The 57,671-nt window shown below is 32.9% G+C and carries 64 protein-coding genes (1 of these 64 cut by a window edge); 50 read left to right on the top strand and 14 right to left on the bottom strand.

The genetic code is table 11. The annotated features are described in order from the left end of the window. A protein-coding gene (locus tag CN601_RS11660) for an SRPBCC family protein (protein WP_098119964.1) crosses the window boundary here: on the top strand, window positions 1–166 show its 3' end. 296 nt of this gene lie to the left of the window's left edge; only the last 166 of its 462 coding nucleotides appear in the window; the start codon falls outside the window, past its left edge; the stop codon is at window positions 164–166. Window positions 167–210: 44 nt separating this feature from the next. On the opposite strand, the gene CN601_RS11655 is transcribed toward CN601_RS11660, so the two are convergent. Beyond that, window positions 211–1,251: an LLM class flavin-dependent oxidoreductase gene (locus CN601_RS11655; protein WP_373604974.1), complete on the bottom strand. Its 1,041-nt coding sequence runs from the start codon at window positions 1,249–1,251 to the stop codon at window positions 211–213. Window positions 1,252–1,550: 299 nt separating this feature from the next. Here CN601_RS11655 and CN601_RS11650 point away from each other — a divergent pair, with 299 nt between their 5' ends. The 12 genes from CN601_RS11650 to CN601_RS11595 all read left to right on the top strand — a co-directional run bounded on the left by CN601_RS11650 (window position 1,551) and on the right by CN601_RS11595 (window position 11,327). Beyond that, complete coding sequence (locus tag CN601_RS11650; RefSeq protein ID WP_056474875.1) at window positions 1,551–1,754, top strand: alpha/beta-type small acid-soluble spore protein; 204 nt, start codon at window positions 1,551–1,553, stop codon at window positions 1,752–1,754. A gap of 227 nt (window positions 1,755–1,981) precedes the next feature. Further along, window positions 1,982–2,431 carry an RrF2 family transcriptional regulator gene (locus CN601_RS11645; protein WP_025568186.1) on the top strand — a complete coding sequence of 150 codons (450 nt, stop codon included), beginning with the start codon at window positions 1,982–1,984 and terminating at the stop codon, window positions 2,429–2,431. Between the two features lie 1,097 nt (window positions 2,432–3,528). After that, window positions 3,529–3,888: a DoxX family protein gene (locus tag CN601_RS11640; protein ID WP_098119966.1), complete on the top strand. Its 360-nt coding sequence runs from the start codon at window positions 3,529–3,531 to the stop codon at window positions 3,886–3,888. Then, window positions 3,885–4,739, top strand: coding sequence for a VOC family protein (locus CN601_RS11635; RefSeq protein ID WP_098171118.1), 855 nt, complete (start codon window positions 3,885–3,887; stop codon window positions 4,737–4,739). The genes CN601_RS11640 and CN601_RS11635 overlap by 4 nt, the downstream gene beginning before the upstream one ends. 153 nt (window positions 4,740–4,892) lie before the next feature. Then, complete coding sequence (locus CN601_RS11630; protein ID WP_098171117.1) at window positions 4,893–5,720, top strand: electron transfer flavoprotein subunit beta/FixA family protein; 828 nt, start codon at window positions 4,893–4,895, stop codon at window positions 5,718–5,720. Next, complete coding sequence (locus CN601_RS11625; RefSeq protein WP_098171116.1) at window positions 5,721–6,761, top strand: electron transfer flavoprotein subunit alpha/FixB family protein; 1,041 nt, start codon at window positions 5,721–5,723, stop codon at window positions 6,759–6,761. Then, complete coding sequence (locus CN601_RS11620; RefSeq protein WP_098119970.1) at window positions 6,745–8,040, top strand: FAD-dependent oxidoreductase; 1,296 nt, start codon at window positions 6,745–6,747, stop codon at window positions 8,038–8,040. The genes CN601_RS11625 and CN601_RS11620 overlap by 17 nt, the downstream gene beginning before the upstream one ends. Next, a complete protein-coding gene (locus tag CN601_RS11615; RefSeq protein ID WP_025568180.1) occupies window positions 8,041–8,337 on the top strand; it encodes a ferredoxin family protein in 297 nt (98 codons plus the stop codon). Window positions 8,338–8,341: 4 nt separating this feature from the next. Next, a complete protein-coding gene (locus tag CN601_RS11610) occupies window positions 8,342–8,521 on the top strand; it encodes a tudor domain-containing protein (protein ID WP_098119971.1) in 180 nt (59 codons plus the stop codon). A gap of 269 nt (window positions 8,522–8,790) precedes the next feature. Continuing rightward, complete coding sequence (locus tag CN601_RS11605; protein WP_098119972.1) at window positions 8,791–9,633, top strand: SAM hydrolase/SAM-dependent halogenase family protein; 843 nt, start codon at window positions 8,791–8,793, stop codon at window positions 9,631–9,633. Window positions 9,634–9,993: 360 nt separating this feature from the next. After that, on the top strand, window positions 9,994–10,704 hold the full coding sequence (locus CN601_RS11600; protein ID WP_098171115.1) for a WxL domain-containing protein: 711 nt from the start codon (window positions 9,994–9,996) through the stop codon (window positions 10,702–10,704). 164 nt (window positions 10,705–10,868) lie between these two features. After that, window positions 10,869–11,327 (top strand): RDD family protein, encoded by a 459-nt coding sequence (locus tag CN601_RS11595; protein ID WP_179865528.1) that lies wholly within the window; start codon window positions 10,869–10,871, stop codon window positions 11,325–11,327. A gap of 59 nt (window positions 11,328–11,386) precedes the next feature. Here the strand turns inward: CN601_RS11595 and CN601_RS11590 are convergent, their stop codons facing one another. Beyond that, the gene (locus CN601_RS11590; protein WP_098119975.1) at window positions 11,387–11,698 is read right to left on the bottom strand and encodes a hypothetical protein; all 312 of its coding nucleotides are present in this window, start codon (window positions 11,696–11,698) and stop codon (window positions 11,387–11,389) included. Between the two features lie 157 nt (window positions 11,699–11,855). Between CN601_RS11590 and CN601_RS11585 the strand changes: the two genes are divergently transcribed. From CN601_RS11585 to CN601_RS11480, 22 genes are all read left to right on the top strand, one after another. After that, window positions 11,856–12,467: a sterol desaturase family protein gene (locus tag CN601_RS11585; RefSeq protein WP_098171113.1), complete on the top strand. Its 612-nt coding sequence runs from the start codon at window positions 11,856–11,858 to the stop codon at window positions 12,465–12,467. Between the two features lie 200 nt (window positions 12,468–12,667). After that, the gene (locus CN601_RS11580; RefSeq protein ID WP_098171112.1) at window positions 12,668–13,885 is read left to right on the top strand and encodes an SLC45 family MFS transporter; all 1,218 of its coding nucleotides are present in this window, start codon (window positions 12,668–12,670) and stop codon (window positions 13,883–13,885) included. 137 nt (window positions 13,886–14,022) lie between these two features. After that, window positions 14,023–14,694, top strand: coding sequence for a deoxyribose-phosphate aldolase (gene deoC / locus CN601_RS11575; protein WP_098119978.1), 672 nt, complete (start codon window positions 14,023–14,025; stop codon window positions 14,692–14,694). A 161-nt stretch (window positions 14,695–14,855) separates the two neighbouring features. Continuing rightward, window positions 14,856–15,029, top strand: coding sequence for a 30S ribosomal protein S21 (rpsU, locus tag CN601_RS11570; protein ID WP_003152957.1), 174 nt, complete (start codon window positions 14,856–14,858; stop codon window positions 15,027–15,029). Between the two features lie 14 nt (window positions 15,030–15,043). Continuing rightward, window positions 15,044–15,493: a GatB/YqeY domain-containing protein gene (locus CN601_RS11565; RefSeq protein ID WP_098171111.1), complete on the top strand. Its 450-nt coding sequence runs from the start codon at window positions 15,044–15,046 to the stop codon at window positions 15,491–15,493. A 1,097-nt stretch (window positions 15,494–16,590) separates the two neighbouring features. After that, window positions 16,591–16,839 (top strand): sporulation protein YqfC, encoded by a 249-nt coding sequence (yqfC, locus tag CN601_RS11560; RefSeq protein WP_098120095.1) that lies wholly within the window; start codon window positions 16,591–16,593, stop codon window positions 16,837–16,839. 48 nt (window positions 16,840–16,887) lie between these two features. Beyond that, window positions 16,888–18,075: a sporulation protein YqfD gene (gene yqfD / locus CN601_RS11555; protein WP_098171110.1), complete on the top strand. Its 1,188-nt coding sequence runs from the start codon at window positions 16,888–16,890 to the stop codon at window positions 18,073–18,075. Window positions 18,076–18,078: 3 nt separating this feature from the next. Beyond that, entirely contained in the window at window positions 18,079–19,041 is a 963-nt protein-coding gene (locus CN601_RS11550; protein ID WP_098119981.1) for a PhoH family protein, read from the top strand. A gap of 75 nt (window positions 19,042–19,116) precedes the next feature. After that, window positions 19,117–21,219 carry an HD family phosphohydrolase gene (locus CN601_RS11545; RefSeq protein WP_098171109.1) on the top strand — a complete coding sequence of 701 codons (2,103 nt, stop codon included), beginning with the start codon at window positions 19,117–19,119 and terminating at the stop codon, window positions 21,217–21,219. A 12-nt stretch (window positions 21,220–21,231) separates the two neighbouring features. Continuing rightward, window positions 21,232–21,705 carry an rRNA maturation RNase YbeY gene (gene ybeY / locus CN601_RS11540; protein WP_098120096.1) on the top strand — a complete coding sequence of 158 codons (474 nt, stop codon included), beginning with the start codon at window positions 21,232–21,234 and terminating at the stop codon, window positions 21,703–21,705. Further along, complete coding sequence (locus tag CN601_RS11535; RefSeq protein WP_098119983.1) at window positions 21,686–22,066, top strand: diacylglycerol kinase family protein; 381 nt, start codon at window positions 21,686–21,688, stop codon at window positions 22,064–22,066. The genes ybeY and CN601_RS11535 overlap by 20 nt, the downstream gene beginning before the upstream one ends. Before the next feature lie 43 nt (window positions 22,067–22,109). After that, complete coding sequence (locus CN601_RS11530; protein WP_098171108.1) at window positions 22,110–22,508, top strand: cytidine deaminase; 399 nt, start codon at window positions 22,110–22,112, stop codon at window positions 22,506–22,508. Continuing rightward, window positions 22,501–23,409: a GTPase Era gene (gene era / locus CN601_RS11525; RefSeq protein ID WP_098119985.1), complete on the top strand. Its 909-nt coding sequence runs from the start codon at window positions 22,501–22,503 to the stop codon at window positions 23,407–23,409. Before CN601_RS11530 ends, era begins: the two co-directional genes overlap by 8 nt. A 318-nt stretch (window positions 23,410–23,727) precedes the next feature. Further along, window positions 23,728–23,871, top strand: coding sequence for a YqzL family protein (locus CN601_RS11520; protein ID WP_098119986.1), 144 nt, complete (start codon window positions 23,728–23,730; stop codon window positions 23,869–23,871). A 27-nt stretch (window positions 23,872–23,898) separates the two neighbouring features. Next, window positions 23,899–24,684, top strand: a complete 786-nt coding sequence (gene recO, locus CN601_RS11515; RefSeq protein ID WP_098119987.1) for a DNA repair protein RecO — start codon at window positions 23,899–23,901, stop codon at window positions 24,682–24,684. A 97-nt stretch (window positions 24,685–24,781) separates the two neighbouring features. Further along, entirely contained in the window at window positions 24,782–25,420 is a 639-nt protein-coding gene (gene ccpN, locus CN601_RS11510) for a transcriptional regulator CcpN (RefSeq protein WP_098171107.1), read from the top strand. A gap of 20 nt (window positions 25,421–25,440) precedes the next feature. Continuing rightward, complete coding sequence (locus tag CN601_RS11505; protein WP_098171106.1) at window positions 25,441–26,253, top strand: pyruvate, water dikinase regulatory protein; 813 nt, start codon at window positions 25,441–25,443, stop codon at window positions 26,251–26,253. Between the two features lie 518 nt (window positions 26,254–26,771). Continuing rightward, complete coding sequence (gene dnaG / locus CN601_RS11500; protein WP_098171105.1) at window positions 26,772–28,580, top strand: DNA primase; 1,809 nt, start codon at window positions 26,772–26,774, stop codon at window positions 28,578–28,580. A gap of 29 nt (window positions 28,581–28,609) precedes the next feature. Next, window positions 28,610–29,728, top strand: coding sequence for an RNA polymerase sigma factor RpoD (rpoD, locus tag CN601_RS11495; protein WP_069034168.1), 1,119 nt, complete (start codon window positions 28,610–28,612; stop codon window positions 29,726–29,728). Window positions 29,729–30,517: 789 nt separating this feature from the next. Continuing rightward, the gene (cccA, locus tag CN601_RS11490; protein WP_098119991.1) at window positions 30,518–30,874 is read left to right on the top strand and encodes a cytochrome c550; all 357 of its coding nucleotides are present in this window, start codon (window positions 30,518–30,520) and stop codon (window positions 30,872–30,874) included. Window positions 30,875–30,980: 106 nt separating this feature from the next. Continuing rightward, window positions 30,981–31,688: a tRNA (adenine(22)-N(1))-methyltransferase gene (locus tag CN601_RS11485; protein ID WP_098119992.1), complete on the top strand. Its 708-nt coding sequence runs from the start codon at window positions 30,981–30,983 to the stop codon at window positions 31,686–31,688. Further along, on the top strand, window positions 31,685–32,803 hold the full coding sequence (locus CN601_RS11480) for a Nif3-like dinuclear metal center hexameric protein (protein WP_098171104.1): 1,119 nt from the start codon (window positions 31,685–31,687) through the stop codon (window positions 32,801–32,803). Before CN601_RS11485 ends, CN601_RS11480 begins: the two co-directional genes overlap by 4 nt. A gap of 48 nt (window positions 32,804–32,851) precedes the next feature. Here CN601_RS11480 and CN601_RS11475 read toward each other — a convergent pair whose 3' ends face one another. Both CN601_RS11475 and vrrA read right to left on the bottom strand, forming a co-directional pair. Further along, window positions 32,852–33,796 (bottom strand): 4-hydroxy-3-methylbut-2-enyl diphosphate reductase, encoded by a 945-nt coding sequence (locus CN601_RS11475; RefSeq protein ID WP_098171103.1) that lies wholly within the window; start codon window positions 33,794–33,796, stop codon window positions 32,852–32,854. An 81-nt stretch (window positions 33,797–33,877) separates the two neighbouring features. Then, window positions 33,878–34,681 (bottom strand): VrrA/YqfQ family protein, encoded by an 804-nt coding sequence (gene vrrA, locus CN601_RS11470; protein WP_098171102.1) that lies wholly within the window; start codon window positions 34,679–34,681, stop codon window positions 33,878–33,880. Window positions 34,682–34,905: 224 nt separating this feature from the next. Between vrrA and CN601_RS11465 the strand changes: the two genes are divergently transcribed. After that, window positions 34,906–36,213, top strand: coding sequence for a DEAD/DEAH box helicase (locus tag CN601_RS11465; RefSeq protein WP_098171101.1), 1,308 nt, complete (start codon window positions 34,906–34,908; stop codon window positions 36,211–36,213). 204 nt (window positions 36,214–36,417) lie between these two features. After that, window positions 36,418–37,311 (top strand): deoxyribonuclease IV, encoded by an 894-nt coding sequence (locus CN601_RS11460; protein WP_098171100.1) that lies wholly within the window; start codon window positions 36,418–36,420, stop codon window positions 37,309–37,311. Between the two features lie 46 nt (window positions 37,312–37,357). On the opposite strand, the gene CN601_RS11455 is transcribed toward CN601_RS11460, so the two are convergent. From CN601_RS11455 to CN601_RS11445, 3 genes are all read right to left on the bottom strand, one after another. Next, window positions 37,358–38,083: a hypothetical protein gene (locus tag CN601_RS11455; RefSeq protein WP_142317335.1), complete on the bottom strand. Its 726-nt coding sequence runs from the start codon at window positions 38,081–38,083 to the stop codon at window positions 37,358–37,360. Window positions 38,084–38,220: 137 nt separating this feature from the next. After that, window positions 38,221–38,520, bottom strand: coding sequence for a hypothetical protein (locus CN601_RS11450; protein ID WP_098119999.1), 300 nt, complete (start codon window positions 38,518–38,520; stop codon window positions 38,221–38,223). Between the two features lie 117 nt (window positions 38,521–38,637). After that, the gene (locus tag CN601_RS11445) at window positions 38,638–38,889 is read right to left on the bottom strand and encodes a DUF2624 family protein (protein ID WP_098120000.1); all 252 of its coding nucleotides are present in this window, start codon (window positions 38,887–38,889) and stop codon (window positions 38,638–38,640) included. 375 nt (window positions 38,890–39,264) lie between these two features. On the opposite strand from CN601_RS11445, the gene CN601_RS11440 reads away from it, so the two are divergent. Next, window positions 39,265–40,191, top strand: coding sequence for an ABC transporter substrate-binding protein (locus tag CN601_RS11440; protein WP_098171098.1), 927 nt, complete (start codon window positions 39,265–39,267; stop codon window positions 40,189–40,191). A 77-nt stretch (window positions 40,192–40,268) separates the two neighbouring features. Here the strand turns inward: CN601_RS11440 and CN601_RS11435 are convergent, their stop codons facing one another. Beyond that, window positions 40,269–41,138 carry a YitT family protein gene (locus CN601_RS11435; RefSeq protein ID WP_098120002.1) on the bottom strand — a complete coding sequence of 290 codons (870 nt, stop codon included), beginning with the start codon at window positions 41,136–41,138 and terminating at the stop codon, window positions 40,269–40,271. Between the two features lie 266 nt (window positions 41,139–41,404). Here CN601_RS11435 and CN601_RS11430 point away from each other — a divergent pair, with 266 nt between their 5' ends. The 5 genes from CN601_RS11430 to CN601_RS11415 all read left to right on the top strand — a co-directional run bounded on the left by CN601_RS11430 (window position 41,405) and on the right by CN601_RS11415 (window position 44,693). Beyond that, on the top strand, window positions 41,405–42,181 hold the full coding sequence (locus CN601_RS11430) for a metal ABC transporter ATP-binding protein (RefSeq protein WP_098120003.1): 777 nt from the start codon (window positions 41,405–41,407) through the stop codon (window positions 42,179–42,181). Then, window positions 42,178–43,014 carry a metal ABC transporter permease gene (locus tag CN601_RS11425; protein ID WP_098120004.1) on the top strand — a complete coding sequence of 279 codons (837 nt, stop codon included), beginning with the start codon at window positions 42,178–42,180 and terminating at the stop codon, window positions 43,012–43,014. Before CN601_RS11430 ends, CN601_RS11425 begins: the two co-directional genes overlap by 4 nt. A 7-nt stretch (window positions 43,015–43,021) precedes the next feature. Next, a complete protein-coding gene (locus tag CN601_RS11420) occupies window positions 43,022–43,432 on the top strand; it encodes a Fur family transcriptional regulator (RefSeq protein WP_098120005.1) in 411 nt (136 codons plus the stop codon). Window positions 43,433–43,624: 192 nt separating this feature from the next. Then, window positions 43,625–43,792 carry a DUF4083 family protein gene (locus tag CN601_RS26525; RefSeq protein ID WP_142317334.1) on the top strand — a complete coding sequence of 56 codons (168 nt, stop codon included), beginning with the start codon at window positions 43,625–43,627 and terminating at the stop codon, window positions 43,790–43,792. 118 nt (window positions 43,793–43,910) lie between these two features. Next, entirely contained in the window at window positions 43,911–44,693 is a 783-nt protein-coding gene (locus CN601_RS11415; protein WP_179865527.1) for an SDR family NAD(P)-dependent oxidoreductase, read from the top strand. A 154-nt stretch (window positions 44,694–44,847) separates the two neighbouring features. Here CN601_RS11415 and CN601_RS11410 read toward each other — a convergent pair whose 3' ends face one another. After that, window positions 44,848–45,276, bottom strand: a complete 429-nt coding sequence (locus CN601_RS11410) for a VOC family protein (RefSeq protein WP_098120007.1) — start codon at window positions 45,274–45,276, stop codon at window positions 44,848–44,850. A gap of 279 nt (window positions 45,277–45,555) precedes the next feature. Here CN601_RS11410 and CN601_RS11405 point away from each other — a divergent pair, with 279 nt between their 5' ends. Continuing rightward, window positions 45,556–46,011, top strand: coding sequence for a hypothetical protein (locus tag CN601_RS11405; RefSeq protein ID WP_098171096.1), 456 nt, complete (start codon window positions 45,556–45,558; stop codon window positions 46,009–46,011). Window positions 46,012–46,828: 817 nt separating this feature from the next. Next, on the top strand, window positions 46,829–48,436 hold the full coding sequence (locus tag CN601_RS11400; protein ID WP_098171095.1) for a M20/M25/M40 family metallo-hydrolase: 1,608 nt from the start codon (window positions 46,829–46,831) through the stop codon (window positions 48,434–48,436). 322 nt (window positions 48,437–48,758) lie between these two features. On the opposite strand, the gene CN601_RS27505 is transcribed toward CN601_RS11400, so the two are convergent. After that, window positions 48,759–48,890 carry a hypothetical protein gene (locus CN601_RS27505; protein ID WP_257131679.1) on the bottom strand — a complete coding sequence of 44 codons (132 nt, stop codon included), beginning with the start codon at window positions 48,888–48,890 and terminating at the stop codon, window positions 48,759–48,761. Between the two features lie 115 nt (window positions 48,891–49,005). Continuing rightward, a complete protein-coding gene (locus CN601_RS11395; RefSeq protein WP_179865526.1) occupies window positions 49,006–49,770 on the bottom strand; it encodes an arylamine N-acetyltransferase family protein in 765 nt (254 codons plus the stop codon). 312 nt (window positions 49,771–50,082) lie between these two features. Here CN601_RS11395 and CN601_RS11390 point away from each other — a divergent pair, with 312 nt between their 5' ends. The 5 genes from CN601_RS11390 to CN601_RS11370 all read left to right on the top strand — a co-directional run bounded on the left by CN601_RS11390 (window position 50,083) and on the right by CN601_RS11370 (window position 54,404). Beyond that, on the top strand, window positions 50,083–51,135 hold the full coding sequence (locus CN601_RS11390; protein ID WP_098171153.1) for a sulfate ABC transporter substrate-binding protein: 1,053 nt from the start codon (window positions 50,083–50,085) through the stop codon (window positions 51,133–51,135). Window positions 51,136–51,255: 120 nt separating this feature from the next. After that, the gene (gene cysT / locus CN601_RS11385) at window positions 51,256–52,086 is read left to right on the top strand and encodes a sulfate ABC transporter permease subunit CysT (RefSeq protein ID WP_373604973.1); all 831 of its coding nucleotides are present in this window, start codon (window positions 51,256–51,258) and stop codon (window positions 52,084–52,086) included. A gap of 1 nt (window position 52,087) precedes the next feature. After that, window positions 52,088–52,969, top strand: coding sequence for a sulfate ABC transporter permease subunit CysW (cysW, locus tag CN601_RS11380; RefSeq protein WP_098171092.1), 882 nt, complete (start codon window positions 52,088–52,090; stop codon window positions 52,967–52,969). Window positions 52,970–52,980: 11 nt separating this feature from the next. Next, window positions 52,981–54,054, top strand: coding sequence for a sulfate/molybdate ABC transporter ATP-binding protein (locus tag CN601_RS11375; protein ID WP_098120012.1), 1,074 nt, complete (start codon window positions 52,981–52,983; stop codon window positions 54,052–54,054). A 110-nt stretch (window positions 54,055–54,164) separates the two neighbouring features. After that, window positions 54,165–54,404 carry a hypothetical protein gene (locus tag CN601_RS11370; protein WP_098171091.1) on the top strand — a complete coding sequence of 80 codons (240 nt, stop codon included), beginning with the start codon at window positions 54,165–54,167 and terminating at the stop codon, window positions 54,402–54,404. 444 nt (window positions 54,405–54,848) lie between these two features. Here the strand turns inward: CN601_RS11370 and ispG are convergent, their stop codons facing one another. From ispG to CN601_RS11355, 3 genes are all read right to left on the bottom strand, one after another. Then, window positions 54,849–55,949: a flavodoxin-dependent (E)-4-hydroxy-3-methylbut-2-enyl-diphosphate synthase gene (gene ispG, locus CN601_RS11365; protein ID WP_098120014.1), complete on the bottom strand. Its 1,101-nt coding sequence runs from the start codon at window positions 55,947–55,949 to the stop codon at window positions 54,849–54,851. Window positions 55,950–56,064: 115 nt separating this feature from the next. Then, the gene (locus CN601_RS11360; RefSeq protein WP_098120015.1) at window positions 56,065–56,397 is read right to left on the bottom strand and encodes a hypothetical protein; all 333 of its coding nucleotides are present in this window, start codon (window positions 56,395–56,397) and stop codon (window positions 56,065–56,067) included. A 110-nt stretch (window positions 56,398–56,507) separates the two neighbouring features. Beyond that, window positions 56,508–57,266: a DUF1189 domain-containing protein gene (locus CN601_RS11355; RefSeq protein WP_098120016.1), complete on the bottom strand. Its 759-nt coding sequence runs from the start codon at window positions 57,264–57,266 to the stop codon at window positions 56,508–56,510. Window positions 57,267–57,671 lie beyond the last annotated feature (405 nt).

Here is a 57,671-nt window from a genome sequence, read left to right as displayed (position 1 = left end):
AATCGACGACACACACACGAAATTTACTTATGAAGGTACGAATGCCGGGGTTAATTTTATGGGACGAGCAATGTTAAAACTTGCTAATCCAAAGGGAAATAATTTAAAAGCTGTTCATGAGTTTTTACAACGAGTGGAACAAGAGTCATTAAAAGGACAGGAATAGTTATCTCATAACGAACAAAAAGGAGAGCAGTGAGCTCTCCTTTTTTATGATTGATTTGAAACTTTACTTAATAGCTCATAAGAATTTAAACGCGCATTATGATCGAAAACAGTAGCGTTTACCATGATTTCATCAGCTTTTGTCATGTTTAAAATTGCTTGTAGCTTTTCGGTTACAGTATCAACCGTCCCAATCGCAGACAGTCTCATTTGATTTTCTAATGTTTGTTTTTCATACGGACTCCAAATTTCTTCCATATCGTCAACTGGTGGTTTTAATAATGCTGGTTTACCACCGCGAACTAAATTTAAAAATGATTGTTGTTGTGTTGTGAAAAGTATTTTTGCTTCTTTATCTGTATCAGCAACAACGACATTTAATCCGATCATTGCATAAGGTTCATCTAAAAATTCAGATGGTTTAAAGTTATTATGATACATTTGCATAGCTTGAACTGTGTAGTCTGGTGCAAAATGCGCTGCAAAAGCAAATGGTAAGCCTAATTCAGCAGCTAGTTGAGCACTAAAACCGCTTGAACCTAGAAGCCAGATTGGTATATTTAATCCTTCACCGGGTACAGCTTGAACTGTTAAACTTCCTAATCCACCAGGAGGATTGAAGTAATTTTGTAATTCTTCTAATTGGGCAGGGAAGTCCTCATGACTACGTAAATCTCTACGTAACGCCCTTGTCGTTGACATATCACTACCAGGAGCACGACCTAATCCAAGATCTATTCGACCTGGATGCAATGATTCTAATGTACCAAACTGTTCAGCTATTACTAAAGGAGCATGATTTGGTAGCATGATCCCACCAGAACCAACTCGAATGGTTGATGTCCCACTTGCGATATGACCAATCACAACTGAAGTCGCAGAACTTGCAACTGCTGGCATATTATGATGCTCAGCAAACCAGTAACGATGATATCCCCACTTTTCAGCATGCTGCGCTAAATCAAGGCTATTTTTAAAAGCATCTGCAGGAGTGCTTCCTTCAACAACAGGAGCTAAGTCTAACACAGATAAAGGTATTTCATTTAATTTCTTAGCAACTTTATCTTGGAAACGATTATTCATCATAAAATTTTCCTCCTAAAAAACATTATTTAATATATGGAAATATCGAGACTTTTTTATTCTTGAAAAACTGTGTTTGAATTATATACAGTATGCTAAGATTATAGAAAATCTAAGGACATAATACAAGTTTTTGAACTTGAAAATATTTATACAATAAAAACTACTTTTGGGAACATAAAGTACTTTTGGAAAAAAGAAAAAAATTTGTAAATAAATGTATAGAATAATTTTTAAGAATCATACTATCTTTAATCTGATAAACAACATCAGAGCATCCAAAAGACAAAGGAGTCAACAACATGGCAAACAGAAGATCTTCAAATCAATATGCTTCACCAAATGCAAATTCAGCAATTGAGCAAATGAAGTTCGAAATAGCTTCTGAATTTGGAGTGCACTTAGGACCAGACACAACTTCACGCGCTAACGGTTCAGTTGGTGGCGAAATTACAAAGCGTCTAGTTCAAATGGCAGAACAAAGCCTAGGCGGATATGCTCGTTAAATAAAAAGTAAGGATGGAAAGAAAACTTTCTATCCTTTTTTTTGCACATTTTTATAGTAGCAACAGTGAAGAATTTAGATGAAAAGGCTTGCCAATCGCCGAGTTTGAACTACTTCTTCCACCCAACAAAACTGTTAATTCCTAGTATTTATATAAGAATGAAACTACTATATACTTGCAAGGGATACGAAAACGGGAGATAATAATGTCACTGGATGGTGATTAATATGTCAAGTTGTAAAAATTCCGTTACTCCTAAGTGGTTCGGATTTGCTATTCAGGCATTAGTTTTACTAGCAACAACAGAAGGGGTTACACCAAGTAAAGCAATCGCAAAACATATTAGATCAGGTGTTTCTTTTATGAGAAGAATCATGGCTCCTCTCGTAAAAGAAAAAATAGTAGAAGCAAGAGAAGGACGAGACGGTGGCTACTTATTAGCCAAGTCACCTGAGGAAATTACCTTAAAACAAGTCTATATTGCCCTACAAATGACAGAACCTCTATCAACCGCACTAATCGAATCCACTTCTGACTGTACTAGCGGACGTGTAATGAACAATGTATTTTCAGACTTTGCAATTGAAGCAGAAGAACACTTACTTGGTTTTTTATGTAACTATACTTTAGCCGATTTTGTAAGACGTGCCAGTCATAAAACAATCGAATCACTTTGAAAATATCGTACATTTGGATGTACGATATTTTTATTTTTTTGTGGGGGGGTGTGATCGCAAATTATGTGGGGGATTTGAAATAAAAATAGTGTGATCGCAAATAAAAGGTGCCATCGCAAATAAAATTTGAGAATCGCAATTAAAATAGTGTAATCGCAAATAAAAAACAGAAATCGCAATTAAAATGACGCTATCGCAAATAAAAAATGAAAATCGCAATTAAATTCGTAGAATCGCAAATAAATTTCGAGAATCGCAAATAAAAATTGCAGAATCGCAAATAAAGCTTAAAAAGACTTAGATATTGTTAGAAAGGATCTTATTTTTCTATTAGTTGGAACGTTTTTGAGTTGAATCATGAACAAATTAAGTTTAATGCGTTCGTTTTAGTTGAAAACTTCTTCATTTTTGAATGATTCGTTGGTACTCATTTTTGTGAGTCGGAAGAACTGCAAATAAAGATCATTACTCTGCAAATAAGGCTATTAAAACTGCAAATAAAGTTTGAGGTGCAAATAAAAAAGCCAAATCTGCAAATAAAATTAGGTAAGTGCAAATAAAAATTCTAAATCTGCAATTAAAAATACTGAAACTGCAAATAAAAAAGAATCATCATATAAAACTACTTAAAAGATCACTAAAATTTCTTCATAATGACTAAGCTCTACTTTAGAATTGCAAATTATCACCTAAATCCTCTAAAATTAGCCCATTTCAACAATAATTTATACTAATCCAATGAAAAATAAAAAATGCACTTGATATGAGAACAGTTATAGAATATACTAACATTAAGTTAATTACTTACAAAAAGTAACCACTTGATTTTATTACACTTTTTTTATCTGTACCGTTCCTAAATAAAGTAATTTTAAATCTGAACTCTACTCAAATTAATTAAGTAATCAGGTGTAATCTGAACTATTCTCAAATCAATAAACTAATCAGCTTTAATCCATACTGCACCTAAATCAAGTTCAGTAAACAACTATAATCTATACTGTTCTCATAATAAGTTCAGTAGTCAATTTTATACTTAACTGCACTCAAGTTAAGTTCAGTAAAACAAAAATATTAAATAAAGGGAGAGAATTTACATGAAATGGTTCACTAGAATTATCCAAGGAGTTTTAATTATTGCATTCTTAATGTCTGGGTTTGTGAAACTAAGTGGTAATGCTCAGATGTTACATGATTTTAAAGAGGTTTATGGTTATTCAAAGGGTATGATGTATACGATTGGTTCGTTTGAGGTGTTAGGTGCGATTGGTTTATTAGTTGGTTATTGGAAGACATTTATAGGTAAGCTTGCTTCAATTGGATTAGTCATTATTATGGTCGGTGCTGTATTTACTCATTTACATGCAGGTCAAGGCATGAGTGTTGCAATGGCTCCATTTATTCTGTTAGTGTTAACATTAATTGTTCTATTTTCAAGAGGAGGTAAATTAAAATGAATTTTCATGAAAAGCCACAAGTTTATGCTCCAACGGTTGAATTGAAAGTTGCAAGTTTAGAGCGTTCGTTAGCGTTTTATCAAGAGGTTATTGGTTTAAAAGTATTGGAGCATTCAACAACAACAGCTAGTTTAACAGCTGATGGGGTAAATGTTTTAATTAATTTAGTTCAACCAGACAATGTTACGCCTAGAAATGAACGAAATACTGGGTTGTATCATTTAGCGTTATTAGTACCAACCAGAAAAGATTTAGGTATTGTGCTTAAGCATTTAATAGAAACTAGAAATCCGCTTCAAGGTGGTTCTGATCATTTAGTTAGTGAAGCGATTTATTTAGCGGATCCAGATATGAATGGTATTGAGATTTATGTAGACCGTCCATCTGAGAATTGGCAATGGCATAATGAGTATGTTGTGATGGATAGTAAACGATTAGATGTAGAGGGATTATTAGCTCTAGCTGAGAATGAATCTTTTACTGGATTACCTAAAGGAACGATTATGGGACATATCCATTTACAAGTTTCTGATTTGGCTAGTACGGAGAAGTTTTATTGTGAAGGGCTTGGATTTGATGTTGTGACGAAGTACGGTGCACAGGCATTATTTATTTCTACAGGTCGTTATCATCATCATATCGGATTAAATACATGGCATAGTGCAGGGGGTTCTGCAGCAAGTGAGAGTAGTGCAGGATTAAAGAACTTTACTTTGTTATATCCAAGCGAAGAAGAAAAATTAAAAGTTGTAAATCGTTTAAAAGATATGGGGGCGACAGTATTTGTAGAAGATGGTACTACATTTACGAAGGATCCTTCAGGCATAACAATTAAATTATTAGTTGGTTAAGGAAAGAAAGAGACATTTTCAACAGTTTATCTGTTTGAGTATGTCTCTTTTTTTCGTTTATTTCTATCATATTTTTTCATTGAAAATAATATATTTGAACAACATGTACATTTACTAACTTTGGGTGAGGGGACTAAAAAGGGGAGTGAAAAAGTGTTACATATTGTGGTTTGTATTAAACAAGTTCCAGATACGAAAATCATTAAGATGAATCCGAAAACGAATACGATGGATCGTTCAAGTGCGCCTGCGATTTTAAATCCGTATGATGCTCATGCAGTTGAGGAAGCTGTTCGAATTAAAAATAAATATGGAGGAAAGGTGTCAGTCATTACGATGGGGCCTCCGCCAGCAGTAAAGGCAATTCGGAAATGTATCGAAATTGGTGCAGATGAAGGGTATATGATTTCAGATCGTGCATTTGCAGGAGCTGATACTTTAGCGACAAGCTATGCGTTGACAAAAGCAATTGAGAAAATAGGACAAATTCAAGCGGTTGATTTAATTGTATGTGGAAAGATGACTATTGACGGTGATACTGGACAAGTTGGACCAGGTATTGCACGTCGTTTAGATATTCCTCCGTTAACTTCTGTTAAGAAGGTTCAAGAAATAAATAAAGATGATGGATATGCAATTGTTCATCGGAAAATTGAAGATGGACATGAAGTGATAAAGACGACATTACCTTGTTTATTCGCGGTTGAAAAGGAAATAAATGAAGTTCCATATTCACCGCTTCCAAATTTAATTAAAGCTGCAAGGTATAATCCAACGATTTGGGCTGTTAAGGATTTAGAGAATATTGATATTAAACAATTAGGGTTAAAAGGTTCACCGACGATTGTATCAAAAGTTTGGGCTCCGCCAAAGGCCAAAGGTGGAACGATTTTTGAAGGAACATCACTAGAGAAAGTAAATGAACTAATGAAAATTTTAAATGAGAAGAAAGCATTATTTGAAGTGAAAGGAGGGGTATAAATGGATTTCTCAGAGTACAAAGGAATTTGGGTATTTATTGAAGAAAACGAAAAAGTCATTGCACCGGTATCGCTAGAACTTCTCGGTGCTGGTAAAGAATTAGCAGAAAAGCGTGGATGTGAACTAGCAGGATTGTTAATTGGTGAAAACGTGAAATCGTTAGCCCCTACACTATTTGAATACGGTGCTGACATCGTTTACGTATATGATGATCCAATTTTTAAAGATTATCGTACGGAATCCTTTATGAAAGCAGTGCTTGAATGCTCCAACAAATATAAGCCTGAAATTTTACTATACGGTGCAACTTCAAAAGGAAAAGACTTGGCAAGCGCGGTAGCTACTGATTTACCTACTGGTTTAACGGCGGATACGACTGTTTTAGATGTTGAAGAAGATACTGGATTATTGTTAGCTAGTCGACCGGCTTTTGGTGGAAATATTATGGCAACGATTCTTTGTAAGAAATATAGACCTCAGATGGCTACAGTTCGTCCAAAGGTTATGAAAGCGCTCACCCCTACTCCTGGTGCTGAAGGAGTTGTGATTGAAGAGGAAATTGATTTAAAAGAAGAAGATATTCGTACGAAAGTATTAGAAATTGTCCGTGCAACTACTAAAAAGGTTCGAATTGATGAAGCGGATATTATTGTGGCAGGCGGTAAAGGGCTGGGAAGTAAGGAAGGTTTTCAGCTAATCAATCTATTTGCTGAATCAATTGGCGCAGCTGTTGGAGCTAGTCGTGATGTTGTAGAAGCTGGCTGGGTTGAACATCACCATCAAGTCGGTCAGACAGGTGTGACCGTTACACCTAAAATTTATTTTGCTATAGGGATATCTGGCGCAATACAACATATTGTTGGAATGCAAAATTCAGGCCTTATTATTGCGATAAATAAGGATCCGAATGCGGCAATTTTTCAATCTTGTCATTACGGCATCGTAGGAGACGCATTTGAAATTGTACCAATGCTAATTAACCAATTCCAAGAAAGTTTATCTTTAAAGGAGGAAAATCACGATCATGCCGGAAAAATTTGATGTAATTGTCGTTGGAGCAGGCCCAGCAGGTATATCATGTGCATACGAGCTCGCCAAAAAAGGTGTTAGTGTTGTCCTTATTGAAAGAGGGGAATATCCCGGTTCAAAAAACGTTATGGGTGGCGTCTTATATCGAAAAATGATGGAGGACATTATACCTGAGTTTTGGAAGGATGCTCCAATTGAACGTGTTATTGTTGAACAACGTGTAATGATGCTTGATAAACAATCAGCTACAACCTTTGGGTATAAAGGGCTTGAATTTGCTGAAGAACCTTTCAATAATTTTACTGTTCTTCGCTCAAAGTTTGATCAATGGTTCGCTCAAAAAGCAGTAGAACAAGGTGCTTTGTTAATCAATGAAACGGTTGTACTAGAGTGTATCGTCGAAAATGATGTAGTAATTGGGGTAAGAACAGATCGTCCAGATGGCGATTTATATGCAGATGTTGTTGTTCTTGCTGATGGAGTAAATTCACTTTTAGGAAAATCATTAGGTTTCCATAAAGAATGGAGACCAGATGAAGTCGCATTAGCAACGATGGAAATTTTAAAACTAGACAGTAAAATTATTCAAGATCGCTTTGGACTAGAAGGAAATCAAGGGGTCGCAATTGAGCTTTTTGGAGATGCGACAAAAGGGATCGTCGGAACAGGATTTTTATATACAAATAAAGACTCGCTAAGCATTGGGGTCGGTACATTATTATCAGGTATGATTGAGCAGAAAATAAAACCATATGACTTACTTGAATATGTAAAGAATCACCCGATGATTAGACCATATATTCAGGGAAGTGAGCCTCAAGAATATTTAGCACATTTAATTCCTGAAGGTGGTTATAAATCGATTCCTAAATTAGTAGGTAATGGAGTATTGGTAATTGGTGATGCAGCGCAGTTAGTTAACGCAATTCATCGTGAAGGTTCAAATATGGCAATGACTTCTGGAAGATTAGCAGCAGAGACGATTATCGAAGCTAAAGCACTTGATAATTATTCTGATGTAGTTCTAAAATCATATGCTGATAAATTACTAGCTAGTTTTGTTGGGCAGGATTTGAAGAAATATAAGGATGCAACTCACCATTTTGAAAAATTCCCTCAATATTTCGAGCAATATATTCCACTATTAAATAAATCTGCTAGCCAAATGTTTACAGTAGATGGTAAGTCTAAATGGGAAAAACAAAAGAATATTATGAGTAATTTAGGAGGAGCAAAAGCTAAGTTTAAGCTAGCGAAAGACGTATATAAAGCATGGAAGGTGATGAAATAAATGAGTGAGACAAAAAAAGAAAGTACTATCGAAGAAAAACAATATCTCGTTCGTTTTAATGCTGATACTAAATCCCACTTAACTGTATTAGACTCTGATATTTGTATGACAAAATGTCCTGATAAAATCTGTACGATCTTCTGTCCAGCGGAAGTATACAAATGGGAAAACATTCGAATGCATGTTGGATACGAAGGATGTCATGAATGTGGAAGCTGTAGAATAGGCTGTCCTCATCAGAACATAAAATGGGAATATCCGAAAGGTGGGCACGGAATTATCTTTAGATTGGGGTGATAAGATGTTCTCGATAGGCAACTATGTTATGTTTAGCTTAGATGGTGCTGTGGGAACGGTTATGGAAACTAAAGACAATAAATGCTTAGTAGCTTGGGAGGATCGAGTTTGCAGCTGGGCAACGTTCGACCTTCTAAGGAAAATAAGTTGTGCTGAATTAATTCAAATTTTCACTCCAAAATAATTAATATTTTAATCGTGTAAATATAAAAGAACGTATAAAATATGTGAGACTATTAAAAGATATAGTATCTAAAAACTATATCTTTTTTTATTTTGAAATAATATGAGACAACTCGTATTTATACCAAATCAGCAATAAAACAAATGGAAGTTAAAAAAGTCTACAAGTAGATCATGATAAATTAAATAAAATTTAGAATAATATGATTGACTAAAGAATAGATTGAATTTATATTTAATTTTAAATATTCAAATAATAGGAGTGTTTAGATGGGGAATGCATTAGTGTTTCAGTCAGATTTTGGATTATTAGATGGAGCAGTTAGCGCTATGTATGGTGTTTCTTGTAGCGTAGATGATGATATTAAAATTTACGACCTAACCCATGATATACCTCAATACAATATTTGGGAAGCTTCTTACCGACTTGTGCAAGCAATGAATTACTGGCCGATTGGAACGGTTTTCGTTTCAGTAGTAGATCCAGGTGTAGGCTCAGATCGCAGAAGTATAGTTGCTCGAACAAACACGAATCACTTTATTATCACACCTGACAATGGAACATTAACTCACATTGGCAAAGTATATGGTATTAGCCAATTAAGAGTCATTGATGAAGAAATTAATAGACTACCAAATTCAAGTGAATCTTATACTTTCCATGGTAGAGATATTTTTGCCTTTACAGGTGCAAGATTAGCTACTGGGAAAATTGATTTCGAAAATATAGGACCAGAAGTGGATCCAAATTCATACATACAATTACCAATTAAAGAATGCCATAGCGAAAATAATTCGATAACAGGGACAATCGACATACTTGATGTTCGATATGGTAGCATTTGGACAAATATAGGTCGAACAGACTTTTTAAAACTAGGCATTACACACGGAGACTCAGTTGAAGTATTCATTACTCATCAAGGAAGAAAAGTATACAAACAAGAAGTTAAATATGGAAAATCATTTGCAGACGTGGCAATTGGTGAACCAATTCTATATGCAAACAGCCTTGATCAAATGGCAGTTGCGGTAAATCAAGGGTCTTTTACAGATGAATACGGAATTGATACAGGTATTGAATGGGAGATAAAAATTAAAAGTAATGGTTGAGAACAGGAAAGAAATAAAGATTTTAGTAATTTTTTAAATAAAAGTTTATCTCAGGAGTTTACTTATATATAAGTGGACTTCTTTTTTTTGTGTGAAATTTGGTTTGATAATTAAAATATTATTCATTTGGAATAAGATGTTTGAGATTTTTTTCACAAAAAAATCATTTTATACTATGTTAATTTTCTAATTTTACGGATATTTGTAAAATTAAAGGTAAAATTTTAGTGAATGTTTTCACAATTAATTCACAGACATTTGATTTTTTCTTTACTATAATTGGCACTAACTTCAAGCGAGATTTAGAACATTTATTTAAAAACATCATTTGAAGAATTTATTTTAAGGGGTTTTGATTAAATGAAAGTATCAAAAATTGTAGCGGTTGGATTAGTAAGTGCATCTTTTATAGGGGCAACAAACACAACTTTTGCAGCTGTTACCTCTCAAGCAGAATCAAAGGTTGGCGTTAGTTTTACTACGGGTTCTGGTCCGGTTACACCAGTAGATCCAACTGATCCAACAAATCCGCTTGAGCCAATTGGCCCAACTGATCCAACCGATCCACCAACTGGTGAGACAGGTTCATTAACTTTAGACTATGTTTCTTCAGTTCAATTTGGATCAAAAGAGATTTCTGGTAGTGAAATGACTTATTCATCTAAATCTAAAAAGCCATTTATCCAAGTTTCGGATAGGAGAGGAACTGGTGACGGTTGGAAAGTAACAGCAAAAGCTAGTAAATTTAAAAGTGGTTCAAGTGACACATTACCTGGTGCAGTTCTTACGTTTAAGAATGGGACAGCTGTCTCACCAGGAGATGGAGCTGCTCCAACTCCTGCTCAAACAATCACTCTTAATACAGATGGATCATCTGCAGCGACAGTAGTCACTGCTGCAGCCGGTACTGGTCTTGGAACTTGGGTTACAAGATGGTTAGGTCCAAATCCAGATGTAAATGATGGCGCAGAAAACAATAATGTTACATTAACAATTCCAGGTGGCTCCGCTACAGTTGGAAATCATGAAGCTGTTGTTACTTGGACTCTTCTTGATGCCCCTGGAGTATAATTGTCTAGATAAAAAAGCCTAATCGTATTATTGACCTGATAAAATACTTTAAAAAAGTTATTTTTTCAGGCTTTTTTTATTGTATTTAATGAGAATTCAATCTATAAAAATTGAAAAACATTCAGTATAATTTATTACATCTGAAATTATAGGAGTGGAATATTTTGGAACCATTAGCAAGCAGATCAAGTCGATTGTTAGCAATATTAGTTGATATTTTTATTAGTGCTCTTTTCCGTTTTGTTTTTTTATTAATTACGGGGGTAGCTGAATTCTCAACATTTACTGATCTAAAAAAGGTAGAAAAATTAGGCGTAGGGAGTTCTATTATATCAATTATTTGTGTTGTTATATTCTATATTTTGATCCCAACATATGTTTGGAAAGGACAAACAATTGGAAAACGTTGGTTAAAAATTGCAGTAGTTAAAGAAGACAATCAAGAAGTAAATTTGGGTACGATGTTTGTTAGAACTATTTTTTCATTTTTAGGATACGTAAAAATAAAATATCTTTCATTTATTGTAGGTATTGTTGCATTTATCGATCCATTTTTTATATTTACTTCAGAAAGAAAAACGTTACATGATCGAATTGCTAAAACAAAGGTTATTGATGTTTAAAAAAAGAAAGCTCATTTAAGCTTTCTTTTTTATTACTATATTAATAAAATTCATCATGCTTATTTTAAAATTTTCATCTGGCGAATATGTTCGCGAGTTTCTTCTGTACCTAATTCGTATATTAATTCATATGCTTGTTTTAAAAAATAGTCGTATCCATCATTGTTTTCTTGACTCCAGTTTGTAATTGGAATGATGAATGCAGTTTGTATCCCTGCAGCTTCATCATAATTGTCAATTTGATGGAAAATTCTTTCGAGTCTGTGTTTATCATCAATCGTTCCGTCGATTTCTAACTCATATGCAGCATCACCTTGATTTGGAACAATTGTTTTTGCCTGAACTGATACGTAATATCTCCTTTTTTCCATAAATATCTCCCTTTTCAATATTGATTATCTTTTTTATTATCTTCTCAGACAATTGCTTTATTCAAAATTAGTATTTCCAAAAAGGAATTTCATAAATAATATTGAAATATAAATTCTATAAAACGATTGTTAAGTAGTTGATAAAGGGGGATAGAATATGAAGGGACTATATCGAGACTTTTTTCTTCATTTCGATATCATCGTGATGGGGGTACTTTTTTTAATTGGATTTATTTATAGTATAGGCTTTCACTTTTCTTGGCTTGTTGTTTTAATTTTTATTTTAGGTTTAGTCTTTTTTATGTTTAGTGAATATGCAACTCATCGCTTCTTTTTTCACTTAAAGGCACCAAAAAATAAACTATTTCTTAAATTTATGAAGCGAATCCATTATGATCATCACACTTATCCAGATGATTTGAAATTACTTTTTTTACCAATCTGGTATAGCATTCCGAATCTTGGAACACTTTGTATTATTTACTTTTTAATTACAAGGGATCTAATTCAAACTTTCGCATTTGGTTCAGGATTAATTTTTATGTTGCTTATGTATGAGTGGAAGCATTACGTTGCCCATCGACCAATTAAGCCAAAAACAAAATTAGGGAGAAATGTAAAAAAACTTCATATATTACATCACTTTAAAAATGAAAACTATTGGTATGGTGTATCAACGCCAATATTTGATGGGATTTTTGGTACATTGAAAGATGAAAAAGAAGTTAATACAAGTAATACTGCGAAAGCTTTAGAGGAAAGAATGTAAAATTAAATATTTAACTAAAATGCACAGTAATTTCTACTGTGCATTTTTCCATTTTGATCAGTGTTAATTTTTTATTAATTTTGAAAAAAGGGCAAATATTTGAACATTTTAATAACTATACTGAAAATAAGGGGGGATAATTGTGTCATTGATTCGAAAGAAAAATAAAAATATAGAGATAATGGTAGCGAAAATTTTCTATGGATAAACTTAATTACAAAAAAATTATGTTGCTCGGATTTGGTTTTTTTGCGATTAGTCTTACTTGGTCAGTTTATAATGCATTTATGCCAAAACTTTTAAGTGATTATATAAAGTCGTCTGCATTAATTGGATTTATCATGACTTTTGATAATTATTTTGCACTATTTTTACAACCAGCCGTAGGGATGTATAGTGATCGTCTAGACACAAGATTTGGTAGAAGAATGCCATTTTTAATAGTCGGTATGCCTCTTGCAGCATTGTTTACTTTTTTAATTCCTTTTCATCAAACGCTTTTCATGTTAATCTTCTTTATTCTTTTTATGAACTTAAGTATGAGTGTTTTTCGTTCACCGGTTATTGCACTTATGCCTGATTTAACAAGGCTTGAACAACGTAGTAAGGCAAATAGTGTCATTAATTTCATGGGTGGAATTGGTGCGTTAATTGCTTTTTTTATTGGATCAATTTTGTGGGATGAAAATAAAGGATTTCCTTTTTATTTAGCAGGGTCACTTATGTTAGTCAGCTTTTTAATTCTCTTTTATTTTATAAGAGAAAAAAGAGATGTTTTAAATTATGAAGTGGCTGAAGAAAAGGTAAAATTAAAAGAAGGTTTTCGTTCTGCTATTCAAAATAAAAGTGCATTATTTTTATTATTAGCTATTCTTAGCTGGTTTACTGGCTTTAATGGAATTGAAACTTTTTTTACGCGATACGGAGAAGTTTATTTGGGAGTTAAAGTAAGTGCAGCTGCGTTTTCATTTGCATTTATCTCATTAGCATTTTTACTTTTTGCAATTCCTGCTGGATTCATCGGAACAAAAATCGGCAAGAAACGTAGCATATTAATCGGCATATTTGGCATCATGATTGGTTTTATTGTTTTATTCTTCTTAAAGGATTTGTTTACAATTCGAATCGTTTTTTTAGTAATGGGATGCTTGTGGGCATTAGTAAATATTAATTCATATCCTTTTTTAACTGAAATGGCACCAATTGGATTTATTGGAACGTATACGGGACTATATTACTTATTTTCTTCAATTTCCAATATCATCTCTCCTCCATTACTAGGAGGAATTATGGATTTAATTGGATTTAAGTATATGTTCCTTTATGGTTGCTTATTTATAACAATTTCATTTTTTATGATGCTAAAAGTAAAAGAAAATCATATTACATTTAAAAAAAATTCGGATGCATCAATGTGATGGTCTGAGTTTTTTTTATTGATAAGGCAATTTCACATATTTAATTTTGAAATGACAAATACTTAATAATGCTGATGTTTCAGTGTCTTCTTTTGAAGGGGAATAGTTGAAAAAACTTTAGTTAGGAGCACCACAACATGACAACTAATATCAATAAATTGATTGACCATACAGTTTTAAAACCAGAAACAACTAAAGCTCAAATTGAAAAATTATGTCAAGAAGCAAAGGAGCATGATTTTGCCTCTGTTTGTGTGAATCCAACTTGGGTCAGTCTTTGTGCAAGTTTGTTAAAAGGTACAGAAGTTTTAGTTTGTACAGTAATTGGATTCCCTTTAGGGGCTAATACAAAAGAAACAAAAGGCTTTGAAACGAAAAATGCAATTGAAAATGGAGCACAGGAAGTTGATATGGTAATCAATATCGGTGCTTTAAAAGATAAAGATTATGACACTGTAGAACAAGATATAGCAGCAGTTGTAAATGCAGCAAAGGGTAAAGCTTTAGTAAAAGTAATTATTGAAACAAGTCTTTTAACAAACGAAGAAAAAGAAATGGCATCAAAGCTTTCTGTTAAAGCAGGGGCTGATTTCGTGAAAACTTCAACTGGATTTTCAACTGGTGGAGCAACTGTAGAAGACGTTGCATTAATGCGAAAAACAGTTGGTCCTGATATAGGAGTGAAAGCATCCGGTGGTGTCCGAGATCTTGCAAGCGTAAATGAAATGGTTAAAGCAGGAGCAACTCGAATTGGTACAAGTAACGGCATAACGATTGTCCAAGGAAATGTGGCAACTGAGGGCTATTGATTCTTTTTATAGCAAAAGAGTGTTAAGTTTCAAACTTGACATTTACCTGTTGACCTATCAATAGTTTATGTATTATAATCGTAAAAGACATGTAGAAAAGTGTTCTTTTTTGCAGTGTTTTATTGATTGTAAGTGGTAGCTTGGAGGGAGGGAAAAGTAAGATGTCTAAAACAGTCGTTCGTAAAAACGAATCTTTAGAAGATGCTCTTCGTCGTTTTAAACGTTCAGTTTCTAAAACTGGTACGCTTCAAGAAGCAAGAAAACGCGAATTTTATGAAAAGCCAAGTGTAAAACGTAAGAAAAAATCAGAGGCAGCGAGAAAACGTAAATTCTAAGAGAGGGTGTTACTATGAGTCTTCTCGAACGTTTGAATTCAGATATGAAACAAGCGATGAAGGAAAAAAATAAAGACAAGTTATCCGTTATCCGAATGGTGAAAGCATCATTGCAAAATGAAGTAATTAACTTAGGGAATAATGTAACATTGTCAGCTGATCAAGAGTTAACAATTTTAACTCGTGAAGTGAAACAACGTAAAGACTCCCTCCTGGAATTCGAAAAAGCTGGTCGTCAAGACCTTGTGGATAAATTAAAGCAAGAGTTACTGATTCTAGAAGAATACTTGCCTCAACAATTATCTGAAGACGAACTTCTTGAAATTGTACGCGTTACAATTTCAGAAATCGGTGCTACATCAAAAGCTGACATGGGGAAAGTAATGAGTGCAGTTATGCCTAAAGTAAAAGGACAAGCTGATGGCTCTTCTGTGAATAAGGCTGTAGCAAGTCTGTTAAAATAAACGTCTATTTATAGACGTTTATTTTTTTTGTGTAATTAATTGGGGGACGTAAAGAATCGTAAATAAATTTAGAGATCGCAATTAAAAATAGGGAATCGTAAATGAAAATCAGGAATCGTAAATAAATTTAGGAAATCGTAAATAAAATCTGGGAATCGCAAATAAGATTCAGGAATCATCATTAAAATCCATGTAATTGCTAATAAAGTTAAGAAAATAAAGTGATTTGGTTCGTTTCATTATCATTTAAAGCAAAATGAACTGAAAATGAGATCGTTTCTTAGTATGATGGATCAAAATTAGTATAAAATGGTCAATTAGATTATTTAATGGTGGTTGGTGCATGGATTGAATTTCTTGAAAATTACGAAGTGCAAAGAGACAGTTGCGATGTGCAAATAAACCTATGTAGAGTGCAAATATGTTGATTGTAGCTGCAAATAAAATTCTAAGTGAAATAAAAATCGTGAAACTGCAATTAAAATCTTCGAAAGTGCAAATAAAAATTGTAAAACTGCAAATAAAATCTTCCAAGTGCAAATAAAAATTGTAAAACTGCAAATAAAAATTGTAAAACTGCAAATAAAATCTTCGAAAGTGCAAATAAAAAATGGGAAACTGCAATTAAAATCTTCAAAACTGCAAATAAAAACCATAGAACACAAATTAAGAGCTCTTTATCAAAGAAAATAGCCATCATACCGCAAAATTATTTTAAATTTTTTTCGAAACTAATTCAAAAACACTAAAATTTGCTTGTTTCCATTAAAAAAGATCAAACCAGGGGTTAGTTTTTACACCACTTTCTAGGTTCCATCACAGAAAAAGAACCCCCACTACTCAATCCATACAGCCTATTCACCTCATTCTTTGAATAAGGCATACACAAACCACCACACATCAAGTCTTAATCCCAGAACCCTTAAATAATCCCAACCTAATACACCTCACTATATCAATAACTAAATTTTATGCGTCTTAAATTTCCTATTTCCTTTTTCAATTTGTATCATACCTTCTTAAAATTCATCATAAATATGATATGAAAGGGGGAGGAGTCTATCTTGAAAAGATTAGCGCATAGTTTAAAAACATGGATGTCAAGTAAGATGGACTTACCACCAGATGTTCTTTTGGAATTGCCACGTATTACGATGTTAGGTCAACTACATATTTATATTGAAAATCATAGAGGTTTACTTGTTTATACGGATAATGAATTGCGTTTGTTAATGAAACAAGGGCAGTTATTGATTAAGGGTAAGGATTTTGTGCTGAAGACGATGTTGCCTGAGGAGATTTTGTTGGAGGGCGAAATTGAGCATGTGTATTTTATTAATGAATAGCATCTAGAACATACACCATGATCAGTCTAATGAACATGGGGGATTAGGATGAAAAACGAGTGGACTTCAAATTTAACAGGGATGGTTCAAGTGAAAGTAATGGGGCTTGGACCAGAACGTTTTTTAAATGATTGTATGCGTAAAGGGATTCCTTTGCGGGATGTGAAAAAAAGTGGAACAAATTCTATTACTTTTACGATTGAGTTAAAGGATTATAAACGGATTAAGAATATTCCTCGTAAAAAGGAGTATAGGGTTTTCTTTATTGGTAGGAAGGGACTGCCTTTTGAAATAAGACGAGCTTGGAAGTATTTTGGTTTTGTTGTTGGGATTGTTGGATTTTTGGTTGTTTTATTTTTGCTTTCGAATATGGTTTGGCGTGTTGATATAAAAGGTGCATCTCCTGAAATTGAGTATAAGCTTCGGAAAGATTTAACGGCAATGGGTGTTAAGACAGGAGCTTCTCAATTTTCAATACCAAAAATGCAAACAATCCAGAAGAAATTACAAGATGATAATCCTTCGTTGACTTGGGTAGGTGTGCAATTAAAGGGGACTACCTTTCATTTTGAAGTAGTTGAGAAGCATCTTCCAAAGCCAGAGAAAGCGTTAAAACCACGAGATATTATTGCTAGTGAAGAAGCGGTTATTGCAAGTTTGTTTGTTGAAAAAGGGAAGCCAATGGTAGTGAAAAATGATTTTGTAAAAAAAGGTCAAGTATTAGTATCTGGAGTCCTTGGAACGGAGGAGCACCCTATTTTAGTCCCGGCTGTTGGTAAAATTATGGGAGAGGTTTGGCGAGAGGAAATTATTAGTATTCCTTTGGATACTCCTTTTACTTTGCTAACTGGAGAAAGAAAAACGAGGTACTATATTGGGACTAAAGAAAATAAAATAAAATTTTGGGGTTTTGAAAAGAATAAATATAAATCTTTTGAAGGTGAAAGTAGTTCGTATCAATTTAAATTTTTAAAATGGAAATTACCGATATATTTCACTAAAAAAACAATTCTTGAAAGCAATGGTTTTGTTAGGTCATACTCTAAAGAGCAAGCTGCTGAACTTGGAAAACAAATCGGTCGGAAGGAATTAATGAAAAAGTTGAGTCCGGATGCCAAGATTTTACAAGAAAAAGTTTTGCACGAGTCAATAGACAATGGTAAAGTTAATTTAAGAATGTATTATAAAGTTTTAGAAGATATCACTAAAACGAAAACTATTGTTCAAGGGGACTGAGTAATGCCAGAACAACTACTAACGATTAATCAACAACTAGAGGATCCAAACGAAGCAATTGCCTTATTTGGTACAAATGATAAACATCTGGAAGTTATTGAAAATTTGCTTGATGTTAAAATTGTGTCACGTGGACAATCTGTACAGGTTTCAGGTGCGGATGAGAATGTGAAAACTGTTGAGCAAATCATCCAAGCTCTTTTAGAGGTTATTCGAAATGGAGTGAGTATTACATCAAGGGATGTGACATACTCAATTCAGATGGCTAAAGAGGGACGGCTATCTTCATTTGCTAGGTTGTATGACGAGGAAATAATAAAGAATTCAAAAGGGAAGCCAATTCGTGTTAAAACTTTTGGACAGAGACATTATCTTCGTGCTATTCAATCAAATGATTTAGTATTTGGAATTGGGCCTGCTGGTACAGGTAAAACATATCTTGCAGTTGTCATGGCTGTTCAAGCATTGAAAAATAATAAAGTGAGTAAAATTATTTTAACGAGACCTGCTGTGGAAGCTGGAGAAAGTTTAGGGTTTTTACCGGGTGATTTAAAAGAAAAAGTTGACCCTTACTTAAGGCCGCTATACGATGCGCTTCATGATGTTTTAGGACAAGAGCATACTGTTCGATTAATTGAAAGAGGGACGATTGAAATTGCCCCTTTAGCCTATATGAGGGGACGCACTTTGGAAGATGCCTTTGTCATTCTAGATGAAGCTCAAAATACGACAATGGCTCAAATGAAGATGTTTTTGACTCGTTTAGGATTTGGTTCTAAAATGGTGATAACGGGTGATCCTTCTCAGCTTGATTTACCTAAAGGAGTAAAGTCCGGTTTAATTTCGGCTCAACATACACTTAAGGGTGTTGAGGGGATCGGTATGACGATATTAGAGCAAACCGATGTAGTTCGTCACCCATTAGTACAAAAGATTATTCAAGCTTATGATTTAGCAAAAGAATGATTCGTTGTGACCCTACAATATGATAGGGTCATTTCGTATTTTTATGATGAGGTGCATTTCTAGAAAGGGGAAACAATGAATAGTTTGCAAGCTTTAATTCTACGTTTTAAGAATCAGACTCTTGTCATATTACTATGTATTATTGCATTAGGCTTAACAAGTTTTCTTCTTTTAATTAGTCATGTTAGACCGGTAAAATACGATATTGAGCTTTTAGCAATCGCGAGTGACACTATTTATTCGCCAATTACGATTGAAGATAAAGCAGCTACATATAAGAAGCGTCAAGAAGCAGCAGCAAGAGTAGAGGACGTTTTTAAATATGAAGAGGGTTATACGCAAAACCGAATTGACATAGTAAATTCAATTTTTGATATTGTAACAGAAGTAAAAACTAAAAATGCAAAAGATGATAAATTAAAAGGACAAGACCTTCTTGATAAAGAAATAAGCGATGTTAAGAAACGATTACCAGACGATGTTCGTAAAAATTTTGAAGACAGTGTCTATAGTACTTTATTAAGATCATCAGAGGAACAGTTAAATATTTCTAAAGCATCATTAAATACTTCAATTAATAATGTGATGAGTGAAGAAATTACAACGAGTCAAATTGAGGATTCACGTAGTAAACTAAGAAACGAATTATCATACGTTAGTGTGAATCCTTCACTAAAAGATGCGATGATTTCAATTGGCGAATATGCTATTATTCCAAACTACTTTTTTGATGCAGAAGAGACAAAAGAGCGAAGACGCATCGAGAGTGAAGGTGTAGATAGTGTTTATATTTTACAAGGACAAGTTTTAGTAAAAGCTGGTGAAACAATTACAAAGGAAAAATATGATCAATTAAAATTAGTCGGATTAATTCAAAGTAAACAATCGATTCAACCGTATATCGGCTTAATTTTATTAATTGGCGTATTAATGTATTTTGTGGTGAAGCAAACTGAAACGTTAAAAGAAAAGGGTAATGTTTATATAGTTGCATATTACAGCATCATAATTTTTACGATTTTAATTTTAAAAATTGTTAGTTTGTTTCAAAAGGTTGAATTTTCTGGTCTCGTATATGTAGCTCCAGTAGCAATAGGAACATTGTTAATTAAGTTTCTATTAGGTAATCGATATTTAATGGTGTCCTCGATTATTTTCTCCATTTGTGGCAGTCTGATGTTTAATGAAGATGTGAATGGTGCGATTAATTACTCGACTGGAATATATATTTTGTTTAGTTCAATCGCTGTTTTATTTTTAAACGAGGTAAAAAATAAACGCTCAATGATTTTACATGCTGGTTTCTTAATTTCGCTTGTTAATATTGCCACTTTATTTTCGTTAATTCTGATTCGAAATGGTCAATATTCTTCAGTTGAGATCGGAATTTATTTATTAATGGGCTTAACTTCCGGAGTTTTATCAAGTGTCATTACAATGGGGATTTTACCATTTGTTGAGGATTCTTTTGGGATGGTATCTTCATTTAAATTGGTTGAATTAGGCAGTCCTAATCATCCTTTATTAAGAAAAATTTTACTAGAGGCCCCAGGAACATATCATCATAGTATTATGGTTGCAAATTTGGCTGAAGGTGCATGTGAAGCGATTGGAGCGAATGGTTTATTAGCAAGAGTCGGTGCATATTATCATGATATAGGCAAAACGAATAATCCAGGATACTTTATTGAGAATCAAATGGGTGGCCGTAATCCACATGATCGAATTAAACCGATTCGAAGTAAGGATATTATTATTAGGCATGTAAGTGATGGAGTAAAAATACTAAAAAAATATAATTTGCCAAAAGATATTATTGATATTGCAGCTGAGCATCATGGGACAACTTTATTAAAGTTTTTTTATTATAAAGAAAAAGAAAACAATCCTGATGTAAAAGAAATTGATTTTCGATACCCAGGTCCAAAAGCTCATTCGAAAGAATCTGCAGTTGTTGGAATTGCTGATAGTGTTGAAGCTGCAGTACGTTCGTTAAAAGACCCGAATATGGAAAAAATCGAAGCATTAGTTTCTTCAATCGTGAATGATCGTTTGAATGATGGTCAATTTTCAATGTGTGAATTAAACTTAAAAGAATTACATATAGTTGAGAAATCATTGTGTGAGACTTTAAAAGGTACTTTCCATTCAAGAATACAGTATCCGGATGAAAGATAAGGTGAGGTAATGATTCAATTAGAAATTGATTTTATAGATGAAACGAATGAGGTTACAGAAGAACAACAATCTGATTTAACAGGGTTGATGGAGTGTGCTCTTGAGTATGAAGGTGTATCAGGAGAAGTTGAAATTTCAATTTCATTTGTAGACGATGAAAGAATTCATGAAATCAATAAAGAATATCGAGAAAAAGATCGTGCTACTGATGTCATTTCATTTCCTATGGAAGAGTTAGGTGAAGGTGAAATTGAAATCGTTGGTGTTGATTTACCACGAACTTTAGGTGATATCGTTATATCAATTCCTACTACAAAAAGACAAGCTGAAGAGTATGGTCACTCATTCCGACGTGAATTAGGTTTTTTAGCAGTTCACGGATGTTTACATCTACTTGGTTACGATCATATGAATGAAGCCGATGAAAAAGTGATGTTTACAAAACAAAAGGAAATATTAGAAAAATATGGCCTTGAAAGACTTTAAAAAAAGATCGCCATTAGTTAACTCTTTTGGATATGCATTTAGTGGCATTTTTAAAGTAATTAAAGAAGAAAGAAATATAAAAATTCACTTATTTGCAGCACTAGTTTCAGTCGGACTTGCAATTTATTTACAAATTAGTCGAATTGATTGGTTAATACTTCTGCTGATCATTACGCTTGTTATTTCGCTTGAACTTGTTAATTCTGCAATTGAAGCAGCTGTAGACTTAGCATCACCTGATCAGCATCCATTAGCTAAAAAAGCGAAAGACGTTGCAGCAGGTGCAGTATTAGTCGCTGCAATCATTTCAATCATTATTGGAGCTTTGCTATTTTTTCCGTATTTTACTATACTACGTTAATAAGACCCACTTCGTATTCGGGCGATATTAGGAGGCTACATAAATGGATAAACAAGAACTTATTAATGAGGCAATCAAAGCTAGAGTAAATGCATATGTACCATATTCGAAGTTTCAAGTTGGTGCTGCATTGCTTACAAAGGATGGTCAAGTTATTCGTGGCTGTAACATAGAAAATGCATCGTATGGCCTTACAAATTGTGCAGAACGTACTGCATTATTTAAAGCTTATTCTGATGGAATTACGGAGTTTACAGCTGTAGCTGTCGTCGCGGATACTAAGAGACCTGTCCCACCTTGTGGTGCATGTCGTCAAGTTTTATTTGAACTTTGTGGTCCAGATACAGAAGTATATTTATCGAACTTAAATGGAGTAATACAAGAAACAACAGTAAAAGAATTATTGCCAGGAGCATTTACATCGGAGGATTTGAATGAATAAAGTAAGTTATAAATCAGGTTTTGTTTCAATTATAGGTAGACCAAATGTTGGGAAAAGTACATTCCTTAATCGTGTTGTTGGTCAAAAAATCGCTATAATGAGTGACAAACCTCAAACAACTCGTAATAAAATTCAAGGTGTGTTCACAGAAGATGATGCACAAATTGTCTTTATTGATACGCCAGGTATTCATAAACCAAAGCACAAACTTGGTGATTTCATGGTAAAAGTAGCTCAAGACTCAATAAAAGACGTTGATGCTACGTTATTTATGATTAATGCTAATGAAGGTTTTGGTCGTGGAGATGAATTTATTATCGAGAAGCTACAAGGTAGCCGCAGTCCAGTCATTTTAGTAATAAATAAAATTGATACAATTCATCCTGATGAATTATTTGAACTAATTAATAAATATAAAGATTTATATGAATTTGCTGAAATTGTTCCGATATCAGCATTGCAAGGTAATAACGTCGATCGTTTATTGCAAGTTATCAAAACTTATTTGCCAGAAGGACCGCAATATTATCCAGCAAACCAAGTAACAGATCATCCAGAAAGATTTATTATTTCTGAGTTAGTTAGAGAAAAAGTGTTGCATTTAACGAGGGAAGAAGTACCACATTCAATTGCAGTTATTATCGAACAAATTGAAAGACGTCCTGAAGGTAATGCGATTTATGTAAATGCAACGATCGTCGTTGAAAGATCTTCCCAAAAAGGAATTATTATCGGTAAGCAAGGAAGCATGTTAAAAGAGGTTGGCAAACGTGCTCGATTAGATATAGAGAATTTACTTGATACGAAAGTATTCCTAGAATTATGGGTTAAAGTTCAAAAGGATTGGCGCAACCGTATGTCTCAATTAAGAGATTTAGGGTTCCGTGAGGATGAGTATTAAGAGCATTAGTAAGGAGTAAGGGTTAGAGGATAGGTAAATAATTAAGCCTAAGATCTAGAATTCTAAGGCTATAGGTCAAGGATTAAGACCAAGATTTGTAGTTCTTAGGCTATGGTTCTAAGTTTTAACAGGGTTAATCTTATTATTTAATAACCAAACACATTCCCTTGAGTTTTGCAAGCTTTTTATTTTTGATTTTAGTAAATTTTATACACATGAAAACCGGGAGAGAAGGTCACATTATAAGTAAGCAGGGAAAGTAATTGGCTATAGGTAATGAGCAATGAGTTGTAGCTATTCTTGAAAGGTGGTTTCTCAATGTTGAATTTTACCTGGGATGTCTTTTCTAAAACTGGAAATCTTGAGACATATTTATTGTTTAAGCAGCTTGAACAAGAACATACGGATCAGAAAAGTTACATTGATGAAGAAATAGCTGATATTGATTCCCTACATACTTAACCTTCATCCAATTGGATGGTGAGTTATTTGTTACAGCGTGTAGAAGGAATTGTATTACGGGCAAACGCTTATGGAGAATCAAATGTTATCATTACTCTCTTAACAAGAGAATTAGGTAAGATAGGAGTTGTGGCAAGAGGGGCAAAGAAGACGAATAGTCGACTTGCTTCTGTTACACAACTCTTTACATATGGGTCGTTTTTAATTCAAAAAGGCTCAGGATTAGGCACATTAAGTCAAGGAGAGTTAATTGATTCATTTCGTGATTTAAGAGGTGATTTAATTGCAACTGCCTATGCTTCGATTGTTGTTGAGCTGACAGATAAAGCGGTGGATGAGAAGAAAAATAATCCGTATTTATTTGAGCTAGTTCTTCAATTGCTTCAACATATGAATGAAGGAGCAGATGCTGAAGTTTTGACTTATTTATTTATGACGAAAATGATTCCTGTTTTAGGATATCACCCGTTTTTTGATCATTGTGTGAATTGTAGATGTAGTGCAAATGAGAATATCTTTGTTGCCTTTTCTGTGAAAGATGGTGGCTTTTTATGTCAGCGTTGTAAACATACTGATCCTTATGCTTTTTCTGTTACTGAAAAGTCAGTGAAATTAATGAGGCTGTTTTATCACTTTGATGTAAATCGTCTTGGGAAAATCGAGGTCAGTGAAGCGACGAAGAAAAATTTACAACAAATCTTATTTTCTTATTATGATGAATATAGCGGGATCTATTTAAAATCACGTAAATTTTTAGAGCAATTAAAAGTTATGGATAATTTTCTGAAAAATAATAAAGATTCTGAAACCTGAGGAAGGAAATAGGCTAACTATTTCCTTCTTTCTTTTTTAAATTGTAAAAATAGTATATAATATTTATTAGAGAGTATAACATATTGGATAGTTAGGGGTGAGGAAGATCGAACTGACAAAAAGACAAACTCAAATTCTTGAAATTGTAAAAAACAATGGACCAATTACAGGTGAACATATAGCAGATAAGCTAGCTCTTACTAGAGCTACGCTTCGCCCGGATTTAGCTATTCTTACAATGACTGGCTTTTTAGAGGCAAGACCTCGAGTTGGATATTATTACACTGGAAGAACAAGTGGTGCTCAAGTAATTGATCGAATAAAAAAACTAACGGTAAAAGAGTTTCAGGCGATTCCTGTTGTAGTAGATCGAAGTTCGTCAGTGTATGACGCTATAGTTACAATGTTTCTTGAAGATGTAGGTACTTTATTTGTTGTTGATCAAAATTCGGTATTAACAGGAGTACTTTCAAGAAAAGATTTACTCCGTGCAAGCATAGGAAATAAAGATTTGCATACATTACCTGTAGATATTATTATGACGAGGATGCCAAACATTACAATTTGTTATAAAGATGATACAATTTATAATGTAGCTAAGAGTTTAATTGAAAAACAAATTGATGCTGTCCCTGTTGTTCGTGAAAGTGAGCATGGACTTGAGGTAATTGGTCGATTTACAAAAACAAATTTTACTCGTGCGATTGTAGACTTAATGAACAATGATATGTTTTAGTAAAGTTAAGAGGTGAACATATGGGCAATTCAATCGTTTATGTTGTATCAGATTCTGTTGGTGAAACAGCGGAGCATGTCGTAAAGGCGGCAATTAGTCAATTTCATCAAAAATTCGAGATTAGACGTGTACCATACGTTGAAGATAATGCAACATTAATTGAAATCGTTCAAGTAGCAAAAGAGAATAATGGAATTATTGTATTTACGTTAGTTAAACCTGACATGAGAAAGAAATTGTTGGATGAAGCACAAAGTGCTGGAGTGATTGTTTACGATTTAATTGGTCCATTAATCGATAAAATTTCAACAACTCATAAACTGGAACCTAGAAATGAACCCGGTGTTGTTCGTAAACTAGATGAAGATTATTTCCAACGTATTGAAGCAATTGAATTTGCGGTTAAATATGATGATGGAAGAGATCCTAGAGGGATTGAAAAAGCGGATATCGTATTAATAGGTGTTTCTAGAACATCTAAGACGCCTTTATCTCAATATTTAGCTCATAAAGGATTTAAGGTTGCCAATGTACCTTTAGTTCCAGAAGTTGACCCACCAGAACAATTGTTAAAAGTACCTAAAGAAAAATGCATTGGCTTAATGATTTCACCAGAAAAATTAAACCATATTCGAAAAGAAAGATTGATTTCATTAGGACTTCATGACGGTGCTAGCTATGCTAATATTTCTAGAATTGAAGAAGAGCTAAAGCATTTTAATAATGTTGTTAAACAAATCGGTTGTAAAGTAGTAGACGTTTCAAGTAAAGCTGTGGAAGAATCGGCTAATGTTATTTTAAATTATTATTACCAAAATAAACAGATTCGTTAATTTTTTTAGTTGGATCTCTCGAGGCTAACACATTAGATTATTCTAATGTGTTTTCATCTTTTTATGGTAAAAGATAAAGTTTTAAAAAGATAATAAATCTTCAGTACTTATTGCTAGATTTCCTAGATGAAATAGATTATAATAAAAAATTGTATGAAATGAACTAATAATAGGTTTAACTTTTTATACTTACGAATAAACTATGAATATGTGCTTCCTAGTTTATTGAAGGATGGAAATAAAACTACATAAATCGATACATGTTTTGAAGGAATTACAAAAGACGTGTAGAAATTAATCATAAGCGATAAATAAATGGGTTAAAGAAAACCAGAACTAGCAGTTGGATGCGATGCTTATGAACTACTGTAAAACTTCTTTTTTCAGAATAATTATTAATTCATATTTGTCTTAAAAAAGCTTTTAAAAATTAAGTGGAAAATATGGAAATATTTTTGTCGAATCATGAAGGAATACGGTGAGTTTTATCGAATAAAATAGTATATGGAGCTGTCAGTATGGGAAACAGAATTCCCGATGAGCTTGTCGAACAAGTTCGTCAGTCAGTTGACATAGTTGATGTAGTGAGTGAATATGTTCCTCTGAAAAAACAAGGAAGAAATTATTTTGGACTATGTCCATTTCATGGGGAAAGCACACCATCTTTTTCTGTGTCTCCTGAAAAACAAATTTTTCATTGTTTTGGATGCGGTGCTGGTGGTAATGCGATTTCTTTCATTATGCAGCTTGAAGGGCTAAATTTTCAAGAATCAGTCCATCAGCTTGCAAAGAAGACAAATGTCACGTTACCAACAGATACAATTGACACAATAAAGAATCCGCAATCTACTGAGCTTGCTATTATGCTTGAAGCTCATGAGTTTGTTAAAAAGTACTATCATCATCTATTAGTTAACACAACAGAAGGTAAACAAGCGTTAGAATACTTAAATAACAGAGGAATTTCAAGAGAAGAAATAAAGCATTTCGAGCTTGGTGTTGCTTTAGATTCTTGGGATGCTGTTACGAAGGTATTAGAAAAACGTGGCTATTCAATGCCGATCATGGAAAAAGCTGGTCTAGTTGTTCGAAGTGAACGTGATGGTAATTACTATGATCGATTTCGAAATCGATTAATTTTTCCAATTCATAACCATCAAGGAAAAATTGTTGCATTCAGTGGAAGAATAATGGGTGAAGGGTCACCAAAATATTTAAATAGTCCTGAATCATCAATTTTCCATAAAGGAAAATTATTATATCAGTTTTACCAAGCAAAAAATGTCATGCGAAAGCAAAATCGGGCTATTTTAATGGAAGGTTTTGCAGATGTCATATCAGCCTTTAAGGCTGGCGTCCATGATGCCGTTGCAACAATGGGAACTTCATTAACAGAGGATCAAGCAAAAGTCTTGAAAACTTCTGTTGATCAAATTATCATTTGTTACGACTCAGATCAAGCTGGTATTAATGCAGCAGAGAAAGCAGCTAAAATTCTTCAGAAAGAAGGATTTACCATTAAAGTTGCTCAAATGCCAGACGGCTTAGATCCTGACGAATACATTAGACAATTTGGTCCAGAAAAATTTAATACCTCTATTATTGAAGCTAGTGTATCATTAATGAGTTTTAAAATGCAATATCATCGAAAAGGAAAAAATCTTTTAGATGAAACTGTTAAATTTCAGTATTTAAAAGAAATGCTACAAGAAATTGCTAAACTAAGTCAACTGATCGAACAGGATTATTACTTAAATCAACTCTCAAAAGAGTTTTCTATTTCGATTGAAGTACTTAAGAAGGAATTTGGACAATATAGTAATCAGGCAAATCGTATATCTAATGTAACAGAAGTAAAAACTGATATCAAACGCGATATTACTTCTAAGACACTTCTTCCTGCACATGTAAGAGCTGAACAATTACTTTTGGCCCATATGCTTAATAGTAGCGAAGTGACAGAAAAAGTAAGATCACAATATCAGGGTCTATTCTACAATAATGATTATTCCGAGATTATAATCCATCTTTATGCTTATTATGAAGAGGGCAATGAGTCTAATATTAGTAAATTTATGAATTACCTTCCTTCAAAAGGGTTACTTGAAGTAGTTTCAAAAATTGTCAATTTACAGATAGCACCTGAACTAACAGAGCGAGAGTTAAAGGATTATTTAGATGCATTAAACAACTATGATAAACAACAACGTATACGTGAAAAAGAAATGGATCTTAAAAAAGCTGAACGTGAAGGAGATTTTGTAAAAGCTGCAACGATTCTCCAACAGATTACTCAGCTAAGATCTAGTATGAAATATGTTAAATGATTCGCGAACTTTTCGAAGGAGGGGAACAGATGGCTGATAAATCGGCTCGTTCTAAAGATACGGAAACAGAAGTAACACTTGATCAAGTAAAAGCATTATTAATTGAAAATGGTAAAAAACGTGGTGTAATTACATATGAAGAGATTGCAGACCGCTTAAATGGTTTTGAAATTGATTCAGATCAATTGGAAGAATTTTATGAGCAATTAGGTGAACAAGGCATTGATATTGTTGGTGATGCTGATGATGAGCCTAGAGGGACTCAATTAGAGAAGGAAGAAGAATTTGACTTAAATGATTTAAGTGTTCCTCCTGGTGTTAAAATTAATGACCCTGTACGTATGTACTTAAAAGAAATTGGTCGAGTTGATTTACTTTCTGGACAAGATGAAATCAACTTAGCGAAGCGAATTGAAGAAGGCGATGAAGAAGCTAAGCGTCGTCTTGCAGAAGCTAACTTACGTTTAGTAGTAAGTATTGCAAAACGTTATGTTGGTCGTGGTATGCTTTTCTTAGACCTTATTCAAGAAGGAAATATGGGTTTAATTAAAGCCGTAGAGAAGTTCGATTACCGTAAAGGTTATAAATTTAGTACATATGCAACTTGGTGGATTCGTCAAGCAATTACTCGTGCTATTGCTGACCAAGCGAGAACAATTCGTATTCCAGTTCATATGGTGGAAACAATCAACAAATTAATTCGTGTTCAACGTCAATTACTTCAAGATTTAGGTCGTGAACCATCTCCTGAAGAGATTGGTGAAGAAATGGATTTACCACCAGAAAAGGTACGAGAAATCCTTAAAATTGCTCAGGAACCAGTTTCATTAGAAACTCCAATTGGTGAAGAAGATGATTCACATTTAGGAGATTTCATTGAAGATTCTGAAGCTACTTCTCCAGCTGAACACGCAGCTTATGAAATGCTAAAAGAGCAATTAGAAGATGTTCTTGATACACTTACAGATCGTGAAGAAAATGTTTTACGATTACGATTTGGTTTAGATGATGGACGTACTCGTACTTTAGAAGAAGTTGGTAAAGTATTTGGTGTAACACGTGAGCGTATCCGTCAAATTGAGGCTAAGGCTCTACGTAAATTACGTCATCCAAGCCGCAGTAAACGTTTAAAAGATTTCTTAGAATAGGAAGTTTAAAAAGTTTATCCTTAGTTGGGTAAACTTTTTTTTGCTAAAAAATTTTATGAAAACGTTTTAAATAGTTAATATGTCATATAAAATATATTTGTCAAAATATATCGAATGTCGGTACTAAAATTTTACATGTAGTGCTATGCTACATTCGGAGTATGAAATTCATCTCAAATCTAAAAATATCATTAACTTTTAATAAAATTATTCAGAAGTTAAAACAAAGGATATTTTAAGCAAAAATGGATATCATAAATCTAGTAGTAATTCCACCATTTAATACTTTTAGAAAGCTATTTACTTTATTTTACAGAATTGTCTTTAAATTTGCAAACACTCATTTACCCTACTTTTTTAAATATTATTATCTTTAGTTCAATACTCCTAATGAACTGAAAAGTAGTATGGAGACAAATTACCTATATCGCTTTTGCAATTATTTTCTTACTCTTCATAACAGAATGGATTGGAAATTTTACCAATTTTTTTCAAATATGATTTGGAGCAAATTAAAAGTTAAATGGATGACTTTGCATTTAAATGGTTTCTTAAAAAAACTTACTTATTTAGTTAATTCAAAGGATTGCTTATTTTTATTTAGAAATTGGAATTATGCTATATCCAATGTAATCCTTTACAGTAGGAAGGTTTATATATTTATGAAATCGTTTAACAATTTTTAAATTTATCCAACTTAATACTTTTTTTATTGTTTTTAATCGTATACAATAATAATGTTATAGTCATTAATTTTATTTTTTAAGGGGTTACATAAGGGGGATCATAATGAAACGAAATCCATTAATTCCTTTTGCTCTTATTGCAGCACTAGGAATCGCAGTCATGCTAATTATTTCATTAAAAGGGGCAAAACAGGCTGATGAAATTGCTAACGGTGATAAAAAGCCGGCTGCAACAGCAACTACTAAGCCAGATGAAATATATGCTCAAACATGTGTTAGCTGTCATGGTGATCAATTACAAGGGGTAGTAGGACCAAACATATCTAAAGTAGGTTCTAGATACACAGAAGATCAAATCAAAGACATTCTTAAAAACGGTAAAGAAGGCGGAATGCCAGCTGGATTACTACAAGGTGCACAATTGGATGCTGTTGCAAAATGGTTATCTGAGAAAAAATAATCAAGTTTTAAAAATGACCTCTTCATATGAAGGGGTCATTTTGGTTTATACGCAATTTTAGTGTAAAATAATATTGATGAAAATAAAATGAAATGGTGATTTTGTTATGAATGAAGTAAATTTATCAAAGCGTTTAAAAAGAGTATATGATTACATACCAGAAGGGACAAAATTAGCTGATATTGGGTCAGATCATGCTTATTTACCTTGTTATGCAGTTTTAAATAAAAGATGTACATCGGCAATTGTTGGAGAAATAACTGAAGGTCCATATAATTCAGCTCGTTCTACGATCCGTCAAAGTGGGCTAGAAGGCGTTGTAGAAGCAAGAATGGGTGATGGACTTGAGGTTCTAGTTCCAAACGAGGTAGATGTCATTACGATTGCTGGGATGGGTGGCTCTTTAATCTCAAGCATTCTTGAGAATGGAAAAGAAAAACTTGAAGGTGTTGAAACTTTAGTATTACAACCAAATATAGGTGCACATCAAATCAGGACTTGGCTTGAGAAAGAAGGATATTCCCTTGTAGATGAAGATATATTAGAAGAGGATGGTAAAATCTATGAAATTCTAATAGCTTCTAAGTCGAATCAAAATAGTGCATATAGTGAAAAGAAGGAAATGGAACTATTTATTGGTCCTTATTTACTTAAAAACAAGAATGATGCCTTTCAGAAAAGATGGGAGCATGAAAAGAAAAATTTTGAGAGAATTTTATCTCAATTAGATTCAGCGAAGCAAACAGAGGAATCAGTTCAGAAAATGAAAGAAATTGAACAGAAACTAGAGTGGATAAAAGAGGTGCTTTCATGAAATCGATAAATGGTTTTCAGCTTGTGCAGCAGTTTGAGGAACTATTCCCTAAACACTTAGCTGAAGAAGGAGATCCAAACGGCCTTCAAATAGGTACTTTATCAAAACCGGTGACAAAGGCTTTAGTTGCATTAGATGTCACAAAAGAGGTTGTTGAAGAAGCTATTTCAATCGGAGCGAATTTAATTATTGCACATCATCCAATCATTTATCGACCTTTAAAGAAGATTGAAACAGACAGTGAACCTGGTAAAATTGTAGAGCTTTGCATTAAAAATGATATTGCTGTTTTTGCTGCACATACAAATGTTGATATTGCAGAAATCGGTGTAAGTGATTTTTTAGCAGAAGCTTTACAATTAGAAAATACGAAAGTTCTCGCTCCTACATATGTAGAGAAGTTAATTAAATTAGTAGTATTTGTACCAAAAACGCATGCTGAAAAAGTTTTAAAAGCATTATGTGATGCTGGGGCAGGTCATATAGGCAATTATAGTCATTGTAGCTTTAGTTCAAATGGCAAAGGTACATTTATGCCATTAGAAGGGACAACACCATATATCGGTCAACGTGGACAATTAGAAGAGGTAGAGGAAGTAAAGCTTGAAACAATTGTTCCAGAACTAAAATTAAAGCATGTTCTTAAAGCGATGCAAAAATCTCATCCATACGAAGAAGTAGCCTATGATACATTTACATTAGAAAATGAAGGGACAACTTTCGGTATTGGAAGAATCGGAAGTCTTAAAGAAGAACTTTCATTAGAAGAATTTGCGAAATATGTGAAAGAAAAATTAGACCTACAAGGTGTAAGAGTAGTAGGGGCTTTAGGAGATAAAGTTAGAAAAGTTGCCATTGTTGGTGGAGACGGAAATAAATTTGCCTATCATGCAAAAAGAAATGGTGCGGATGTGTATTTGAGTGGGGACATTTATTATCATGTCGCACAAGATTGGAAAATGCTAAATTTAAATATTGTTGATGCAGGACATAATATTGAAAAAGTAATGAAGTCAGGTGTAAAGCGTCTTTTAGATGCTAAACTTAAAGAAAAAAATATGACTTGTGAAATTATTGCATCTACAATTCACACTGATCCGTTTACATTTATCTAAAAATCAAAAATAAGGACTTCCGGATTTAATTTCCGAAAGTCCTTTTCTTTAGTCTTTTATTCTAACTTTAGGAAGAATTTTACCTAATTCAACCGATGATTTTGTATCCCAAGTGCTTTCATCGTTCGGATCATACTTTTCTAAAAATGCAACCACTTCACGAGTAATAGGAGTTGGTGTAGACGCTCCAGATGTAACAGCAACAGTCTCGACTCCCTCTAACCATTTTAACTGAAGCTCGGTAATATCTGAAATACGAAATGCCTTTGTTCCGGCAATTTCATGCGAAACTTGTGCCAGTCTATTTGAGTTATTGCTCATTGGGTCACCGACAACAATTGTTAAATCTGCTTGACCTGCTTGATCAGCAATTGCTTCTTGACGTACTTGAGTTGCCATACAAATTTCTTTGTGAACATGTGCAGTAGGATACTTTTTAATTGCGTATTGAATTAAATCAACTACATCCCATTGACTCATAGTTGTTTGATTCGTAATAATAATTTTTTCAGTCGGAATTTCTAACGCATCAATATCAGTTTTATTTTGAATCAAATGAACGATTGTCGGTGCGATTCCAACTGCGCCTTCTGGCTCTGGATGCCCTTTTTTACCGATATAAATAAAGTGATAGCCTTCAGACATTTTTTCTTTAATTAAATCATGAGTTTTCGTTACATCTGGACATGTCGCATCAATTGTCGTTAGTCCTTTTTTAATTGCTCTAGATTTTACCTCAGGAGAAACTCCATGTGCAGTGAAAATGACAGTTCCTTTGTCAATTTTATCTAGAATATCTAATCTGCTTGGACCATCTAAAGTGATAATACCTTCTTCTTCAAATGCATCTGTAACATGTTTATTATGAACAATCATACCAAGGATATATATCGGTCTTGGTAGTGTTGGATCTTTTGCTGCATTTCTAGCAATTACCATTGCATCTACAACTCCGTAGCAATAGCCTCGTGGGGTAACTTTTAAAACTTTCATGGAGTAGCCCCTCCTTTATAATATTGTTATCATTTTTTATTATAAAGGAGGGAGATGGTAGTATACAAAGAAAAAGAAAATTTACATAAACAATTTTGGTTTTGGATTTATATTTGAAACTTTTTCTTCTTGGATAGGATTTATTTCTAATTCGGATTCACTTGGAACTTTCTTTCTTTTTTTTGTTCTTGGTTTAGACTCATCAATAGGGACTAAATCAACTGCTTCATTAGAATCCTTCTTTTTCTCTTTTTTTGGATCGATTAGTTCATCCGTATTGACTGCTTTAAAAATTTTATAAATTGAAGGGAAGTTTTTTAATGCAGGAACGTATTGTTGAATCATTGGTGTGACCTGCTGTGCAGCTTGAACAGCTCTTTGCATACCACCTATAACCCCAGTGATAGAAGTATCGCCACCCATGATCCTTGAGAAGAATCCTGGACTTCCATCATCTTCTTTTTCAGGGGGCTGCCCTGTCATTGGATATGGTTTTTGTGCACTTTGTTGTTGATAATTACTACCATTGTGAGCTTGCATTACTGGTTGATTCTGAAATGGTACTGATTGTAATATTTTATTTTGCATTAAATATTGTTGATGCGCGTTTAACTGAGGTTGATGAGTGTTTAACTGTGGTTGATATGCTATTGGTTGCTGATAATGTCCTTGTTGCCCCGCAATTTGATGTGTTGGTTGGTAAAAGTGTTGTGGATATGGTTGCTGCGGTGATTGAGGATATGGAATTCTTTGATCAAAATTTGGTCTTGGTCCGTATGGATTTTGCATATTTTGATAAGGCTGTTGATAACCATTAAAATAATTTGGACCGTTTATTGGAAAAGGTTGTTTGTCTTTTTTCTTAAACTTATCAAGTATACCCAACCTAATACCTCCTTTCAAAATGCTCTTTATTACTTAGGCTATGCAATTACTTTGAAAAGGTTAGTATAGGACAGTCTAAAAATTAAAATCCTAATCATTAGAAAGAAAAATAAGTATTAGCTTTTATTAGTACATCTATTGTATAATAGATATTTGTAGCCAATTTGTATGAGGAAATAAACTCCTCTATTACATAGAAAGTTTAAATTAAGAAGGTGAGTTATATGGCAATTTCATTTAAAGATTATCAATTAAAACCATTTATTTTGGAAGCGATAGAGAAGAAACACTTTACAGAACCAACAGAAATTCAACAAAAGATTATACCTCAAGTAAAAACTGGACGTAGTGTGATAGGTCAATCGCAAACAGGGTCAGGAAAGACTCATGCATACCTTGTACCGACAATTAATACATTAGATCCATCTGTCGATCAAGTGCAATTAGTAATAACTGCTCCAACACGTGAATTAGCAACTCAAATTTATAACGATGTTCAAGCGATTATTGAATGCTGTCCTGAAGATCAACAATTAACTGCTAAAAACTTCGTTGGTGGTACCGACTACAAACGTACTGTTGAAAAACTAAAAAAACAGCCGCATATTGTTATCGGTACAACAGGTCGTATTAAAGACTTAGTAAATGATAATGTTTTATTAGTTCATACTACGAAATATTTAGTAGTAGATGAAGCTGATTTAATGTTAGATATGGGATTCATCCATGATGTGGACCAAGTTGCATCAAAAATGCCAAAGAAATTACAAATGCTTGTTTTTTCTGCGACAATTCCTGAAAAACTTAAACCATTCTTGAAAAAGTACATGGAAAATCCTGAACATATTCATATTAATCCAAAACAACTTTCTGCTCAGAAAATTGAACATATCATTGTTCCAAGTCGTCATAAAGATAAAGTTAAAATGGCAAAGGATATTTTATTAAGTTTTCAGCCTTATTTAGCAATTATCTTTACGAATACAAAGAAAAAAGCAGAAGAAGTTGCGACTCAATTATCATCATATGGCTTAAAAGTTGGTCAAATTCATGGAGATTTAAGTCCTCGTGAACGTAAAAAAATGATGAAACAAATCCAAGACTTAGAGTTCCAGTATATTGTTGCTACTGATTTAGCATCACGAGGAATTGATATTGAGGGTGTAAGTCATGTCATTAATATCGAATTACCTGCAGATTTAGACTTTTATGTTCACCGTGTAGGTCGTACAGGTCGTGCACACTTTGATGGAACTGCGATTACAATTTATGATCAAGAAGATGACCAAGCGTTAGACAAGCTTCAAGAACGCGGTATTACTTTTGAGCATCGCGAACTTAAAAAAGGTGAGTGGGTTGATTTAGGTCCACGCGCTAAACGTAAGCTTCGTAAAAGAACTGATCGCAATTTAGATGCTGTTGCAAATAAAACAATTAAAAAGCCTTCGAAAATAAAACCAGGCTACAAGCGTAAACTGAACGACCAAAGAGAATCTTTTAAAAATAGATTAAAGCGAAAAAGTGAAAGATAATTTATAAAGCAAAAGGGGGCTGTCCAAAAAGTCGGGGTAACTGACAAACGGGTGGCCCTTTATTTTAATTGAGTTTTAAAGTAGAAGGGATACTACTGGTGTTTTTTTATAGAGCACTTACCTTTTCAGAGTATATCCATTTAACCATGTTCTATTTTCATGTTAAAATGATAAGTATGATTAATTAAGCTAGGAGTTGACGTCATGTTACGAATTGGATCTCATGTTTCTATGAGCGGGAAAAAGATGTTTTTAGCCGCTAGTGAAGAAGCAGCAAGTTATGGTGCAAATACATTTATGGTATACACAGGTGCACCTCAAAATACACGTCGTAAAGCAATTGAAGATTTAAATATTGAAGCAGGTTTAAAACATATGGCTGAAAATGGAATTGCTGATATTATTGTCCATGCACCATATATTATTAATATTGGTAATACAACAAATCCGGCAACTTACGAGCTTGGGGTTGAATTCTTACAAAAAGAAATAAACCGTACAGCAGCATTAGGGGCAAAACAAATTGTATTGCATCCAGGTGCTCATGTTGGCGCAGGTGAAGATGCTGGTATTGATCGAATTATTCAAGGTTTAAATGAAGTATTAACAGCGGATACTCCAGTACAAATCGCGCTTGAAACAATGGCAGGAAAAGGCTCAGAATGTGGTAAATCATTCGAGGAAATAGCGAGAATTATGGAAGGGGTTCATTACAGCGATAAACTATCAGTTTGTTTTGACACATGCCATATAAATGACGCTGGATACGATATTGTGAATGATTTTGATGGTGTCTTGCAACAATTCGATCACTTGATTGGTATTGATAAAATAAAAGTACTACATATTAATGACAGTAAGAACCCAATGGGTAGTCATAAAGACCGACACGAAAACATTGGCTTTGGAACGATTGGATTTAAAGCATTAAACTATATCGTTCATCATCCACAATTAATGGAAGTTCCTAAAATATTAGAAACACCATATGTTGGTGAAGATAAAAATAGTAAAGTTGCACCTTATAAATTAGAAATTGAAATGTTACGCAATCAGGAATTCAATGAAAATTTAGTTCAGGAATTAATGAAAGCTTAACTAAAGGAAACCAGCTCAATTAAATTATTGGGCTGGTTTTTTTGATTTATTCTATAGTTCTAACGTCATCTTCACTCACTTGTCTATACTTCCCAGATTCAAATTGGAAATATTCAACTTCTGGATTTAATCTTTTAGAGGAGAAATACTCAAGTTTAATCAAAGGATGAATCGCTTGATCGGAATATCCTGAAGCATACTGGTTTTGTGGAGAGCTAGTACCAAGATCATAAAAGTATTTTTGTTGTTTTAATATAGTACGACTAAAGGCTTTTATGTAAGATACTCTAACATATTCTCCTTTATTTAAAGGTCTAGAAGATTTCTGAGAAGTAAATGTTTCTTGTGCACCAATTGAATAACCTAGTGCGGCACTTATTAATGATTTAGAAACATTTATTGATCCTGTTAAGTTATGACTAGAGGAAGTACTAAACGAGAAAGAATCGACTTCACCAGTTCCTTGGGCTGGATAGCCTTCGTAAATAAGTATCCAGTCACCTTTTGTAATATTGCCATTAGAAGTTTTGCTTATAATTTTCCAGTAATAATAAGTAGAAGTTGAAAAAGTATTTATTGAAGAGGTTTTGTAGTTTGATGTAGACTCGGGAGTAATTGAATTTTCGCAGTTCTTTTCTGTAGAAGCACAAGAGAGATTAGGAGCTAAAGTACTTAAATAAGTTAATAAAAGTAAACCTTTTAAAACTTTTTTTGATTTTCGACTAAACATATAAATATTCCTTTCTAATTTTTTATGATTAACTTGTTCCATTTACATGTTAATCATATCGAAAAAAGAAGGATCTTTACGAAATGTATGTGAAGATTGAATGGCAAATTTGTGATAATAATTTGAATTCTTAAATAAAACAAGCCCCTAACAAAATCGTTAGGGGCAAATTTTCTTACTTATAATTCTATTTCTACGACTTTCTTTAATTTGCTATCCAAATAGGAAGCAATTATTTTGCCATCTTTAATTCTTTTCACAGTTACAACATTACTAACTAGTTCGTGATCATGTTCGTCTAAATGTAATAATTTAATATAGACCACATGTGCTTTGTCACGTGTGATTAAACTACTAGCGATGTTAAGTGCTAAATCATGGCTTAAATCATCCATGTGAAACATGTGTTTGAATTTAACTTCATCATCCGTTTCTTTGTCTAAATAAATAATTTCATAATGTAGCTCATGCAAATCCATATTAATCCCTCTCATTTCGTTTTAGAATAAGTAGTGATTCATTGTATGAGCATTATATGATGTATGAAATGAGTAGAGTTATTAATTAAAGCTTTTTAATGAACATCTTAATCAAGCTTAAGTTAGCTTTTGAAAAATAGTTTCAATCTGTTGTGCTGTAGCTTTAGAGGTTACGTTTGCAATTTGGGTAAGGATTTGCTTTTTATGTTCAGCATCATAAATATTATAGTTTTTACCGTTTAAAATAACTGCCACTTTATTGGCTTGATCTGGGGTAATATAAACTTGATATTGCTGACTTAATTTTAAAAGATCCTTTGGGGTAATGTTATTAACCTTTTTATTTATGAGAGTTTGGATAATATTCATTCTGTGCCTCCTCTTAGATGAAATCTACATCAATAGATTTTATGAGGAACCCCGATAAATAATGAATGAGGGACAATGTTCTTAATTATTTTTTAGCGTAAGTAAATGAGATTAGGAAAGTTTACTTAACGCTATAGACGAAAGAAAGTAGTATTTTTGTATAGAGCAGCGAGTTAAATCTATCTTTAAGTAGTGAAATAGTCATTGGAAATGGAAAATAATTGATATAATAGATTCCGTTTGGATTAAAAAATTAAAATTTAATTAAAAAATAATTGACGATGATAATCAATATCAATTACACTGAATATAATTGATTGAAATTGATAATCAATATCAATTAGAGTGATTAACTTTTAAGGAGAGATTTCAACTATGAAAAAGCGATTTTTCAGTTTTATGGCATTAGGATTAGTGCTAACATTAACAGCATGTAATAGTAATGAGGTATCTAAATCATCAGTTAAACCAACAAAACAATATGATTTAGCAAAGCGTTCATACGAATTCAAAGAGGCACCTAGCAACGCTGCAGTCTTAAGCTCAGGGGATTTAGATATCGTTAGATCATTGGGTGGTAAAATTGTAGGTAGACCAACATCAATCATGCCTACAACAGATCCAGAATTAAAAGACATTGTAGAAATAGGGAATATCCATCAACCAAAATTTGAAGAAATTGCTAGTGTAAAAGCTGACGTACTATTTGCAGGAAAGGCATTTGCGAATAACATAGATAAAGTGGAGTCACAAGGAACGAAGGTTGTTGTAACATCTGGAAATTCAATCAATGAAATTAAGCAAAGTATTACATTGATTGGTAATGTATTAAATAAAGATAAAGAAGCAAGTGTCTTAACTAGTAAAATAGATAAACAAATGAAAGAATATGGTTCAGACAAAAAAACAACAAAGGCATTAATCGTATATGGTGCAGGAACTGACTTTCTAATAGCGTTACCTACGTCTCTTTCAGGGGATGTATTAAATAAAGTTGGTGGTGAAAACATTGCTTCAGAATTTGCTGAAGATAAAACAATGCCAGGATATGCGCAAATTAGTGCAGAACGAATAATTGAAAAAAATCCAGATGTCATTTTTATGATCTCGCACGGTGATCCAGAGGCTACAAAAAAAGCATTTGAAAAGCAGATGTTACATAATAAAGCATGGAGTACACTAAACGCAGTTAAAAAGAATCAAATTATATTTTTACCACCAAACTTATTTGCAGTAAACCCTGGAACTGGAATAACTGAAGCAATGAAATTTATGAATGATGAGTTAGTTAAGGTTCAATAATTAAGTACAAGTAATCAATCAATCTATTAAACTAAAAAAGCTTGAATTCATGATAGAATTCAAGCTTTTGTTTTAATTTAATGAATGGCTTTCTTCTTAAACTTTCCACCTTTTACATCTGCTATATTGCCAATTGCAATAAAGGCATTTTCATCATAATCTTCAACAATTGATTTCAATTTCGCTTCTTCAAGTCGTGAGATAACTGTAAAGATAATTTTTTTATCTTCACCCATAAAGCCGCCTTCACCATGAAAATACGTAACACCTCGACCTAAACGGGCATTTAGTGCATCGCCGATTTCTTTATCATAATCACTTATAATCCATACAGATTTAGTATCTTGGAATCCTTCAATTGTTAGATCAATCGTTTTAAATGCCACATAATAGGCAATTAATGAGTACATAGCATTATCCCATCCAAATACAAAGCCTGCGCTTCCGAGAATAAATACATTAAATGCCATAACTACTTCACCAATTGAAAAAGGTGATGATTTTGTTAATAATATTCCTATAATTTCAGTTCCATCAAGTGAACCTCCATTACGAATAACTAAACCTACTCCAATTCCTAATCCTAGTCCACCAAATAATGCAGCTAATAATGGGTCATTTGTTAAATGAGGAATGTCCTTAAAAAGTGAGGTAAATACTGAGAGTACAGTTATACCAAATAACGTTGAAATTGCGAATGTTTTACCAATTTGCTTATAACCTACTAAAACAAAAGGTAAATTTAATATGAATAGAAAAATACCGAGATTAATCGAAGTAATATGGGAGAGGATCAAAGAGATACCTACGATTCCACCATCAATGATATCAGTTGGAATAAAGAAAGCTTTTAAGCAAACTGCCATGAGTGCAGCTCCTAAAGTAATAAAAAACCCCCGTTTAATAATCTTAAAATTTGAAAGCTTACGATGTGTAATTGCGTTCAAAAAACCACCTCTTTATCTATATTTATAGGTTAATTGTAACATATTGTATATTTCGTCACAAAGTGAAAAGGCTTGAATTATTAAAAAAACGTTAAAAAACAACCAAGAAAATTAAGGGTTTTAAACAATAGAAAAAGACGAATTTAATCGAAAGTTTATCTGTCAATTCCCGAGCTTTCTTTGTTTACAAATAGGAAGTATTCTCTTATACTAAGAACTTGAGATAAAACGTAATTATTCCTAAATAGATGAAGGTGTTAAAATAAATGAGTCAAGATATTATAAAAATTGAAGATTTGTCTTACAGTTATGAACGCCAAAAGGTATTAAAAGACATAAATCTTCTTGTGAAAAAAGGGGACTTTTTAGGATTAGTTGGTCCGAACGGCAGCGGTAAATCAACTCTACTAAAATGTATATTAGGTATTCAACAACCGGATGAAGGAAAAATTGAATTATTCGGCACAGATATTAGAAAGATGAAAAATTGGGATAAGATTGGATATGTTTCGCAAAAAGCAAACAGTTTTAATTCAGGCTTTCCAGCTTCAGTTTTTGAGGTAGTATCTCTAGGTCTTGTTTCAAAAATTGGATTATTTAATGGATTTAAAAAATCTGATAAGCAAAAAGTTGCCGAAGCATTAAAATCAGTTGGAATGTATGAGTTTGCGAACCGTAATATTGGTGAACTATCAGGTGGCCAGCAACAGCGTGTTTTTATAGCTCGAGCACTTGTTAGTGATCCGGAATTATTAATATTAGACGAACCAACAGTAGGTGTAGATGCTGAAAATGTAGAAAGCTTTTACCAATTACTAAGTGATTTAAATACGAAACTTGGTATTACGTTATTATTAGTTTCTCATGATATAGGCATTATTACTGATAAAGTATCACATGTTGCATGTTTAAATAAGAGACTTCATTTCCATGGTAGCCGAGAGAAATTTAAAGATGCCACAGAGAATGATTTATCACTTTTATACGGTCACTCTGTACATGTATTGTCTCATAATCATGAAGATGGGGGTGATCAAGCATGATGGATTTTTTTCATTATGATTTTTTAAGAAATACGCTAATCACAGGTATGATTATTGGCGTAATGGCCCCATTATTAGGTGTATTCGTTGTCTTTAGAAGATTATCATTAATTTCTGATGCTTTAAGTCACGTCACATTATCAGGCGTTGCAGCAAGCCTATTACTTGAAAAGTATTTCTTTACTTCAGGTTTTATTAGTCCTTTATTTATGGGGATGACATTTTCAGTTGCAGGAGCATTTTTAATCGAAAAACTAAGAAGTGTATATAAACATTATCAAGAGTTAGCAATTCCAATTATTCTTTCAGGTGGAATGGGATTAGGCGTTATTTTAATTTCATTAGCAAATGGATTTAATACGGATCTTTTTAGTTATTTATTTGGAAGTGTCAGTGCTGTTTCTGGTCAAGATTTAATAACTGTCATAATTATTGCTGTATTTGTAGTAATATCTATCATAGTACTTTACAAAGAATTATTCCTTTTATCATTCGATGAGGAATATGCAGTTGCTTCTGGTATAAATGCAAAGTGGATCCATTATTTATTTATCTTATTAGTCGCTTTAGTAGTATCCATTTCAATGAGGGTTGTAGGAGTACTATTAGTCTCTTCTCTAATGACGTTACCGGTAGCATCAAGCATTCGAATTTCAAAAGGATTTAAACAAACTATTTTCTTTTCAATTATGTTCGGAGAGTTTTCAGTTGTTGCAGGTATTTTACTTTCTTATAATTTAAACCTAGCGCCTGGTGGTACGATTGTAATCCTGCAAATCCTTATTCTTATTTTAACTTTAGGCTGGAAGAAATTAAGAACAAGTCAAAGGTAGTGATTAAATGAAATTAGCAGATGCATCAAAGCTATTAAAAGAAAGAGGATTTAAAAACACGCCTAAACGATATGATATGCTTGAATATATTTTTAGGCAAAATAAATATGTAACTGCAAGAGATATTCAACAAGCACTTAAAGATAAATACAAAGGGCTTAGCTTCGATACCATTTATCGTAATTTATCCACATTTATCGAAGTGGATGTAGTTGAAGTGACAGAACTAGATGGAGAAAAACGATTTCGTTCAAAATGTTCTTCATCAGAACATCACCATCATTTTATTTGCTTAGATTGTGGAAATACAAAAAGTATATATAGATGCCCTATGGACAATTTATCTGTTGATTTACCTGGCTATACAGTACAAAGCCATAAATTTGAAATTTACGGTCTTTGTCCAGATTGTAGTTAAAGTTAATAGGTCTGAAAATAAGAACATAGTGTGCACATTGAAGAGAGTACGAAGGTACTCTCTTTTTATTTTTAATGAACGAGAAACTAAAGTATTTGTTTTTAAAGGATTACATAAATTCCCAATTTGCTTTATACTTTAATGAGAAGTGGTATTTATTTTGATTCTTATGAAAAGTAGAGGAGAGAAAATATGCCTATTGGAGATCTAATATATCAGTTGATTGTCATTTTAATACCGATTGCTATTATTATTTTTTGTGTATTTATTTTTCGATTTATTAGGAATCATAAGCTACAAATGAAAAGACTTGAGGCAAAAATTGATAAAATAAACGAAAACTATAAAAATCTAAAGTAGACAATAAACATTATTGTCTTTTTTTCGTTTATAAGGTATAGTAAGGTTCATCATATATGTTTAAATGTTTAAACGTATAATCATATAAAAAATTAATAGTTTTAAATAGGAGAAAATGATGAAATCAAATGAGACAGTTTTAATTACAGGTGCATCTGGAGGTATTGGAAAAGAACTAGCTTTTCTATTTGCAAAAGATGGATATAATTTAGTTTTAGTAGCGAGATCGTATGAAAATTTACTGAAGGTAAAAAGTGAAATTGAATCTTATTCGAATAGTAAGATTCATCTATTTTCAAAAGATTTATCAAAAGAAAATGAGATTACTTCACTACAGAAAGAATTAATTGAAGAAAAAATTCAAATCGATTATTTAGTGAATAATGCGGGGTTCGGATTGTTTGGAGAGTTCGTAAATACAAGTTTAGATGAAGAATTAAATATGATTGATTTAAATATACGTACAGTAACACATCTTACAAAATTATTTTTAAAAGGCATGGTTGAGCGAAATAAAGGTGGAGTGATGAATATAGCATCTACAGCCGCATTTCAACCTGGACCATTAATGGCAGTTTATTATGCAACAAAGTCTTATGTGCTTTCTTTTTCCGAAGCACTTTCGAATGAATTAAAAGGAACAAATGTAAAGATAACGGCTGTTTGCCCAGGAGCAACTGAAACAAATTTTGGAGATCGTGCTAACATGCATGAATCAAAATTATTCCAAAGTGGAGTAGGGAATGTAAAAGATGTTGCAAGAGTAGCATATAAGGGATTTAATGATGAAAAGACAATTGTAATTCCAGGAGTAACTAATAAAATACTTGCGACATCTGTTCGTTTCATGCCAAGAAAATTAGTCACGAACGTCGTAAGGTCGATTCAAAGAAGAATATAATAGTTTAAAAACGACTCTGTCATATTTGATCGAGTCGTTTTTTTTTCAATTAATCCTGTATGAATCTCAATTAAGAAATTAGGAAACAAGTCCTATGTTAAATTAATCTAGTCAAATTATTCTTGAATAGTTTAGTAATCAAGAAATTCAATTATTACTCCCCAGCAGGGTGGGTAAATACTTGGAATAATACACCAAATTTGTCTACAACTTTACCGTAGCACGGGCTAAAACCTGTATCTTGTAGAGGTAACTCTACTTGACCGCCAACTGAAAGGCCTTCAAAAAATCGTTTTGAAATTTCAATATCATTTGTAGATATACAAATAGTAACTTGATTCCCGCTTTGGAATGGATAACCAGGATATGTATCTGAAAGCATTAATACTGATTTGCCAATTTGGATTGTTGCATGCATGATTAATTCTTTAGCATCTGCTGGAATTTTTCCGTCTGTGTCTCCTGGAACATCTCCGTAAGTTTGACTAAAAAGTACCTTTGCATCAAGAGCTTTTTCATAAAAATTAATTGCTTCACTAGCGTTTCCGTCCATGATTAAATAAGGGATTAATTCTAATGACATGTCCACTTCACTCCTATAATCTATTTGAGATATTTAAATGAAAGAATAACATAATTTTCTTAACCTATTATATTAATCTATCCATGAATAAATTATAAAATAAAGAACGTATGTTTGCAATAGAGATTTATTTTAATTTTTTCGACATAAAAAGAGAACTTTTGTTCTTTTTGCGATTTTAATTTAACTATTAATTAAAGGGAAAATTCCTCAACTGTTGAATAGTATGCATTAGGGCAAGATGTTTTATTAAACTTATAGCCTAGGAGGCTGGATAGTTTGCAGGAGCTCAAAATATATAGAAGAAATGCCTTCCTATTATTATGTGTGATTTTATTATCGTATATGGGCCACTTAGCTAAGCCATTGCCAATCTTAAGTAGAAGAATACTAGAAGGCATTTGTTGGCTTTCTCTAATTAGTTGTTTTGGAGTCATTACAAGCGGAGTAATAAAGTTTAGTCAAAAGATTGGGAAATTGGCATATTTTTTTGTATTAGGTAGTTTAATTAGTTCAATTTTTGCTTTTAAGATCGAAACAATTAATTCAATAAATATTATCTCATTTTATATCTATTATATTTGTCTTTTTGCAAGCTTAATTACTGGTGTAATAGCCATTGTTAAAGAAGAAAAAGGGCTAGCAAAATTATCTGGTTTTATTTTGATGCTCATATTTGGCTTAATCTTTATGTGCACATTTATTGTATGGAATATGAGCGGAACGCGATTTTAAATAGTTCAGATAGGAGAGTTAAGTATTCTATCTAATAATTGATGGTTCAGATTGTTGACAAGTATTTGCATCAGTCTGGACCACCATTTTTTTTACACTCTGACCATCTAAATAAAGTTGGTCCAGACATTGAAATAAGACCTAGTCAATATTGAACAAATAAAATGAAGATACTCTTGAAGGGTTCACGTGATCTTAATATACCGTGAATATGTAAATTACCTACTCAATAAAGGATATGAGTAAGAAAATAAGTATGTAGCTGTTAATTCATGATTATAAAATGGTTCATGAGTTAAAAAAAGAGAGGGCATATGAAATTAATTAACTCATAAAGGGTTCATGAGTTAAAAAAAGAGAGGAAACACGGAATTAATTAACTCATAAAGGGTTCATGAGTTAAAAAAAGAGAGGAAATACGAAATTAATTAACTCATAAAGGGCTCATGAGTTAAAAAAAGAGAGGAAACCCGAAATTAATTAACTCATAAGAGGGTCATGAGTTAAACAAAGAGCAAGAAGCTGAAATTATGTAACTCATACCAGGTTCATGAGTAAGTAAATATAAAAACAGCCTATTTTAACAGGCTATAGTGGAAAGTCACTACACCAAACTTTACTTAACCTAGGTAATGTTGGACACTAATTGACAAACTAATTTTTAACACTCTGAACCATCTAATTATAGATGGTTTTTTATTTTTAAGCAGATCAGTTCATTTAAAAAAGGTATTAAGTGACTTTTCTAGAATTGGTGAGATATTACTAGAATTATGAAAAAAGGAGCATAACTACACATTTGTATATGGGGGATATTATGGATAAAATGCGATGGAATACACCTGAAAGCTTAAAATCATTATTATCAGAGTTAGTTAGTTGGAAGAGTATTAGCCTAACAGAGGGAGAACGTCAATTTCCGATTAATTTATATAAAAAATTATCTGACTTACAATATTTCATGGATTCATCAGATCAATTAAGGTTACATAATTCAAATAAAGGTCGGAAATTTTTAACGGCATTATATAAACATCCAGAAGTAAAAGATACAATTTGTCTTATAAGTCATTTTGATACGGTAAACACAGAAGAGTATGGGGAGTTAGAAACTTTATCTACTACAACTGAGGAGTTAACAAAAGCTTTCTATGAACGTCTTAGCGAGTTATCTATAGAAGTTCAGAATGATTTAAAATCCGGTGAGTATTTATTTGGTCGAGGCACAATGGATATGAAAATGGGACTTGCGATGCATATGAGTATTATTGAGAAGGCAAGTATTGAGAAATGGCCGATCAATCTTCTGTTATTAACGGTTCCTGATGAAGAGGTTAATTCGGATGGCATGCGTGATGCGGTTTCAACACTTGTAAATCTTAAAGAGGAATATGATTTAAATTACAAATTGTTCTTGAACGGGGAGCCAGTGTTTACACAGGAGCCAGGCGATCCAAAGTATTACACATACTCTGGTACAATCGGTAAAATCATGCCAGCAGCACTATTTTATGGAAAAGAAACCCATGCGGGAGAACCGTTAAGTGGTATAACATCTCCATATATCTCTTCATTTTTAACAAGAAAAATGGAGTGGAATGACGAATTTCAAGAGACTGATTTTGATGAAACTACGCCTTTACCAGTTACGTTACAACAAAAGGACTTGAGGTTAGAGTATTCCACTCAAACACCGTTTCGCTCAAACGCGTTGTATAATGTATTTTTAATGAAAAGAAATGCTTCTGAAGTTTTTAATCTATTCGAAAAAATAGCACAGCAAGCTGCTGATGAATGTAATCTTGAATATGAAAATATGTGTAATAAACATCATGTGAATCCAATTGGAAAAGTAAAGGTTCTGCAGTATAGGGAGTTGCATAACTATGCTTCTGAGAAACTAGGACAGAACTATATTATGGAACTTAAAAAGGAAATTAATGCTCATAATGAGTGGGATGATCGTGAAAAATCTTTTAGAATTGCTGATCATTTAATGATTGAATGTCAGGAGCTTGCACCAGCGATTATCATTTTGTTTGCACCACCATATTATCCAGCTATTAATTCCACTGGAAATGAATTAGTCGAACAATGTATTAAGTATTCTTCTGAACTAGCTATTAATCAGTTTAATTTGCCAGTAAAAAGAATTCACTATTTTAATGGAATTTGTGATTTAAGTTATGTTAATTACAGTGACTCATCTAACGGATGGACAGCATTTGAGCAAAACACACCAGTATGGGGGGATTGCTATACATTACCATTTGATTTAATGGGAAAATTAAATGCCCCTGTATTAAATATTGGGCCATTCGGAAAGGATGCCCATAAGCTAACTGAGCGACTGCATATGAGAAATGCATTTGAAGAAGTACCTTTTATAGTAGAAGAAGTAATCCATATGGTAAGTAAAATGTAGGGTAAGCAATGGATGTGACATTACCACCGATACGAACATAATGTGAACAATATTGATAAAGTTGTGAACTTCGTTGATAAAACATTGAACTTCGTTGATAAAACATTGAACTTCGTTGATAAAACACAGAACTTCGTTGAAAATCATTGAATCTCGGCGATATATTGTAAAATCCAGTTAATCTAGTGTCAAAAATGTAATTATCCCAGTTTATATTTTGAACAAAATTTTACATCTTAGCAAAAAATCCACAAGATTGAACTGCACCCCAATTGTTAGACATAACTAACAATTGGAGGTGTAGTTTTTTATATTTAAGCGATTAGTATTCTATTTCTTCAATATCCTTTGCTTGAGGAAGAGGCTGTTTATTTTTTTGACTCTCATTAACATTATTTACTTCATCTTCACGTCTTTCTCTTATTATGCTATTTGGTTTTTCGCTGTTTTTCAAATGATTGATCCCCTTTACTTTGTTTACAATTAATTTGTTCCATTATTGTTTCGTTTATTAGTATTTTACGAAGAAGAGGGGCCAAAAAGAGATTTTTGTGACTTTGTCCAATCTCTTAGCCCTTTATTTCAGCTTTTGGATTAAATAGTTGGTTAAAAATTGATTGCCATTCATCCTCATTTTTTATTTCTGTTATAAAGATTCTGCGATTTTTAGTTACCTTTAGCTGATGATCCGATAACGAGATTCTTCCTTCTTTTGTTAGTAAATTGACAATTTTATATTGGGTAAAGATTGTTTCGTTACTAGTTTGGAAGTAGTTAAATTGTTTTTCAAATTGATATAGCTGTTTCGGTATGGTTGAAATGAATAATAAATCCTTCCAAGATTCATTGAATTTTTGAAGGATGAAGCCGGAATTGTCTTGTTCTTTTATACGATAGGATCCATTTGAATCAGAGTATTCGTATTGATCCTGTAGGAGGAGAGGTTCTAAAAAACCACCGCCAATTCCTACGTCGGCAAGATAATTTTGTCCATTAATTTTAACTAATATAGATAAATGGGAGAACACTGGATTCCATTGATGTTTTTCTTGGTTCCAAAATTGAGTAGAAATAAAAGAGACATTAAAACCTAGTTCTTGTAGGACAGAAAATAATAATGAATTTGTTTCAAAACAAATTCCACCACGTTTACCTGATGAAATCTTTTTCATTACAAGAGTTGGGTTCATGGTTAGTGGTATTTGAGAAATAATATCGATATTTTCAAAAGGTATGGAAAGTAAGTGATGACGATGAATTTCTTTTAAAGAGGAATATGAAATTGTATCTGGTTGCCTTAACCCGATGTGTTTAAAATATGTTTCTAACAGCATGAGATCCTCCATATAAAATGTAATTTCAATAGTAAATATAATGAGTATACAATGAGGCTTGTATAAATAGTAAATATAATGAAAAATAATTATAAATTTTCCAAATTCATAGTTGACACATAGGAATAGTGTGTTTATTATTAAGCTTATATAAAAAATCAAATTGGCTGATTGGAAGACCAAAGGCCCTTAACTAGTTTCTTTAGTTAAGGGTCTTTTTGCATTTGTGCCTTAAAGGGGAGATTTTAATGTGTTGAATGATCGAGATGGGTACAAATAAAATCGGAGAATTGATATTTGAGGGGGCGGAATATAGTGGGGGCAAAAACTTGGATTATTGGCTCGGTTGTTGCAGTTTTGGCTGTTTCTGGAATCTTATATTCGACTTTAAAAGACGATAGCAGTGAGGTAACGAATGGAAATGCGACAAATAAAAAAGTAGAATTACTAAATGTTTCATATGATCCGACCCGTGAATTATATGAAAACTATAATAAAGCGTTTAGTAAATATTGGGAAAAAGAGCATCATCAAACAGTGACAATTAAACAGTCTCATGGAGGTTCGGGAAAGCAAGCTAGGGCAGTAATTGATGGTTTAGATGCTGATGTTGTTACACTTGCTCTAGGTTATGATATTGATTCAATCAACGAAAAGGCACAACTATTATCACCTAATTGGCAAAAAGAATTTGATTATAATTCAACACCATATACTTCAACTATTGTTTTCTTAGTAAGGAAAGGCAATCCAAAAAATATTAAGGATTGGGATGATCTAACTAAGAAAGGGGTTCAAGTAATTACGCCAAACCCTAAAACTTCTGGTGGTGCAAGATGGAATTACCTAGCTGCTTGGGGTTATGCAGATAAAAAATATAATGGTGATGAGAAAGAAATAAAAGCATTTATGAAAAAATTATATAAGAATGTACCTGTTTTAGATACTGGCGCGCGTGGCTCAACAACTACATTTGTTGAAAAAGGGATTGGGGACGTACTAATTGCATGGGAAAATGAAGCTCTTCTATCTGTTAAGGAATTAGGCGAAGGGAAATATAAAATTGTTTATCCATCTATTAGTATCCTTGCTGAGCCACCTGTTGCAGTCGTAGATAAAAATGTAAAGGCAAAGAAAACTGAAATAGTAGCGAAAGCCTATCTATCTTATCTATATAGTAAAGAAGGTCAAAAAATCATTGCAGAAAATTACTATCGTCCTAGAGATCAAGAAATACTTGCTAAATATAGTAAACAATATCCTAGTTTACCAATGTTGACAATCGATAAAGATTTTGGAGGCTGGAGTAAGGCGCAAGCGAAGCATTTTAATGATGGTGGAATATTTGACCAAATTTATCAATAAACGATTAATTGAGTAACGATAACTTAAAAAATAAAGAGGACATGGATGCACCGAGGCTCATCTAAAGAGCTATGTCCAAGTCTTCTTTATTTGATTTTCATTTAAGGAGTTGACATAAATTTGCTAAAGACAAGAAAGAGAATCTTACCTGGGTTTGGTTTAACATTTGGATTTTCAATATTGTATATAAGTTTTTTCATTTTTTTACCAATATCGATGTTATTTCTACACTCTTTTGATATAGGATGGGCTAAATTTTTAAAAATTGTAACCGATCCTAGAGTACTAATGTCATATAAAGTTAGTTTTGGAACAGCCTTTATTGCTGCGATCTTAAACGCTGTCTTTGGTTTATTAGTAGCCTGGGTACTCGTACGATATCGTTTTCCAGGGAAGAGAATAGTCGATGCTTTCATTGATTTACCATTTGCATTACCGACTGCAGTAGCCGGTATTACATTAACTACGTTGTATTCTCCAAGTGGTTGGATTGGAAGACTATTTTCTTTCAAAATAGCTTATACACCTTTAGGTATTATTATTGCTCTTACTTTTATTGGATTACCATTTGTAGTAAGGATGGTGCAACCTGTGCTAGAGAATTTCCATAAAGATGTTGAGGAAGCAGCTGCAAGTTTAGGTGCAAACCGTTTACAAATTTTCTGGAAGATCATATTCCCAGGAATTTTACCAGCCTTGTTAACTGGTTTTTCATTAGCTTTTGCGAGGTCTTTAGGGGAATATGGGTCTGTTGTATTTATTTCGGGAAATATGCCTATGAAAACGGAAATAACACCTTTATTGATCATGACAAAATTAGAGCAATATGATTACGCAGGGGCAACTGCACTAGCAGTTGTATTATTAGTTATTTCTTTCCTTCTATTATTATTGATTAGTATTTTTCAACGATACTCTAATCGGGCATTTGTTCAAGGGGGTAAGAGTTAGAATGGAAAGAGAGTTAAATATTGAGAGAAAATTAACTTTAAATAGTCATACAAAAAAAGGAATTAAATTAAAGGGGAAATCGTTTCAAATCATCTTAACTAGTATCGTTATTTTATTTTTAGCGCTATTTTTATTTCTTCCTTTAGTTTCAATTTTTATAAAAGCATTGCAAGATGGCTTCGGAGTTTATAAAGAAACAATCGTAAATGATGAAACTTTAGCTGCAATTAAATTAACTTTTATTGTAACGATCATTACCTTACCACTTAATGCAATATTTGGAGTTTCAATTGCTTGGGCTACAACGAAATTTAATTTTAAAGGGAAAAATTTATTGGTAACTTTAATTGAATTACCTTTTGCTGTGTCTCCAGTTGTTACGGGTTTTTTATTTGTACTTTTATTTAGTCCGAATAATGGGGTATTTGGTGGCTGGTTAAAAGAGCACAATTTAAAAGTCATTTTTTCAACCCCGGGAATTGTTTTAGCAACAATCTTTGTAACTCTTCCGTTTGTTGCGAAAGAATTAATTGCAGTTATGCAGGCTACAGGAAGTGCAGAAGAAGAGGCCGCGTTAACTTTAGGTGCTAACGGTTGGCATATTTTTTGGAAGGTGACACTACCAAAAATTAAATGGGGACTTTTATATGGCATTATATTATGTAATGCAAGAGCGGTTGGAGAATTTGGAGCTGTATCAGTAGTTTCTGGACATATTCGCGGAGAGACAATTACGATGCCACTTCATATAGAAAATTTATATAACGAGTACCAATTTCCACAAGCGTATACAGTAGCTTCACTTATGTCTATTTTTGCGATTCTGACATTAGTGATTAAAAATATTATTGAATGGAAAGTTCAGAAGGTAGAGAAACAATAGGAGAGGATCGTATGTCAATTAAAGTTTCTAATGTATTAAAGAGCTATGAAAATGAGTCTGCTTTAAAAGGGATTGATCTAAATATAAAAAAAGGAGAATTAGTAGCACTTTTAGGCCCGTCTGGTTCTGGTAAAACAACATTACTACGAATAATTGCTGGCTTAGAGAATCCAGATGGTGGGGAAATATTCTTTGAGGAACAGGATGTAGCAAATTTACAAGTAAAGGAAAGGAATGTAGGGTTTGTTTTCCAGCACTATGCTTTATTTCAGCATATGACCGTTTTTGATAATATTGCATTTGGATTAAATGTAAGACCAAGAGCTACACGTCCAACTAAGCGAAAAATTAAAGAGAAAGTAATGGAGCTATTAAATTTAGTAAAATTAGAAAGCTTTGCCAATCGATTTCCTTCGCAATTATCTGGTGGACAAAGACAACGTGTCGCATTAGCTAGAGCTTTGGCTGTTGAACCGAGCGTATTATTATTAGATGAACCATTTGGAGCACTAGATGCAAAAGTAAGAAAGGATTTAAGAAGATGGTTACGTAAGCTTCATGACGAAATTAATGTTACAAGCATATTTGTAACACATGATCAAGAAGAAGCGCTTGAAGTTGCCGACCGAGTGGTCATTATGAATGGTGGAACAATTGAGCAAATCGGTACTCCAGAAGAAGTTTATCATACACCTGCAAGTCCGTTTGTTTATGATTTTCTTGGAAAAGTAAACTTATTTCATGGACGGATCAATAAAGGAAATTTAATAAGCGGTGGTCTAGAAATACCATTACAAGAGCAAGTTGAACGAGATCATAAAGAAGTTACAGGTTATGTCCGACCTCATCAAATATCAATCGAAAAAATTGAAACAGATCAAACATCCATAAGTGCAATCATTACTCATATTCATGCAGTGGGGCCAATTGTGTACGTCGAAGTCCTTCGAGAAGACACAAATGATTATGTCGAAATCGAATTAATGAACGAATTATTTTATGATCTAAATATTCAACTTGGAGAACGAGTATTTGTACGCCCTAATGAATTAAAGGTATTTATCCCTCAGGATTATTCGATCTAGTAGGTGAGTGTAAACAGTAGGGTGTCCCAAATGTTTGAGAAGGGCATCCTACTAAGTATTTAGAGGAGAGTAGTTGAAATGAAGAATAACTGCAAATAAAACTGTGAACAGTGCAAAAAAGAATCGCTGCAAATAAAGGGGGCACTGCAATTAAAAATAGAAAATCTGCAAATAAAAAGGTTGAACGTGCAAATAAAACTGTGAAAAGTGCAATTAAAGGAAGAACTGCAAATAAAATCAGTATAACTGCAATTAAAATTAACAAAACCGCAAATAAAATTAGCGAAACTGCAAATAAAATTAGCAAAACCGCAAATAATATCAGTAAAACTGCAATTAAACTATGTTGAACTCCAAATTAGTTATGGAAATACCTATACCGGTTAGGGTATTTTACCTAATTTATTGTTCAAAGATCGATGCACACAATGGAAAATCAATAAATTTGCACTTTTTTTAAAAAAATTCGCTTAAAAAAGTGAAGAAATCTATTAAATATCTATGTAAGGAGAGCATAAATTCCACTCTAATAGTAAAATTCTAACAAGATACCCCCATTCTAGTCTGACTTAATCAACAATTTTAAAGTAAACTCGCCGATTGGCGAGCCTTCAGGCGAAGTTGCAATTATACATATACCTTAAATTAGCAACTGCGTCGATTTTTCTTCAACGTTACCAATTTATTCTTTATAAAAAAGAGGCCTCCTAATTGCCAGTTACGCGACTCTTAGGAGGCCTCTTTGTATACAACGTTATTAAGAAAAAGCTAGTGAAGACTGTTTCTATGCCTCTTTAGCCTTTTGCTGCTTCTAGTTCAGCAAGTTTTTCTTTTGCGATAATGTCGATTTCACGTTTTAATTCTTCAACCATTGTTGCTTCAGGTACTTTACGAACGATTTCTCCGTGACGGAATAGTAATCCTTCACCGCGTGCTCCAGCAATACCGATATCAGCTTCACGTGCTTCACCAGGTCCGTTTACTGCACATCCTAGTACGGCAACTTTAATCGGTACTTTTAGTGTTGAAATATATTCTTCAATATCGTTTGCAATACTAATTAAGTCAATTTCGATTCGTCCACAAGTAGGGCAAGAAATCAATGTTGCAGCGTTTGAAGATAAGCCGAAAGATTTAAGTAATTCTCTAGCAACTTTTATTTCTTCAACTGGGTCTGCACTTAAAGAGATACGCATTGTGTTTCCGATCCCTTTACTTATGATTGCACCTAAACCAGCAGCACTTTTAACTGTACCAGCAAATAGTGTACCTGATTCAGTGATACCTAAGTGTAAAGGATAATCGAATGCTTTTGATGCTTTTTCATATGCTTCAATTGCAAGGTTTACATCTGATGCTTTCATTGAAACGATGATGTCATGGAAATCTAAGTCTTCAAGAATTTTAATATGATGTAATGCACTTTCAACCATTCCATCAGCAGTTGGGTAACCGTATTTCTCTAAAATACGTTTTTCTAAAGAACCAGCATTAACACCGATACGTATTGGAATTCCTTTAGCTTTAGCTGCATTTACAACTGCTTCAACTTTTTCTTTACGTCCAATATTACCTGGATTAATTCTTATTTTATCTACGCCGCCTTCAATTGCTTTAAGCGCTAATTTATAATCAAAGTGTATATCTGCTACAAGTGGTATATTAATTTGTCTTTTTATATCAGCAATCGCATTAGCTGCTCTTTCATCTGGTACTGCAACTCGAACAATCTGACATCCAGCTTCTTCAAGTCGTTTAATTTCTGCAACTGTTGCTTCAACATCGTGTGTTTTTGTTGTTGTCATACTTTGGATTGAAATCTCATTTGCTCCACCAACAACTACATTTCCTACTTTAACTGCACGTGTTTTACTTCTATGTGTAATTTCGTTCACGAGTAACTCGCTCCTTCAAAAATAACTTATTTCATTTTTTATATATCTACATTATCATATTTTCTTCATGATTACTCATTTTATCAACTGGTTCTAAAGAAATATAACACAAAATTTACTTTTGTGAAGAGTAAATTGGGAATTTATATGATTTTCCACTTTGAATTTTAGTAGGTAGTAGACCATCATTTAAATCAGTAAAATCCTTCGTAATTTGGCTAATTGGTTGGCTAAAATCAGGATTGAGATCTTCGATAATTCCTAAAACAGTATCTCCATTCTTTACTTGGATTTTTTCATATTTTGGAAGTGAGGATGTTTTTGTTTCTGATTTAGATGCTTTGGCTACTGTAGCAATATGTTGAGTAGGGATCGTTCCTACATTAAGGTCGAAGAAAATTATATATCCAAGTAATAATGCACCGAATAAAAAAGCTATTCTTTTCATTAATAATCACTCCTTTGTAGACTATATGCTTGTCCACACTGAATATTCCAAAAAAGAAGCCAGGAAAAAGCTCATAAAAAAAGAAGCGTATAAACCGCTTCGGAAATTGATTATTTTTTTGATGGTAAATTTCTAATTGTTAATGTATACATAACTACTGCAATTACAATATAAATTAAAGTTTGGAATGGAATATTTATTTCCAATATTCTAAGCAAGAAATAAATAACAGTAGGTAATGTTAAGCTATACGAAACCATTGCAAAGCGTTGTCTATACGGTAGGTGCTTAGTCGACTTAATTAAAGTTGTTAAAAATGCTAATATTGTCGCAAGTAAAAATATGAAGATACATGAACCAAAATAATATAGGAAAAATAACGCGATTAAAATGACTGGAAGAGCTTCTTTTATATTTTTAATAAATTTTGAAACGCCCGCTTTATTTATTTCTTTTGACTTTAATGAAGGATAAGGGAAATCTTGCTCGCCTTTATCATTTTTCATGATTATTCTATTTTTTAATACAACAAGTGCATACTGTTCATTTTTTAATTTGGTAGGCATAATTGTTTCATTTGGATAAAAAGCATATTTATATTCACCAATCTTTCGTTCGAATGGCGTATTGTCGTTTATGGCTATTGTCCCTTTGCTTAAAGAAATTGTATGAATATTTTCTTTTAGCAAATCAGAAACATTGTTCACCTGAAGCTTCACATTTTTTTCCAATGAAAAGAACCCAGGAAGAGTATATAAAATTGCTAGTAGGAATAGAAAAAAGATTGTTTTACCGATTTTTTGGAGTCTATATCTTGATATTGTTTTTGGAGAGTATAAACTAAACCAAAATTGTTTAAATATATTCATAAACTCATCCTTTCTTATTAAATGTTATTTCACTTCCCGAAATTTATTATGTATCTTTCGGGCTATTTTGTATATTATAATCTTTTTTTTGAAAATGAATATTAAACTTTAATTAGAATGAAAAGAGTAAGATTAAGAGCGGGCAGAAGTTTTATTAATGATAGTAAGTTGTCCTGGACAATGAATTAGGGGGAGAAATACAGGAGTGCAAGATTAGTGGAGAAGATGAACATTTAGTGGAGTTTCAAACTTCACACTACATATTATTTACACTAAAAGTTGATTAAGATAAATTAATATCTAAAAAAAATAAAAAAAGTGAAAAATTACATTGACGTTTAATTTGAGTCATGATATATTAAATATTGTCTTAAGGACAACGGAAATTATTCCGCAGTAGCTCAG

Source organism: Bacillus sp. AFS017336 (genome assembly GCF_002555445.1).
In the GTDB taxonomy this organism is placed as follows: Bacteria; Bacillota; Bacilli; order Bacillales; family Bacillaceae_G; genus Gottfriedia.
This window is presented reverse-complemented; position numbering and strand designations above follow the sequence as displayed.

Bases quoted from the DNA above. Each gene is read 5' to 3' on its own strand.
- CN601_RS11655 (WP_373604974.1), bottom strand. From the start codon at position 1,251: ATGATGAATAATCGTTTCCAAGATAAAGTTGCTAAGAAATTAAATGAA.
- CN601_RS11650 (WP_056474875.1), top strand. From the start codon at position 1,551: ATGGCAAACAGAAGATCTTCAAATCAATATGCTTCACCAAATGCAAAT.
- CN601_RS11645 (WP_025568186.1), top strand. From the start codon at position 1,982: ATGTCAAGTTGTAAAAATTCCGTTACTCCTAAGTGGTTCGGATTTGCT.
- CN601_RS11640 (WP_098119966.1), top strand. From the start codon at position 3,529: ATGAAATGGTTCACTAGAATTATCCAAGGAGTTTTAATTATTGCATTC.
- CN601_RS11635 (WP_098171118.1), top strand. From the start codon at position 3,885: ATGAATTTTCATGAAAAGCCACAAGTTTATGCTCCAACGGTTGAATTG.
- CN601_RS11625 (WP_098171116.1), top strand. From the start codon at position 5,721: ATGGATTTCTCAGAGTACAAAGGAATTTGGGTATTTATTGAAGAAAAC.
- CN601_RS11620 (WP_098119970.1), top strand. From the start codon at position 6,745: ATGCCGGAAAAATTTGATGTAATTGTCGTTGGAGCAGGCCCAGCAGGT.
- CN601_RS11615 (WP_025568180.1), top strand. From the start codon at position 8,041: ATGAGTGAGACAAAAAAAGAAAGTACTATCGAAGAAAAACAATATCTC.
- CN601_RS11610 (WP_098119971.1), top strand. From the start codon at position 8,342: ATGTTCTCGATAGGCAACTATGTTATGTTTAGCTTAGATGGTGCTGTG.
- CN601_RS11605 (WP_098119972.1), top strand. From the start codon at position 8,791: ATGGGGAATGCATTAGTGTTTCAGTCAGATTTTGGATTATTAGATGGA.
- CN601_RS11600 (WP_098171115.1), top strand. From the start codon at position 9,994: ATGAAAGTATCAAAAATTGTAGCGGTTGGATTAGTAAGTGCATCTTTT.
- CN601_RS11590 (WP_098119975.1), bottom strand. From the start codon at position 11,698: ATGGAAAAAAGGAGATATTACGTATCAGTTCAGGCAAAAACAATTGTT.
- CN601_RS11585 (WP_098171113.1), top strand. From the start codon at position 11,856: ATGAAGGGACTATATCGAGACTTTTTTCTTCATTTCGATATCATCGTG.
- CN601_RS11580 (WP_098171112.1), top strand. From the start codon at position 12,668: ATGGATAAACTTAATTACAAAAAAATTATGTTGCTCGGATTTGGTTTT.
- deoC (WP_098119978.1), top strand. From the start codon at position 14,023: ATGACAACTAATATCAATAAATTGATTGACCATACAGTTTTAAAACCA.
- rpsU (WP_003152957.1), top strand. From the start codon at position 14,856: ATGTCTAAAACAGTCGTTCGTAAAAACGAATCTTTAGAAGATGCTCTT.
- CN601_RS11565 (WP_098171111.1), top strand. From the start codon at position 15,044: ATGAGTCTTCTCGAACGTTTGAATTCAGATATGAAACAAGCGATGAAG.
- yqfC (WP_098120095.1), top strand. From the start codon at position 16,591: ATGTCAAGTAAGATGGACTTACCACCAGATGTTCTTTTGGAATTGCCA.
- yqfD (WP_098171110.1), top strand. From the start codon at position 16,888: ATGAAAAACGAGTGGACTTCAAATTTAACAGGGATGGTTCAAGTGAAA.
- CN601_RS11550 (WP_098119981.1), top strand. From the start codon at position 18,079: ATGCCAGAACAACTACTAACGATTAATCAACAACTAGAGGATCCAAAC.
- CN601_RS11545 (WP_098171109.1), top strand. From the start codon at position 19,117: ATGAATAGTTTGCAAGCTTTAATTCTACGTTTTAAGAATCAGACTCTT.
- CN601_RS11535 (WP_098119983.1), top strand. From the start codon at position 21,686: ATGGCCTTGAAAGACTTTAAAAAAAGATCGCCATTAGTTAACTCTTTT.
- CN601_RS11530 (WP_098171108.1), top strand. From the start codon at position 22,110: ATGGATAAACAAGAACTTATTAATGAGGCAATCAAAGCTAGAGTAAAT.
- era (WP_098119985.1), top strand. From the start codon at position 22,501: ATGAATAAAGTAAGTTATAAATCAGGTTTTGTTTCAATTATAGGTAGA.
- CN601_RS11520 (WP_098119986.1), top strand. From the start codon at position 23,728: ATGTTGAATTTTACCTGGGATGTCTTTTCTAAAACTGGAAATCTTGAG.
- CN601_RS11505 (WP_098171106.1), top strand. From the start codon at position 25,441: ATGGGCAATTCAATCGTTTATGTTGTATCAGATTCTGTTGGTGAAACA.
- dnaG (WP_098171105.1), top strand. From the start codon at position 26,772: ATGGGAAACAGAATTCCCGATGAGCTTGTCGAACAAGTTCGTCAGTCA.
- rpoD (WP_069034168.1), top strand. From the start codon at position 28,610: ATGGCTGATAAATCGGCTCGTTCTAAAGATACGGAAACAGAAGTAACA.
- cccA (WP_098119991.1), top strand. From the start codon at position 30,518: ATGAAACGAAATCCATTAATTCCTTTTGCTCTTATTGCAGCACTAGGA.
- CN601_RS11485 (WP_098119992.1), top strand. From the start codon at position 30,981: ATGAATGAAGTAAATTTATCAAAGCGTTTAAAAAGAGTATATGATTAC.
- CN601_RS11480 (WP_098171104.1), top strand. From the start codon at position 31,685: ATGAAATCGATAAATGGTTTTCAGCTTGTGCAGCAGTTTGAGGAACTA.
- CN601_RS11475 (WP_098171103.1), bottom strand. From the start codon at position 33,796: ATGAAAGTTTTAAAAGTTACCCCACGAGGCTATTGCTACGGAGTTGTA.
- CN601_RS11465 (WP_098171101.1), top strand. From the start codon at position 34,906: ATGGCAATTTCATTTAAAGATTATCAATTAAAACCATTTATTTTGGAA.
- CN601_RS11460 (WP_098171100.1), top strand. From the start codon at position 36,418: ATGTTACGAATTGGATCTCATGTTTCTATGAGCGGGAAAAAGATGTTT.
- CN601_RS11455 (WP_142317335.1), bottom strand. From the start codon at position 38,083: ATGGAACAAGTTAATCATAAAAAATTAGAAAGGAATATTTATATGTTT.
- CN601_RS11450 (WP_098119999.1), bottom strand. From the start codon at position 38,520: ATGGATTTGCATGAGCTACATTATGAAATTATTTATTTAGACAAAGAA.
- CN601_RS11445 (WP_098120000.1), bottom strand. From the start codon at position 38,889: ATGAATATTATCCAAACTCTCATAAATAAAAAGGTTAATAACATTACC.
- CN601_RS11440 (WP_098171098.1), top strand. From the start codon at position 39,265: ATGAAAAAGCGATTTTTCAGTTTTATGGCATTAGGATTAGTGCTAACA.
- CN601_RS11430 (WP_098120003.1), top strand. From the start codon at position 41,405: ATGAGTCAAGATATTATAAAAATTGAAGATTTGTCTTACAGTTATGAA.
- CN601_RS11425 (WP_098120004.1), top strand. From the start codon at position 42,178: ATGATGGATTTTTTTCATTATGATTTTTTAAGAAATACGCTAATCACA.
- CN601_RS11420 (WP_098120005.1), top strand. From the start codon at position 43,022: ATGAAATTAGCAGATGCATCAAAGCTATTAAAAGAAAGAGGATTTAAA.
- CN601_RS26525 (WP_142317334.1), top strand. From the start codon at position 43,625: ATGCCTATTGGAGATCTAATATATCAGTTGATTGTCATTTTAATACCG.
- CN601_RS11415 (WP_179865527.1), top strand. From the start codon at position 43,911: ATGAAATCAAATGAGACAGTTTTAATTACAGGTGCATCTGGAGGTATT.
- CN601_RS11410 (WP_098120007.1), bottom strand. From the start codon at position 45,276: ATGTCATTAGAATTAATCCCTTATTTAATCATGGACGGAAACGCTAGT.
- CN601_RS11400 (WP_098171095.1), top strand. From the start codon at position 46,829: ATGGATAAAATGCGATGGAATACACCTGAAAGCTTAAAATCATTATTA.
- CN601_RS11395 (WP_179865526.1), bottom strand. From the start codon at position 49,770: ATGCTGTTAGAAACATATTTTAAACACATCGGGTTAAGGCAACCAGAT.
- cysW (WP_098171092.1), top strand. From the start codon at position 52,088: ATGGAAAGAGAGTTAAATATTGAGAGAAAATTAACTTTAAATAGTCAT.
- CN601_RS11375 (WP_098120012.1), top strand. From the start codon at position 52,981: ATGTCAATTAAAGTTTCTAATGTATTAAAGAGCTATGAAAATGAGTCT.
- CN601_RS11360 (WP_098120015.1), bottom strand. From the start codon at position 56,397: ATGAAAAGAATAGCTTTTTTATTCGGTGCATTATTACTTGGATATATA.
- CN601_RS11355 (WP_098120016.1), bottom strand. From the start codon at position 57,266: ATGAATATATTTAAACAATTTTGGTTTAGTTTATACTCTCCAAAAACA.